This is a genomic window from Microcoleus sp. F4-D5, from assembly GCF_036704885.1.
Taxonomy (GTDB): Bacteria; Cyanobacteriota; Cyanobacteriia; order Cyanobacteriales; family Microcoleaceae; genus Microcoleus.
The window spans coordinates 9218-66726 of the sequence record NZ_JAUBSX010000022.1 but is presented as its reverse complement, the minus strand read 5'-3'; the positions used below and the strand labels follow the sequence as shown (position 1 = coordinate 66726).

General features: G+C 45.7%; 56 protein-coding genes and 1 pseudogene. 30 read left to right on the top strand and 27 right to left on the bottom strand.

From position 1 onward, the window contains the following. Positions 1-209: 209 nt before the first annotated feature. The gene (locus QUA80_RS12960) at positions 210-1190 is read left to right on the top strand and encodes an aspartate carbamoyltransferase catalytic subunit (RefSeq protein WP_333425024.1); all 981 of its coding nucleotides are present in this window, start codon (positions 210-212) and stop codon (positions 1188-1190) included. A gap of 133 nt (positions 1191-1323) precedes the next feature. Here QUA80_RS12960 and QUA80_RS12955 read toward each other — a convergent pair whose 3' ends face one another. Next, positions 1324-1710 (bottom strand): SH3 domain-containing protein, encoded by a 387-nt coding sequence (locus QUA80_RS12955; RefSeq protein WP_333425022.1) that lies wholly within the window; start codon positions 1708-1710, stop codon positions 1324-1326. 376 nt (positions 1711-2086) lie between these two features. After that, positions 2087-2392, bottom strand: coding sequence for a hypothetical protein (locus QUA80_RS12950; protein WP_333425020.1), 306 nt, complete (start codon positions 2390-2392; stop codon positions 2087-2089). Between QUA80_RS12950 and QUA80_RS12945 the strand changes: the two genes are divergently transcribed. The 3 genes from QUA80_RS12945 to QUA80_RS12935 all read left to right on the top strand — a co-directional run bounded on the left by QUA80_RS12945 (position 2361) and on the right by QUA80_RS12935 (position 4348). After that, positions 2361-2852 (top strand): molybdenum cofactor biosynthesis protein MoaE, encoded by a 492-nt coding sequence (locus tag QUA80_RS12945; protein WP_333425018.1) that lies wholly within the window; start codon positions 2361-2363, stop codon positions 2850-2852. The genes QUA80_RS12950 and QUA80_RS12945 overlap by 32 nt on opposite strands. A 108-nt stretch (positions 2853-2960) precedes the next feature. Further along, positions 2961-3620, top strand: coding sequence for a sigma-70 family RNA polymerase sigma factor (locus QUA80_RS12940; RefSeq protein ID WP_333240190.1), 660 nt, complete (start codon positions 2961-2963; stop codon positions 3618-3620). A 140-nt stretch (positions 3621-3760) separates the two neighbouring features. After that, on the top strand, positions 3761-4348 hold the full coding sequence (locus QUA80_RS12935; RefSeq protein WP_333425016.1) for a zf-HC2 domain-containing protein: 588 nt from the start codon (positions 3761-3763) through the stop codon (positions 4346-4348). 263 nt (positions 4349-4611) lie between these two features. Here QUA80_RS12935 and QUA80_RS12930 read toward each other — a convergent pair whose 3' ends face one another. Continuing rightward, entirely contained in the window at positions 4612-7014 is a 2403-nt protein-coding gene (locus QUA80_RS12930; RefSeq protein ID WP_333425014.1) for an NACHT domain-containing NTPase, read from the bottom strand. Between the two features lie 221 nt (positions 7015-7235). Between QUA80_RS12930 and QUA80_RS12925 the strand changes: the two genes are divergently transcribed. The 3 genes from QUA80_RS12925 to QUA80_RS12915 are packed head-to-tail and all read left to right on the top strand — an operon-like array spanning position 7236 to position 8695. Next, positions 7236-7823, top strand: coding sequence for an ATP-binding protein (locus QUA80_RS12925; RefSeq protein WP_333425012.1), 588 nt, complete (start codon positions 7236-7238; stop codon positions 7821-7823). A gap of 54 nt (positions 7824-7877) precedes the next feature. Further along, a complete protein-coding gene (locus QUA80_RS12920; protein ID WP_333425011.1) occupies positions 7878-8084 on the top strand; it encodes a response regulator in 207 nt (68 codons plus the stop codon). 32 nt (positions 8085-8116) lie between these two features. Continuing rightward, positions 8117-8695 (top strand): response regulator transcription factor, encoded by a 579-nt coding sequence (locus QUA80_RS12915; protein ID WP_333425009.1) that lies wholly within the window; start codon positions 8117-8119, stop codon positions 8693-8695. Here the strand turns inward: QUA80_RS12915 and QUA80_RS12910 are convergent. Then, complete coding sequence (locus QUA80_RS12910) at positions 8613-9017, bottom strand: gamma-glutamylcyclotransferase (RefSeq protein ID WP_333425007.1); 405 nt, start codon at positions 9015-9017, stop codon at positions 8613-8615. The two genes, QUA80_RS12915 and QUA80_RS12910, sit on opposite strands and share 83 nt — an antisense overlap. A 120-nt stretch (positions 9018-9137) precedes the next feature. Here QUA80_RS12910 and QUA80_RS12905 point away from each other — a divergent pair, with 120 nt between their 5' ends. Continuing rightward, positions 9138-9737, top strand: coding sequence for a glyoxalase-like domain protein (locus tag QUA80_RS12905; RefSeq protein ID WP_333155246.1), 600 nt, complete (start codon positions 9138-9140; stop codon positions 9735-9737). A 150-nt stretch (positions 9738-9887) separates the two neighbouring features. On the opposite strand, the gene QUA80_RS12900 is transcribed toward QUA80_RS12905, so the two are convergent. The 4 genes from QUA80_RS12900 to QUA80_RS12885 form a co-directional block, all read right to left on the bottom strand. Further along, the gene (locus QUA80_RS12900; protein WP_333425005.1) at positions 9888-11165 is read right to left on the bottom strand and encodes a bifunctional sterol desaturase/short chain dehydrogenase; all 1278 of its coding nucleotides are present in this window, start codon (positions 11163-11165) and stop codon (positions 9888-9890) included. Between the two features lie 73 nt (positions 11166-11238). Beyond that, on the bottom strand, positions 11239-11862 hold the full coding sequence (locus QUA80_RS12895; RefSeq protein ID WP_333425003.1) for a restriction endonuclease subunit R: 624 nt from the start codon (positions 11860-11862) through the stop codon (positions 11239-11241). 160 nt (positions 11863-12022) lie between these two features. After that, complete coding sequence (locus QUA80_RS12890; RefSeq protein WP_333425002.1) at positions 12023-12895, bottom strand: polysaccharide deacetylase family protein; 873 nt, start codon at positions 12893-12895, stop codon at positions 12023-12025. A 263-nt stretch (positions 12896-13158) separates the two neighbouring features. Further along, entirely contained in the window at positions 13159-14802 is a 1644-nt protein-coding gene (locus tag QUA80_RS12885; RefSeq protein WP_333425000.1) for a family 10 glycosylhydrolase, read from the bottom strand. Between the two features lie 108 nt (positions 14803-14910). Between QUA80_RS12885 and QUA80_RS12880 the strand changes: the two genes are divergently transcribed. After that, a complete protein-coding gene (locus tag QUA80_RS12880; RefSeq protein WP_333424998.1) occupies positions 14911-15048 on the top strand; it encodes a hypothetical protein in 138 nt (45 codons plus the stop codon). 203 nt (positions 15049-15251) lie between these two features. Here the strand turns inward: QUA80_RS12880 and psb27 are convergent, their stop codons facing one another. The 3 genes from psb27 to QUA80_RS12865 all read right to left on the bottom strand — a co-directional run bounded on the left by psb27 (position 15252) and on the right by QUA80_RS12865 (position 20210). Next, on the bottom strand, positions 15252-15650 hold the full coding sequence (gene psb27 / locus QUA80_RS12875; RefSeq protein WP_333424996.1) for a photosystem II protein Psb27: 399 nt from the start codon (positions 15648-15650) through the stop codon (positions 15252-15254). A 147-nt stretch (positions 15651-15797) separates the two neighbouring features. Continuing rightward, a complete protein-coding gene (locus QUA80_RS12870) occupies positions 15798-17051 on the bottom strand; it encodes a DNA replication/repair protein RecF (protein WP_333424994.1) in 1254 nt (417 codons plus the stop codon). A 339-nt stretch (positions 17052-17390) separates the two neighbouring features. Then, on the bottom strand, positions 17391-20210 hold the full coding sequence (locus tag QUA80_RS12865; protein WP_333424992.1) for a cation-transporting P-type ATPase: 2820 nt from the start codon (positions 20208-20210) through the stop codon (positions 17391-17393). A gap of 99 nt (positions 20211-20309) precedes the next feature. Between QUA80_RS12865 and QUA80_RS12860 the strand changes: the two genes are divergently transcribed. The 8 genes from QUA80_RS12860 to QUA80_RS12825 all read left to right on the top strand — a co-directional run bounded on the left by QUA80_RS12860 (position 20310) and on the right by QUA80_RS12825 (position 26579). Continuing rightward, the gene (locus tag QUA80_RS12860; protein ID WP_333424990.1) at positions 20310-20453 is read left to right on the top strand and encodes a hypothetical protein; all 144 of its coding nucleotides are present in this window, start codon (positions 20310-20312) and stop codon (positions 20451-20453) included. Between the two features lie 734 nt (positions 20454-21187). Then, on the top strand, positions 21188-21706 hold the full coding sequence (locus QUA80_RS12855; protein ID WP_333243261.1) for a phycocyanin subunit beta: 519 nt from the start codon (positions 21188-21190) through the stop codon (positions 21704-21706). Between the two features lie 103 nt (positions 21707-21809). Further along, on the top strand, positions 21810-22298 hold the full coding sequence (gene cpcA / locus QUA80_RS12850) for a phycocyanin subunit alpha (RefSeq protein WP_333424988.1): 489 nt from the start codon (positions 21810-21812) through the stop codon (positions 22296-22298). Positions 22299-22445: 147 nt separating this feature from the next. Continuing rightward, positions 22446-23261, top strand: a complete 816-nt coding sequence (locus QUA80_RS12845) for a phycobilisome linker polypeptide (protein WP_333424986.1) — start codon at positions 22446-22448, stop codon at positions 23259-23261. Between the two features lie 170 nt (positions 23262-23431). After that, the gene (locus QUA80_RS12840) at positions 23432-24301 is read left to right on the top strand and encodes a phycobilisome linker polypeptide (protein ID WP_333424984.1); all 870 of its coding nucleotides are present in this window, start codon (positions 23432-23434) and stop codon (positions 24299-24301) included. Between the two features lie 94 nt (positions 24302-24395). Next, entirely contained in the window at positions 24396-24677 is a 282-nt protein-coding gene (locus QUA80_RS12835; protein ID WP_333424983.1) for a phycobilisome linker polypeptide, read from the top strand. Between the two features lie 179 nt (positions 24678-24856). Next, a complete protein-coding gene (locus QUA80_RS12830; RefSeq protein WP_333424981.1) occupies positions 24857-25696 on the top strand; it encodes a HEAT repeat domain-containing protein in 840 nt (279 codons plus the stop codon). A 256-nt stretch (positions 25697-25952) separates the two neighbouring features. Then, on the top strand, positions 25953-26579 hold the full coding sequence (locus QUA80_RS12825; RefSeq protein ID WP_333424979.1) for a HEAT repeat domain-containing protein: 627 nt from the start codon (positions 25953-25955) through the stop codon (positions 26577-26579). Here QUA80_RS12825 and QUA80_RS12820 read toward each other — a convergent pair. Together QUA80_RS12820 and QUA80_RS12815 are read right to left on the bottom strand one after the other, a co-directional pair. Continuing rightward, the gene (locus QUA80_RS12820; RefSeq protein WP_333424977.1) at positions 26568-26861 is read right to left on the bottom strand and encodes a DUF2103 domain-containing protein; all 294 of its coding nucleotides are present in this window, start codon (positions 26859-26861) and stop codon (positions 26568-26570) included. The two genes, QUA80_RS12825 and QUA80_RS12820, sit on opposite strands and share 12 nt — an antisense overlap. A gap of 100 nt (positions 26862-26961) precedes the next feature. Continuing rightward, the gene (locus QUA80_RS12815; protein ID WP_333424975.1) at positions 26962-27429 is read right to left on the bottom strand and encodes a response regulator; all 468 of its coding nucleotides are present in this window, start codon (positions 27427-27429) and stop codon (positions 26962-26964) included. A gap of 432 nt (positions 27430-27861) precedes the next feature. On the opposite strand from QUA80_RS12815, the gene QUA80_RS12810 reads away from it, so the two are divergent. Next, positions 27862-28188 carry an antibiotic biosynthesis monooxygenase gene (locus QUA80_RS12810; RefSeq protein ID WP_333243287.1) on the top strand — a complete coding sequence of 109 codons (327 nt, stop codon included), beginning with the start codon at positions 27862-27864 and terminating at the stop codon, positions 28186-28188. Here the strand turns inward: QUA80_RS12810 and cas6 are convergent, their stop codons facing one another. Continuing rightward, positions 28189-29070, bottom strand: a complete 882-nt coding sequence (gene cas6, locus QUA80_RS12805; protein ID WP_333424973.1) for a CRISPR-associated endoribonuclease Cas6 — start codon at positions 29068-29070, stop codon at positions 28189-28191. It abuts the gene before it with no gap. Between the two features lie 191 nt (positions 29071-29261). Next, a complete protein-coding gene (locus tag QUA80_RS12800) occupies positions 29262-30344 on the bottom strand; it encodes a class I fructose-bisphosphate aldolase (RefSeq protein WP_333424971.1) in 1083 nt (360 codons plus the stop codon). A gap of 223 nt (positions 30345-30567) precedes the next feature. Here QUA80_RS12800 and QUA80_RS12795 point away from each other — a divergent pair, with 223 nt between their 5' ends. Both QUA80_RS12795 and QUA80_RS12790 read left to right on the top strand, forming a co-directional pair. Next, positions 30568-33198 carry a M1 family metallopeptidase gene (locus QUA80_RS12795; RefSeq protein WP_333424969.1) on the top strand — a complete coding sequence of 877 codons (2631 nt, stop codon included), beginning with the start codon at positions 30568-30570 and terminating at the stop codon, positions 33196-33198. 380 nt (positions 33199-33578) lie between these two features. Next, entirely contained in the window at positions 33579-33995 is a 417-nt protein-coding gene (locus tag QUA80_RS12790; protein WP_333424967.1) for an NUDIX hydrolase, read from the top strand. 198 nt (positions 33996-34193) lie between these two features. Here the strand turns inward: QUA80_RS12790 and QUA80_RS12785 are convergent, their stop codons facing one another. The 6 genes from QUA80_RS12785 to petC all read right to left on the bottom strand — a co-directional run bounded on the left by QUA80_RS12785 (position 34194) and on the right by petC (position 39236). Next, on the bottom strand, positions 34194-34676 hold the full coding sequence (locus tag QUA80_RS12785; protein ID WP_333424965.1) for a hypothetical protein: 483 nt from the start codon (positions 34674-34676) through the stop codon (positions 34194-34196). 51 nt (positions 34677-34727) lie between these two features. Further along, complete coding sequence (locus tag QUA80_RS12780) at positions 34728-35855, bottom strand: FAD-dependent oxidoreductase (protein ID WP_333424963.1); 1128 nt, start codon at positions 35853-35855, stop codon at positions 34728-34730. Between the two features lie 167 nt (positions 35856-36022). Continuing rightward, positions 36023-36466 (bottom strand): photosystem II protein PsbQ, encoded by a 444-nt coding sequence (gene psbQ, locus QUA80_RS12775; protein WP_333424961.1) that lies wholly within the window; start codon positions 36464-36466, stop codon positions 36023-36025. 111 nt (positions 36467-36577) lie between these two features. Then, positions 36578-37429 (bottom strand): alpha/beta fold hydrolase, encoded by an 852-nt coding sequence (locus QUA80_RS12770; protein ID WP_333424959.1) that lies wholly within the window; start codon positions 37427-37429, stop codon positions 36578-36580. 109 nt (positions 37430-37538) lie between these two features. Next, positions 37539-38528, bottom strand: a complete 990-nt coding sequence (gene petA / locus QUA80_RS12765) for a cytochrome f (RefSeq protein WP_333424958.1) — start codon at positions 38526-38528, stop codon at positions 37539-37541. Between the two features lie 165 nt (positions 38529-38693). After that, a complete protein-coding gene (petC, locus tag QUA80_RS12760; RefSeq protein ID WP_333424956.1) occupies positions 38694-39236 on the bottom strand; it encodes a cytochrome b6-f complex iron-sulfur subunit in 543 nt (180 codons plus the stop codon). Positions 39237-39451: 215 nt separating this feature from the next. Here petC and QUA80_RS12755 point away from each other — a divergent pair, with 215 nt between their 5' ends. The 3 genes from QUA80_RS12755 to QUA80_RS12745 all read left to right on the top strand — a co-directional run bounded on the left by QUA80_RS12755 (position 39452) and on the right by QUA80_RS12745 (position 40478). Next, positions 39452-39769 carry a DUF3067 family protein gene (locus QUA80_RS12755; protein ID WP_333424954.1) on the top strand — a complete coding sequence of 106 codons (318 nt, stop codon included), beginning with the start codon at positions 39452-39454 and terminating at the stop codon, positions 39767-39769. Between the two features lie 82 nt (positions 39770-39851). Then, positions 39852-40157 (top strand): hypothetical protein, encoded by a 306-nt coding sequence (locus tag QUA80_RS12750; protein ID WP_333424952.1) that lies wholly within the window; start codon positions 39852-39854, stop codon positions 40155-40157. A gap of 12 nt (positions 40158-40169) precedes the next feature. Next, positions 40170-40478, top strand: a complete 309-nt coding sequence (locus tag QUA80_RS12745) for a carbon dioxide-concentrating mechanism protein CcmK (RefSeq protein ID WP_333365857.1) — start codon at positions 40170-40172, stop codon at positions 40476-40478. 307 nt (positions 40479-40785) lie between these two features. Here QUA80_RS12745 and pip read toward each other — a convergent pair whose 3' ends face one another. From pip to QUA80_RS12725, 4 genes are all read right to left on the bottom strand, one after another. Continuing rightward, the gene (gene pip, locus QUA80_RS12740; RefSeq protein WP_333424950.1) at positions 40786-41733 is read right to left on the bottom strand and encodes a prolyl aminopeptidase; all 948 of its coding nucleotides are present in this window, start codon (positions 41731-41733) and stop codon (positions 40786-40788) included. 50 nt (positions 41734-41783) lie between these two features. Continuing rightward, positions 41784-42629, bottom strand: coding sequence for a twin-arginine translocase subunit TatC (gene tatC / locus QUA80_RS12735; protein ID WP_333424948.1), 846 nt, complete (start codon positions 42627-42629; stop codon positions 41784-41786). A gap of 193 nt (positions 42630-42822) precedes the next feature. Next, positions 42823-43767: an NAD(P)-dependent alcohol dehydrogenase gene (locus QUA80_RS12730; RefSeq protein ID WP_333424947.1), complete on the bottom strand. Its 945-nt coding sequence runs from the start codon at positions 43765-43767 to the stop codon at positions 42823-42825. Positions 43768-44158: 391 nt separating this feature from the next. Next, complete coding sequence (locus QUA80_RS12725) at positions 44159-46333, bottom strand: EAL domain-containing protein (RefSeq protein ID WP_333424945.1); 2175 nt, start codon at positions 46331-46333, stop codon at positions 44159-44161. A gap of 245 nt (positions 46334-46578) precedes the next feature. On the opposite strand from QUA80_RS12725, the gene QUA80_RS12720 reads away from it, so the two are divergent. Continuing rightward, positions 46579-50439 carry a PAS domain S-box protein gene (locus tag QUA80_RS12720; protein ID WP_333424943.1) on the top strand — a complete coding sequence of 1287 codons (3861 nt, stop codon included), beginning with the start codon at positions 46579-46581 and terminating at the stop codon, positions 50437-50439. A gap of 244 nt (positions 50440-50683) precedes the next feature. On the opposite strand, the gene QUA80_RS12715 is transcribed toward QUA80_RS12720, so the two are convergent. Then, positions 50684-51292, bottom strand: a complete 609-nt coding sequence (locus QUA80_RS12715) for a hypothetical protein (RefSeq protein WP_333424941.1) — start codon at positions 51290-51292, stop codon at positions 50684-50686. A gap of 353 nt (positions 51293-51645) precedes the next feature. Here QUA80_RS12715 and QUA80_RS12710 point away from each other — a divergent pair, with 353 nt between their 5' ends. From QUA80_RS12710 to QUA80_RS12690, 5 genes are all read left to right on the top strand, one after another. Further along, entirely contained in the window at positions 51646-51795 is a 150-nt protein-coding gene (locus QUA80_RS12710; RefSeq protein WP_333424939.1) for a hypothetical protein, read from the top strand. Positions 51796-51932: 137 nt separating this feature from the next. Next, on the top strand, positions 51933-53030 hold the full coding sequence (locus tag QUA80_RS12705; protein WP_333424937.1) for a DJ-1/PfpI/YhbO family deglycase/protease: 1098 nt from the start codon (positions 51933-51935) through the stop codon (positions 53028-53030). 163 nt (positions 53031-53193) lie between these two features. Further along, entirely contained in the window at positions 53194-53331 is a 138-nt protein-coding gene (locus QUA80_RS12700) for a hypothetical protein (RefSeq protein ID WP_333424935.1), read from the top strand. 60 nt (positions 53332-53391) lie between these two features. Then, complete coding sequence (locus tag QUA80_RS12695) at positions 53392-53850, top strand: N-acetylmuramoyl-L-alanine amidase (RefSeq protein ID WP_333425073.1); 459 nt, start codon at positions 53392-53394, stop codon at positions 53848-53850. A 990-nt stretch (positions 53851-54840) separates the two neighbouring features. Then, positions 54841-55545 (top strand): rhomboid family intramembrane serine protease, encoded by a 705-nt coding sequence (locus QUA80_RS12690; RefSeq protein WP_333424933.1) that lies wholly within the window; start codon positions 54841-54843, stop codon positions 55543-55545. 255 nt (positions 55546-55800) lie between these two features. On the opposite strand, the gene QUA80_RS12685 is transcribed toward QUA80_RS12690, so the two are convergent. Beyond that, entirely contained in the window at positions 55801-56991 is a 1191-nt protein-coding gene (locus QUA80_RS12685; protein WP_333424931.1) for an Ig-like domain-containing protein, read from the bottom strand. On the opposite strand from QUA80_RS12685, the pseudogene QUA80_RS12680 reads away from it, so the two are divergent. After that, positions 56978-57509, top strand: a pseudogene (locus tag QUA80_RS12680) (hypothetical protein); the annotation flags it as partial. The gene QUA80_RS12685 and the pseudogene QUA80_RS12680 overlap by 14 nt on opposite strands.

The window sequence follows — 57509 nt, the reverse complement described above, 5'->3', positions numbered from 1 at the left end:
TGTGAGAGTGGGTCATAGCTACATAAGCTGATTATAACTCTACTGACCGCAAAAGCGATCGAAAATTGTTGGATACTGTTGATCGCAATCCCTAAATGTCGATCGAACATTCAAAAGCAACAGCAGAGCGGGCGTACAAGGAAGTTCCAAACCCATCCTCCGTTCTGATTGAGTCAATCTAAAATCTCAAATCTCAAATCTAAAATTGTATGACTTGGACAAGGCGACACATTCTCACTCTGGCTGATTTTACCTCGGACGAATACGATACGGTGCTGCAAACAGCAGCCAGTTTTCGGGAGGTGCTCGGCCGCCGCACGAAGAAAGTGCCGGCCCTGCAGGGTCAAGTGGTCGCGAATTTGTTTTTTGAACCTTCTACCCGGACTCGCAATAGTTTTGAGTTGGCGGCGAAGCGGCTGTCGGCTGACACGCTGAATTTTACGCCGGGAAGTTCTTCTCTGACGAAAGGGGAGACTATTCTGGATACGGCTAAGACTTATCTGGCGATGGGAACGGATTTGATGGTGATCCGGCACGAACAAGCTGGAGTTCCCAGCACAATTGCCTCGGAAATGGACCGATTGGGTTCGAGAGTCAGCGTTCTCAATGCTGGAGACGGTCAGCACGAACACCCGTCGCAAGGTTTGCTAGACTTATTTACTATTTGTTCTCTGTTAGATACCGAACGTCCGCGGCTGGAACTGTTAGCGGGCCAAAAAATTGCTGTGGTGGGGGATATCTTGCATTCGCGGGTGGCTAGGTCTAATATTTGGAGTCTAACGGCTTCTGGGGCTGAGGTTCATTTGGCCGGGCCGCCTACTTTGCTGCCGCTGTTGTTTGCTGAGTGCGGCGATGGTAGGGAAGGCAAGTTATTTTTGCACTGGCAGCTTGAACCTGCTTTGGTCGATGCTGATTTTGTGATGACTTTGCGCCTGCAAAAGGAACGGATGAGCGAGCATTTGCTGCCGAGTTTACGAGAGTATCATTCTTTGTACGGGATTACGCGCGATCGGCTCAAACTCTGCAAGCCGGACGTGAAGGTGTTGCACCCGGGCCCGGTTAACCGCGGCGTGGAAATTAGTTCTGATTTGATGGACGATGCCCACTTTAGCCTGATTTCTCAGCAAGTTACCAGCGGCGTGGCGGTGCGGATGGCATTACTTTATCTGATCGGCGGCGGTAAAGTTTAGGCTGTTAGTTGTTAGTCATGAATTTCGGATATTCGATTATTTTCAGGATCGCCTCTTTACAATAATCGTTACCCAGTATGGCCGGGTAACGATTAAAACTCTTTCTAGAAATGTAAAGCGATCTAGTTAAGAGTTAGGAAAGCCAGGAAGTAGACACCCAGCCGCCGCCTTTGAGTTGGGCCCAGCCGTTTCTGTAACGGCCGGTCAATTTGACGTGGTCTCCATAATATAACTTGCCGATGACATGAGAACAGCTAGTGGGGCGGTTGCGGATATTCAGTCGGCCGCCGTTCGTGACAACTTTGGCATAGCTGTGATGGCTGTGATGGCTGCGATGGCCACAGCGTTTGTAGCAACTTGCGGCCTGCGCTTCACCTGGGACACCCAGAACAGATAGGGCTACTGCCATACCTGCAAGGCCTATCCATGCAGAATTAGGAATCTTCAAGCCCAGTTGGTCTAACGACTTGACTTGGAGTTCGGACTCTGGAGATTCATAAGCAACAAAAGAGTGGCTCAATGCTAGTGCTTCCATAGTTTCCTCGTGATTGTTGTTAACATTTGTTGGTGCAGACTCAGGTCGAAACCTCAATTAACAGCCCAAACCATTAAGTTATGTTTCTGAAAAGGCACATGAGGGAGTACGGTCTTGCTGTTGCCGAGTATCCGCCAATTTGCCTCAACCTTGCACAGGTATATCATGTCATCTAAGTAGCTTTCCGGAACAAAAAAATAAATAAAGTTTACATCTGCTGCTAAAGATTTGCGCGACGCGGATTAAGTAGGAGGGCAGAATTAAACTTAACTGTGTCATTCAAAAGGGAACAAAGTTATGGATTGGGGTTGGAAATTGCTTGTACTGAGTTGCGAATGACACTACTTATTGTTGTGCTTATTTATTGAGTTACTACAGCAATACCGGCAGTTAATTTAGATAAAAAAGCATCCGGCTCGTCTTCAAGCACGGTCTTAATTTGGTTTTGGTGAGTCATATTGTAGCCGATCGCACTGGTGCAGAAATTCGGGGCGATGGCGTCGGGTCCTCCCCCGTGCTGCGAGATTTGGATCGAGATTGACCTGCCGGTGTTCCCGAAAAGAATGCAACACAAATCCATGGCGACTTGATTTGTGTCAAGATCGATTAACATATCCAGCAACACTTCTTTGGCAATGAACTCCTTCGCTGCACTTTCGATCGGCACAATTCCTCAATGCCATGAATCAGACAGCTTCGCGATTACGATAGCGCCGTTGTCTGTAGAGGAAATATACGCTTTGGCAGATGACCCCGCGAACGGAGCCGTGGTAATAATGAGCGGTACAGTCCGCAACCAAACTGACGGTCAAGCTGTAGTTTCCCTGGAATATCAAGCCTACGAACCGATGGCCGTGCGAGTATTCCAGCAAATCGCTACTGAAATCCGCCGCCAGTGGGCCGATGTCAATCGGGTAGTCATTCACCACCGCGTCGGACACTTACAGGTGGGAGAAATCAGCGTACTGGTGGCTGTTGGCTGTCCCCACCGGGACTCGGCCTTTGCAGCTTGCCAGTACGCGATAGATACGCTCAAACACAATGTACCGATTTGGAAAAAGGAACATTGGGCCGACGGTTCTAGCAGTTGGGTTAGTATTGGAGCGTGCGAGCTTGTCGGGCATTAGTCAACGGATTTAAAATTTAAGATTTTAGATTTGTAGATTGAAGAGGGGAACTTGTTACGATCTGCAAGCGTCAAAAACTGTGGAATGTTCGATGAGCCAATTCCACCGATGAGCGACTTTATTTCCGTGTCCTGGTCTGCGGTTGTGGCGACCGTTCAAAGAGTGCAATTGCCAGCCGAAAAACTCTCTAATTATGACTTGGTGTTGCGGTGTCAGGAAGGAAATCGACCTGAAAGCAATGCCTTTTCAGAACTGTTGAAGCGGTATCAGTCCCACGTAGACAGGGTTCTCTATCACTTGGCCCCTGACTGGCAGGATCGAGCAGACTTGGCTCAGGAAGTCTGGATTCGAGTCTACCGCAATATTAACCGCTTGCAAGAGCCTGTTAAATTTCGGGGCTGGCTGAGTCGCATCGCCACGAATTTGTTTTACGATGAGTTGCGGAAGCGCAAGCGGGTGCGAACTCCGCTTTCTCTGGACGTACCCCGTGCTCTGGAAGATGGGGAGATTGATTGGGAAATTCCGGCCGACAGTCCGGGGCCTGATGAAGATTTGACGACTAGAGAATTTTACGACCAGTTGCGGGTGGCGATCGCAGATTTGCCGGAAGTATTCCGCACGACAATTGTTTTGAGAGAAATTGAAGGTTTAGCCTATGAGGAAATAGCGGAAATGACTGGAGTTTCTCTGGGAACTGTCAAGTCGAGAATTGCTAGAGCTCGCCAAAGATTGCAGTTGGAATTGCAAAAATATCTAGATGGTAATTAGCAAGAGTGTTTTTAGAGGCGGGTCAAGAAGATTGGGTGATGTTTTCTGTCACGTCAAAAGTTCTATTTTAAAACATAAAAAAGCAGTAAATCATTCTAATCGCAACTGCGTTCTTCCCCCAATTAAAGCAATTTTGAAATATGAATTATAACTTTGAATCGGATAAAAATCAGAATCAGCAAGGTATCGGGGATTCACTCGCTGAAACTCAAGCTAACAAAAATTATCCCCAGGGGAATGTAACTACTATGATGCGCGATCGCTTTGAATTGCTGAGTGCCTACCTCGACGGCGAAGTGACGGCTGCAGAACGCCGGCAAGTGGAGGACTGGCTGACAAATGACCCCACTACGAAGCGTTTGTACTCGCGACTGCTGATGATGCAGCATAGTTTTCAGACAATGCCGGTGCCTCCTGCGGAACAATCTGCACAGGAGTTGGCGACGAAGGTTTTGCAGCGGGTGGAACGCAAGACGAAACGAAATTTGGTTTGGCGTGGAGGGGCAATCGCAGCTTTGTTGATTGCGGTGGTGTCTGCTGTCGGTGGCGGCCGCCAATGGTTGGCGCCCCAGTTTGCTCGATCGCCAGTTCCTGCTGAATCTGACGGTTTGATTGTGGCTTTGAACGAGCCTCTGGTAGAGATTGTTAATCCCAACGATTTGATGCTTGGGGTGAATGCACCAATCGTGGATATTCCCAAACTTGGCGTAGGAACCCCTCAAAAGTAATTGCCAAAGGCGCAGTAAGGTTTCTGTTTTGAGCAATAACGGAAGTTGCTAAGCTCCCTAAAAAAGGGGGCTTTTGCCGTTTTTACCTATTTTTCAAGGTGGATATATCCTTTGACAATCTCTGGGTTTTGATTGGCTAATTGCCTAAATCTTTGATTGATAGGGAAACCGCAGATAAACGCAGATAAACGCAGATAATTTCAAGATAGTTGGCAACTTTTGCAATCTTGTCTAATCACGAATTGTGGGGCGCTCGCTCGCGCTTAATTGCGATCGCACTTGTGACCTGTTTTTTGGATATTTGCGATCGGCAACAGCAATGTCTCCTCAATTTCCTGGCGCACAGCAGGAGATATATTACAACCGCTATTGAGGCAATATACCAGCAATTTATTAGCATCGTAATACTTCCTCAGCAATGAATTCTGCTGTTTGCTAAATTGCCAATCGTGACCTATATTGCGATAGGAAATTATGATTTGTCTTAATTCCCTAGTCCAAACTTGTCCGTTAGCCTGCCACCATTCTCTAAATATTTCCTTGTGACCGGGGTATCGAGGTAGTTGTTTCTTAAGTTTTTGCAGTGCTTGCATCAGTTCAGGTTCCACAAGAGGGACAAGAAGAATGTCGTGGGCAAGACTAAGGGCTGGGTCAATAGCACCGTCGAGTACAGGCAAAATGGCAAGGTCAAGAACAAGGTCAAGGGTAAATTCAACAGCAGGGTCAAAGGTATGTTTAACGGCAAGGTAAAGAGCTGGGTCAAGGAAACGTTCAGGGTTACGATTAAGAGCAAGCTCAAGGGATGGAAGAAGGGAAAAGTAAAAGAATCTCACTGCCGCAGGTTTGTACGGAAAATCAACAGAAAGGGATTTTTTGTTTACCCACTTTAGAAATTGCTGTAACTGCTCATCATCAGCGACGAGTACATCAACTTGCTGTTTCATTAACAGCAACAAGTCATCAGCTTTTTGCAACATCCCAACCGCCAGGAAAAAGACTTCTCGCCAGCGCTTATCGGTGATGTGAATGACCAGTTTTTTAAAAGAGTGTGCCTCATAATTGTCAACAATTGCTTTAGCAGTAAAATACTCTTGAAATATTAGATGAGAAAACGAATAAATCCCTCTTGCCCTCTCCACTAATAATCCATGTTGTGCCTCGATCGCCTTCAAGACAACCTCACTATCTATTTCTAACTGAACGCGGTCAGTTGTGCCATCTGGCAAGTTAGCTAGATAATCGGCAATCACTTGTTGGATTTGATTTTTCTCGAAAAAGTAATCGCCCCGATCAAAAGTAGTAGCTGCCACAAAAGCAAGTAAATGTTTCTTGCGGCACAAATTCAAATCGCGATAAACTTCATCCCGTTGAATGCCTCTAGTTTCATCCCATTTTCTGAGCATAATTTCCATGCCTTCCTCATACAACTTGGCTCGGTTGGATGGAAAATCTGCTTTAGATTGGAATACTAAACAAGTCAGATTAAGCAAAATTGGCGTTACTGCTAGTTCTCTGATTTGCTGATTTTTTTGCTGTTTTAGGTTTTCTACAAATTGAGATGCTAAAGCTTTCCCTGCGTCCAGATTATGGGAAAATGCCACAAACCAATTGATCGCAAAGGCAGCGATTTGCTCGCAATTAAAATCGGCTACCTCAACACAGGTAAAGGCTTCGTCGTGAAATCGGTACTTAGCAGCGGCAATTCGACAGGTAATAATAAACTGATTGTTGTAATACTTTTGGACAAACTGACGAATCTGTCTGACGACTGCATCGCTATCTGATTCGGTCACTTCATCTAAGCCGTCCAGCAAAATCAGTCCTCTGCCTTGACTGAGTACAGATTCAGTTTGCGATCGCGCCTCAACTCCGCAACTAGCAAATTCATCGCTGATATATTCTAATAAATTAACATTAGCGATTTCAGCAAAGTTTTTCAGAGAGATAAAAATCGGTATTTTATTTGCTTCTAATTTGGCGCGATCGCACTGAATGGCGATGTGTTTCAAAAAAGTAGTTTTACCGGAACCAGGTTTGCCGAGTACCATCAATTTAGAGTGAGATTTCACCGCATCCAATCCTGGTACTCGTTTCTGGCGCACTTTGCCTAAACCCAAGCGGTTAAAGTTATCTGCATCTGGGTTGAAGTCTCTGAGTAAATCGCGAATTTCTCCCGGCTGCCAACTGGTAATTTCCTCCAAAATGTTTACTTCAACGTAGAGGTTGCTGAGTTCGACGGGCTGTGCAATATCCAACAGTTGCATTTTGCTGTAAAGCTGTTGGATTTTGCTGTGGCATTTTTGCCGTATCTCTTCCACGACCAAATCAATATGCTGTTGGCCAAAATCTCTAACCCCCCCAACCCCCCCTTGGTAAGGGGGGGCTAAAGGAGGACGATCGACAATTTCTTCCCAATTCAACTGCAAAACCGTGCAGAAAGCCTTGAAAGCATTAGCTTTAATGGGTTCTCTTCCTCCTAAAAAGCGCCTCCAAGTTGGCAGGGAGAGGCCATCGGCATAGGGCCCGGCTTCTGTCCAAGTTCGATCGGGTTCTAATGTTTGACTAGCTTCTACTAACCATCTGGGGTCTTCTATCGTCGATCCCCTTTCTCTTCTTGCTTGCTTAATTTTTACTAATCCCTCTTCTGAGGCTTTGAGGGTAGTCATTATATAATTTACTTATCTAATTGTTAATGTCAGTTTTCGCTCAGTTTAGCGATCGCCAACTGAGTTTGTCAAGACCACAGCAACAAAGAGACAATGATCCTGACAACAAGTGCACGGCATACGGCAAAAGTTAGGCATAAATCATGCAAAATTTATTGTTCAGAATGCCACTCTTTTTTGCAAGTAAAAAATTCCCTTAAATGATGAAAAAGGAGCGCAAGATGAGAGATAATATAGATGAAATACCGTCAGGTGGAATAGGTATAAAACTCATTAGCAAAATTGCCGATGAGCTAAGTTATACCCGCACTGATGAGGGGCGAAACTGTCTGTTAATTGTGAAATATTTTCAGCCCGGTCTAATACCACCGGAACCTACTACTAACTTTGTTTTTTTTAAGCAGGCAATCAATTTTTTGAATGGTTTTAATTTTCGGTTTGAAAAGCAACTAGATAGCCCATTTTATCGAACTTCTAACGAGCTAATTAAAACAATTCACCTTCAACTAAATACTGATCTCAAGAGTGTCGAGCGAGTTTTAGGGTGGGTCGAACAATTAGAGTATCTACCCATTCCCGAAGCAGTTTTGCAGCAGTGCAAACTTGCTACGATCGAAGGGTTTACGAATGCTGTTCGCCACGCCCACAAAAATATGCCCTTAGAAACTCCGATCGACCTTGAAATAACCGTATTTAACGAACGCCTAGAAGTCAACATTTGGGATATGGGAGAGCCTTTTGACCTCCAAGCCAAGTTGATTGAAGAATTGCCAGTTATTTGGAACGATCTGGGATTTATGCTTGAGTAAAGCTGTTCTGTAATTAGCAACTTTAAATTGACAACAGAAAGGAAGTTTTTGGTGATGACTGTTGATACTACTCCCAAGATTCTCGTTGTGGATGATGACCCATCCATCCGCAATTTAATTCATCGCTTGTTAACTCATAAATATCAAGTAGATTCTGCCGCAGATGGCGAGACTGCTTTAGCATTGTTTGAGAAATTCAAGCCACTGCTAGTAGTTCTCGATTGGAATTTGCCGGATACTACAGGTGATCTCCTCTGCTAGGAAATGCAGCGCCGTACTAATGTTTTTGCATCGTGTTAAGCAGCCGCACAGACGAAGCCGATCGACTTAAAGTCCTGTCTGCAGGCGCTGATGACTATATCTGCAAACCCTTTTGTTTGGCAGAGTTGGCAATTCGTATAGAAGTTGTGTTGAGACGCATGAGGCCTGTCACTCCATCATGTATTGTATTCGATCGATTCGCGCTCGATTCAGCGCGTCGGGAAGCAACACTCAACGATCGCATTATCAAGTTAACAGCCTTGGAATTTAATATCTTGTATTTTTTGGCCAGTCATTCCGGTCAATCTTGGAGTCGCCAACAGCTAATCGAAAAAATCTGGGGGTGGAACTGCGACGACACAGGAGAAGAGAAAGTTGTTACCGTACATATCGGTCAGATTCGCAAGAAAATGATTGAAGTTGATGCTACTGGGTCGCAGTTTATTAAAACTATTCGGGGTTACGGTTACAGGTTCGATCCGATCGCACTGCAATGGCAATTTACTAAGCTCATCGGCATTAACCACTTTATTTGGCGAAAAACCGATTTTCCCACCTGCCGTGGGGCAGCCAGATGCCTCCTAGGGAACGAACGCGATCGGGTAACATGAAGTAAGCCCAAGCTGTGCCTAAAGGTTTGAGATGTCGATCGAAGATTTCGATTTCCTGCCGCTGATATTCGTTTTGTGTCGGTTCCCGCAGGGGATGATAATCTTCCAATCGGTCTAAATCGTCCAAAATAGCCGGGTTTGCGAAACAGAGGAGAAAACCGCAGACTGTGCCATCTCCGGCCACCATCGCAGGATAACCGATCGGCAGGGCAAAAAGTTGACCGCGGGCGATCGCGGGGCAAGCATCCACAACTTTTCCTTCGCAGTAGCGGAGGTAGTTGGACTCCCCGGGTTTGAGAGTGCCGTAGACAAAGACTTTCATCGGGTAAGGCCTAACCGCTAGTTTTTGCTAACATAGATGGCTAAGCTAATAGTTTAAGTCTCGCGGGCGATCGCGACTGCAATCTTGATAAATTTCGTTGTTTACCCTTTCTTATAATTCATGACTCTAGCAGTTAGTTTTATTGCTTTTGGACTTCGGCCTTTGTACTTGAGCTCTTTTTTGCCGTCCCTGCCCCTGGACAGCTTGTTTTCGACTCAAGGGATTATGGTAATGCTGCTGGCCGCCTATGCGGGGGCGATGTGGATGTTTCTCACCAGTGCTCCGAAGGTACACACGGTGATGGTATCGGATCTCGGCCAAGCGAGGGAGTTCTATGAAGGTATGCTAAACCTGCCCGTAGCAGAAGTGCCGCTGCACTACTACTACAATTACGAGCAAACTTTGGGGACAACTGGTATCGATCCGCTGTATTTGTCGCCGAATGTCGGGAGGGCAACGACCTCTCAAACAATGGGGAGTCCCGAGGGTTTGTGGTATCAGTTGATGAAAAATACCCAACTGCACATTATTAGCGGGGCCGGTGTAGGGGAAAAAAATCGCCCGCGTCACGTTTGTTTCGATCGCGATTGTTTGGATCAGCTATTGATGAGGGTACAAACTCGCGGCATTAGTTATAAAATTCGCCGGGAAAAGCCGCTAAACTTTTTGGTCAAGGATTACGACGGTCGCGTGATTGAAATGGCTGAGGTTAGTAATTAAGCAAGACTCGGCATTTGACACCAATCCTATACAAACTTTGGTCACAGCAGAGAGCGACTAAAGAATAAAAGGGGTATTAAAGCCGAATTTGGTATTACATCCCAAGTTAGAAACCCGGTTTATCTAATAAAAAACCGGGTTTCTTGTTTGTCAATTAATTTTTGCTTCCGCACTAGATTTTTTCGATGCCGCCGATTCTTTAATCTCTGAAACCGCTTTCCGGCTGAAGATTTGGAAGTAAAGAGAAACAAAAAATTCTTTGACTGGAAAAACTATAAATGTCAAAGGATTAATTGTGACGATGATATTGCGAACATCGGCTTTAGCTTGTTTGACAATTTGCTGCGCTACCCAGTCGGGAGACATAATGCCGATCGGGTTTAAGTTGCTTTTAAACGGCCCTAAAATCAGTTTGCGAACGATGCAGGGCGCGTCCAGCCGGCGCAGGGTGACTAAATCTCCCAGGGCGCGCTTGCTGAGTTCGTAGAGGGGGCTGACAGCGGGAATTACTTCTGCTTCGGAAGTGTTGATCCAGACTTCTTTGCAAGCGATGTTTTCGTTAGTGCGGACTGTTAAGAAAAAGAGTTCCATCAGCCGCCACGCGGAAAAAGTGTTAATTTCGTATGAGTTTGCGATCGCCTCTCCTGTTCTTTCTCCGTGTACGTTAATCCCGTGATTGATGACGAGAATATCGATTTTTTCTAACAATAGGGCTAAGTCTGCCTCTTGACCAGTTTGCCAAGTTACGGTTTTTACAGGTAAATTTTCGCCCTCTACATTCAAAGTAATTTCCTCATTTCCCGATGAGAGGGCGATAACTTTTGCACCAGCTTTGTGCAGGTGTTTGAGAAGCGATCGCCCTAAAGTTCCGGATGCACCGGTGACGGCTACAGTTTTGCCTTTGAGAGAAAGTGCTGTACCCATAAGTTTATCTATTAAGGTGAAAGTACCGCAATAGTAAGCATTTTGATTGTCGAAGTGATGCCGCCAGTGATAAGGTTTATTAACTAACCACTTGCCAGGGGGAGTCAGGAAGTCTCCCGGTTGGTGGGTGATGTCGGTTAATTTGTCTGCACCTTTGATGCCGCACCCGCGGGCGATCGCGCTCAACAAAAAGCCTAAAGTATAAATACAACCCGCTGCTGCGCCCCAGTGATATTCCGGCAGCCAAAAATAAGCTACAACCCACAGCAACAAGCCCAAAACCATCATCGCCGCAGCTTCGGGCACGTCGTGACGCCAGTGTGCTTGCTTGTAAATTGTCTCGCTGACGGGGGTCAAATTCGGGCGGAAAACGCGGTGATGCCAAGAGTGCAGCTTTTGCAGGGGTGCCCAATAATGGGACACGACGTGATAAAAGTCTCGTATTATTTCTGCCCAGCAGACAGAACCTATTGCCACAGCGCCGACTATAGAGTAATTTACCATGCTCGCATCAGTTTGAAATTTGAGATATTAGATATTGTCTGCTTTGAAAGATAACTCAAAATGGCTTTTATTGCTAGTCTGGCAGTTGACTCAGGCGTTTTAAAATCTGCAAAACGCGGTACAATTCATTGCCGGGATTGGAAATAACAAATTCCGCCGATCGCGCATACTGGGGAGTTTCGCCTCTAACTAACTTGACAAAAGAGAAGTTAGCACCTGTGGCAATCATCCCAAAAGTAGGATTTTCTGGGTTCGGATATGCCAGCATATATGTCAGGAGTTGGGCAAGTGCTTCGTCAGTTGAAAACGAAAGTTGTTTGGATTCAATTACTGTCACCCACAAGTTTGCTTTCATAATTAGGATATCTATTCTGCCTTCGATGATTCTGCCTTCGTCTTCCTCTTGAATGGCGATCGACTTTTCGGCCTTGACTTGAAAAGGAGACTCATACAGACCGGCAATAAACAAAATGGGGCTGATGATTGTTAGCTTGACTGCATTTTCCAATACAGGCGGGTTATCTACCAAGTTGAAGTATATGTCTTGAACGCGATCGAGTAATTGTTTTTCTGCGTCTGTTACTTCGGGTAAGTTTTCTTGCCATTCTCGGAAAAATTCGCTGGTGCGAACTCGCTGTAAACCGAAGTTGTCGATTAGATAGCGGAGGTTGATATCTCTTGATATAAGTTTTTGCATTATGATTATTAATAAAGGGTTTTATGGTTATTAATAAGTTTAGCATTCTTGGGATTTTTGACCGCAGATGACTGCAGATGAACGGGGATGAACGCAGATGAAATGCAGATCGAGCAGATTTGGCCCAGATGTTTGTTTATGGGGATTTGCGATCGGCAATTCACTGTTTTTGTGCTGCTTGCATTTGCAGCAATTGCGGCACGGTTACAAAACGATATCCCTGCTGTTTGAGTTTGGGAATAATTGCAGATAGCGCCTCGACTGTTTGCTGGCGATTTCCGCCGCCGTCGTGCAACAAGACGATCGCCCCCGTTGAAGCTTGGGATAGCACGCTACGGGCGATCGCAGCGGCCGGAGGTTGCAGAAAGTCTTTAGGGTCGATCGACCACATCACCACTACATAATTTTTCTTTTTAGCGTAATCTGCCAAACCGTTATTTAAGCGCCCGCCCGGGGGGCGAAACAAGAAACTTTTGGCCCCTGTCGATCGATAAATATGAACGCCAGTATTATCTATTTCATCTGATGCTGTTTTTTCGGTAACATTGTGAGAATAGTGATGCCAAGTATGATTGCCGATCGCATTTCCCCTTTGCACAATTCTTTTCGCAATTTCTGGATACTCCCGCAAATTTGCACCCAAGCAGAAAAATGTAGCTACTGCGTTATGTTTGTGCAAAACTTCTAATATTTTCAAAGTTTCAGGCGAAGGGCCATCGTCAAATGTCAGGGCGATAACTTTTGAGTTGTTAATACTGGCTTTATAAACAATTTGGCTGCGAAATTGCGCCGGCGGTGCGAAGACTAAAGGTTGTTCGGGAGGTTTGGGAGAGGGAGTTGCGGGGGGAGAAGGGGGTGTTTTGAGTTTTGGGGGTTTCAGGAGGTTTGGCGGGGGATTTTCAACGGGTGCGATCGGTATTAGCGGATTTGAATTGGCGGTTTTTTTGTTTTCCGACAACAGAGAAATTGTGAGGGTCAATCCGATAAATATAACGGTTTTAATAACCCGTTTTTTATTGCCTTTGGGACTCATCAGTTATAGGATTTATTTTGAACAATCTCATTATGCCTGATTGTTCTGCCAGCTTCAAAGTTTGGTAAATTATTTTTTTTTCAAAAGGTCGATCGTACTCCAGCAAGACTTAGGCAAAAACCGGGTTTTCTTAGGCAAATCAATCGTGATTCGCCGCTGATTCCGATAAAAAAACCCGGTTTATTGCTCAAAAGTCTACCCTTTCATGCTCTTGCGACGACCGTAAAACAAGGTGATGACACCCTTTGCGTCCAGGAATATATCTACAATCGGCAAGTTTGCCGCGCCCTTTCATCCTCCGGTTCTTGCCACCCAAAAGCAAAATGACTCACCGCATTAATTTGCGGAGTCGCCGAGCGAATTGCCCGCATTTGAATCTCCAAAGACGGCCGATTTTTGAGAGGTTTTCCCCAATCTCCAGCAATGGCAGGAATGATTTTTGCTCCCGCAGGCGCTAAACTCACAGTGCGCTGCACCTGTGGCACAATGCAGCTTACATCCCCGCAATTTCCGTAAGACATGGCGTGAAATTCCACAGCAGCCGGAAAATTGTCCCAAGGCTGCAATCTCGAATCATATCCCCCTTGATTTATCGCTTGATTTGCAGTGGGAAAAAACACTGCTCCTACAGGAATTCCCATCCTTTGAGCTGGTTGAATTGCTATGCCAAAAAACTCTAAAATCCCTTGGACTGCGTGAGCAACGCTCAGTTTCCACAGGTCTTTTTGCAGAGTGCCGGTATCGGGAAGTCGTGGTGTCGGTTTTGGTGTGGGAGTTGCAGGGTTTGGCTTGTTAGCGGCGGGATTTGTTGAGGCAGATCTGGATGCGGCATTCTGACTTCTAGAAGCTGTAGTTGCTACTGACATCGCCTGCGGAATTCGACCCTGCCAAAGAGGTTCTTGCTCAGTTGGATACTGTTTGACTACTGCTTGAACGTCATTAGGATTGATAAATCCCTTAGTCAAATATCGCTGAATTAAATCTCGCCCTTGCTGATTGTTAGCCCGCTGCAACAGAACTTGCTGCGATGCTGGGCCGTAAATCCACAAGTCTTGAACTTTGGTAGCAACTGAAGCGGGTCCGATGCCCCTTAGATAGCGAATGTAGTCGAATAACATTCCTTGCGGCTTGCGCTTGACTATTTGATTTACTAACAAAGTATAGTCTTGCCGTGCTTGCGGGTTGTACGGATCGATAAAGGCTTGATTGCCCGGAACTTCTCCGAAGTCCTCGTTAATTGCTGCGTATTCGCTTACTGTTAAACTTGTCTGATTTTTACCGTTGATAGCGAGGGTTTGCTGTCTGTCGGGACGCTGAGAATAGGTATAGCCAAAGTTCATTGTAAATAACCAGGCGTAAACTTTTAAACCTCGTTGTTTGCCTTTGGCGATCGCCTTTTCTAACAAATCGTATTTCTCGTAACCGCGATTTCTCACAACAGAAGGCCAAGCCGTTGGATTGTCGGCTGCTGGGAGCAGCACTTGACCATCGTAAAACACTTCGACATAGACTTGGTTGTAGCCTTTATTCACAACTTTGTCTAATACTCGATCGAGTTCTCCGGGTCTGACATCGCAGGGATACAAACGCAGCCAAATTGCTTGGGTTTCGGGCCAAGTTTTTTGGCGGCATTCTGCTATTTCCCGCGCGTGTTTGTTCAAAACAGCAAAATATGCTTGCTGAGATTCCCGTTTTCCCGACAGCGCGGCGCGGCGCAAGTCTTCTTTTTGATTGACCTGTTCTTGGGATAATTGGCAATAGGCTGATGTTTGGGCCAAAGCTGGTTGATTTCCGATAAACGGCCAAACAAGCTGGCTGATGAAGCTACTGGTTAAAACAGCAGTTACCGCACTGAAAAAGCGTCGCTGGTGTTGAAAATTCGCGATGCGAGTTGGTGCAATTTTCATGGGAGAATTGAATGGGGTTTTCTGGTTTAAATTGGGTGGCGAGCGCAAAAATGCGATCGCGCTCAACAAGCAGCTACAAATTTTCTACTTTTTTCGGTTGACCTAGTTATGGCACAAGTCGATCGCACAATGCAAATTCTGTCTGGCGACTATTTATATCATGTGCGATCGAATAACGGCAGGCAAGATAACACTCGCCGCTTAAAACCGCTACTGTACAAACGAAGTCCCTCCACAGCATACTAAAGAGTAAAATGGGTAAAAGGCCCGAACTTGAAATCATATCCAGTTGAATATTTCAGTATCTTTTCACTAAATTCTGCATAAAAAAGCGCCTGGGTACAGTGGGCGCTAAAAGCAGTTGATATTTCTACTAAAAATTGTTAACACTCAACTGTCAAGGGTGAAAGATGAATCTTTAAAATTATCTCGATCCCTAAATTTTGAGATTAAGATTCTCTGTTGAGAGCAGCTTCAACCTGCTGAAATTCTGACTCAAGACGCTTTTTCAACTTTTCAGGAACGGGACGGTTTGGATAGGAACTGTAATGTCCTGCCAAAGAGTTTAATGCCGTGCGCATTGTCGTGAAAGATGCCAGCTTAGTAAGAGCGGGATCGCGGCGGTAGGCAGCAAAAAAATCGTTGATGCTTGTGCGAGCCTTGGCTTGAGCGGCTGCTTTTTCCGGCGTGCCCTCTGGCAAAGTGAGCGCTGTTCTCAAGCTCTTCACTAATGCTAATGTATCTTGACCGTAATCTCCACTCAGAGTTGCCGGAACATTGGTACAGCCTGCTATGCCGATGACAACAACTAATACCAGGGCTAACAGACGGGAAATGTAATGCTTCATAAGGTTTAGGAAAATGGCAGCGAAAGCGGCAATCAAAATTAACCTTTATCCTATCTCGAATTCAGCTAATAATGCCAAATTTTCAATTTTTTTGTACCTTTACCATGAAACACAAAATTTGTCAATCCAAAATCTAAAATCTCAAATCTAAAATCGATTGATTTGTCCGGCAACGACGGAGAGAATTTGGGTTTGTCGCAGCCACTGAGCATCAAAAGCGCCTAGGTGAGTTGTAGTAATCAGAGTTTGAAATCGTTCTTGAATTGTTTCTAAAAGTTGATTTTGGCGGCTCAGATCTAGTTCTGCAAGTACGTCGTCGAGCAACAGTAAAGGCGCTTCGCCGACGACTTCTTCAATAAGCTGCAATTCGGCTAATTTTAATGCTAATACCAGAGTTCGCTGCTGGCCTTGGGATGCGTATTGACGAGCTGGGGTACTGTTAATTGTAAATGTAATATCGTCGCGGTGGGGGCCGACTAAAGTGGTTCCTTGAAACTGTTCTGCGATCGCCCTTTTTTGAATTTTCTCTAAAAATGCTTGCCGCACCCCTTCGAGATTGTCTTTAGCGATTAATTCTGCACCTACTTCAATATTAGCATCGTATTTCACATCTAAAACTTCTGTGGAACCGCTAATTGAACGGTGCCAATTTCGAGCTAAAGGCATCAATCGCTCCAAAATTCGATCGCGCCTGCGGATCACGCGAGCTCCCGCTGTCGCCAACTGCGCGTCCCACAAAGCTAATTCTGAACTAGGAATGGGGAATGGGGAATGGTTCATGGGGAATGGTTCATGGGGAATGGGGAATTCTTTTCTATTTTCTTGTTCGGGATTTTCATATTCCATAGAGCGCATTTTGTCAATATTTTCGGAAAATTCCGCTTTCCTGATTTCTTTAGAACGTTTCAACAGAGCGTTTCGCTGGCGCAAAATTTGGTTGTACTGCTGCAAAATGTGAGCGTAAATCGGTTCTAACTGAATGACTAGGCGATCGATCCAATTGCGCCTTCCTTCGGGTCCGCCGCGCACTAAGTCCAAATCCAAACAAGAAAATTGCACTACATTTAAAATGCTCAAAAAATCTAAATGGCGGCGCAGCGGTTCACCGTTGAGCTTCAGTGTCCGACGCGCCGCAGAGCGAAGAGTTAAAGCTAAGTCGATTGCTCCGGTTTGGCGTTCGAGTGTAGCATCAATTTGCCCGCTAGGCTTTGAGTCGAGTATTAAATCGCGATCGCGCCCTACTCTGTGGCTTTTTAATGTAGAAAGCAACTCTACCGCTTCTAACAAGTTAGATTTTCCTTGAGCGTTGTTTCCTACTAAAATGGTTTTGGGAGCGTCAAACGCTACCTTTTGATCGAAGTAGTTCCGAAACTGCCGTAGGTGCAGCGTTTTCAAATACATAATATTAGTAATCTGTAATCGGTAAATAGTAATTAGTAATTGGTAATTGGTAATTGATAATTGATAATACAGTCACCGTATGGTGCAGGGGTCGGCGCACCTTAAAGGCTTGCAACCGCGAGCGTTTGCGATTGCGATTTTCGGGGAGCGCTGCGCTCGCAATCACATTATAACTAAGTAATAAATATTTTATTTTGACACACAATCTATTTAGTCTTCATCCAATGACTTTCGCTGCTATCCAGGGGTTTTGAGCCCCTGGCGAATGTTGAGAATTGCGCCAATGCCAGCGGTATAACGAATAATGAAACATCGCTCATTATCCGTCAGCCGTTAACACTATTTTCGAGTTTTGTAAAAGCGCACGAACAGTTTTTCCATTTCAATCCAGACAAACATGAGCGCACTAAAGCCGAAGCAAACCAGCAACTCAAACGCCGTTAAATAATGAGTGCCAAAAAATGTTCTCAGCGGCGGAACGTAAATCAGCATCAATTGCAAAGCAGTAGTAACAATTACAGCTCCCCACACAAAAAGATTAGTGAAGGGATTTAACTCGATAGTTAGCTGAGTGTTAGACCGAATGGCGATCGCGTGGCCCATTTGCGCCAAACAAAGAGTTGTAAACACCATTGTTTTCCAAGCATCTGGATTGCCGTGGCCGGGAGCATGAGTATATCCGTAAGCCCAGGACATCATTGCGATCGTCAAAATTGCAAAAATAATCCCGATGCGAATCATATAAGAACCCAAACCCCGCGCAAAAATACTTTCTCGCGGACTGAAAGGAGGCTTTTTCATCACGTTCGGTTCCGCCGGTTCCACGGCCAAGGCCAAAGCGGGAACGCCATCTGTTACTAAGTTCATCCACAAAATTTGCAGCGGCGTCAGCGGGACTCCTCCCAAACCCATTAAAGGTGCGGCGGCAATTGTCAAAACTTCGCCGATGTTGCTGCCCAAAATGTATTTAATAAAGCGGCGAATGTTGGTATAAACCACTCGCCCTTCTTCAGCCGCCGCAACTATTGTTGCGAAGTTGTCGTCGAGGAGCACCATATCGCTAGCTTCTTTGCTGACATCGGTGCCGGTAATCCCCATTGCGATGCCGATATCGGCTTGTTTCAAGGCGGGAGCGTCGTTAACGCCGTCGCCGGTCATCGCTACAAATTTGCCCGAACTTTGCAAACCTTGGACAATGCGCAATTTGTGTTCGGGAGAGACGCGGGCGTAAACGCTAACGTGTTCGACGCGCTGTTGGAGTTCTTCTTGGCTGAGCTTTTCTAATTCTTGACCGGTGAGAACTCGATCGCCCTCTCTAGCAATACCTAAATCGTAGGCGATCGCCTTTGCTGTCAACTGGTGGTCTCCTGTAATCATCACCACCCGAATGCCTGCATCGCGGCACTTCTTCACTGCTTCCCGCACTTCCGGGCGCGGGGCGTCCAGCATACTGACGAGTCCCAGCCAAATCATGTCTTGTTCGCTGGTTTCGTCAGAACCTTCGGGCGGCAAGTTTTCCCAGAGTTTGTAGGCAAACCCTAGAACTCGCAAACCGCGGCTTGCCATGTTGTTGTTTTCCGCGAGGATGCGATCGCGCATTTCCTGATTTAAAGGTTGTACTCGATCGCCGACAACAATGCCTTTGCAGCGCTCTAAAGTCAACTCTGGAGAACCTTTGGTCAGCATCAAATAATTCGGCTGCTGTCCTTCTGCTGCGGGAAATCCCGAATTTCCCGATCGGCCCGGCACTTCGCAAATCACGCTCATCCGCTTGCGTTCGGAAGAAAAAGGAAATTCCGCCGTCCGCTGCAGCAATTGAGACTGTTTTTCCTTATAAATACCTGCTTTTGCAGCTAAAGAAAGCAGAGCTCCCTCCGTGGGGTCGCCCAAAATCTTCCATTCTTGCTGTTCTTGTTGCAATATCGCGTCGTTGCAAACTGCACAGGCAATTAATAAAGATTCGAGTTCTGGATATTCCTCTAAATTATTAATTTGGGCTGATGTATGGAGATCGGTAAAATCTCCGATCGGAGCATAGCCGTCGCCTCCAATGCCGACATTGCAGTCGCCCGTAGACACTAGCTGAACTACCATTTTATTTTGAGTCAGAGTACCTGTTTTGTCTGAACAAATGGTAGTAACAGATCCCAAAGTTTCCACAGCAGGAAGTTTGCGAATCAGGGCGTTTCGTTTCACCATCCGCCTAGTTCCGAGTGCCAGAGTAACTGTCACGACTGCGGCTAGTCCTTCGGGAACCACAGCCACAGCCATACTGAGAGAAACTTTTAACAGTTCTGGAAACCTGCTGGTATCGAACCCGATGCCGCCGTTTTTGAAGGTAATCATCCCGCCGATGACGACAATTGCCACTAAGGCTAGGGCACCGGAGACTAGAACATTTCCCAACTGGCCCATCCGCTGTTGCAGGGGAGTCGGTTCGCTTTCTACTGACTGAAGCATGGCGGCAATTTTGCCCAATTCCGTTTGCATTCCGGTGTTGGTGACGATCGCCTTTGCCCGTCCCTGAACAACTTCTGTGCCTTGAAAAATCAGGTTGAGCCGATCGCCCAAGGAAGCATCTTCTGGAAGTTCTTGATCCGCTTGCTTGGTAACTGCTAAAGCTTCTCCTGTCAAAGCAGATTCTCTGACTTGCAAGTTGGAAGCTTCGATCAAGCGTCCGTCTGCTGCTATTTTTACCCCAGCCTCCAACAGCATCACGTCTCCTGGTACGAGTTCCTTGGCTGCTATTTCCGAAGTTTTGCCGTCCCGCAGGACTCTGACTAGTGGGGAAGCGAGGTTTTTGAGGGCTGCGAGGGCTTTTTCAGCACTTTGCTCTTGGAAATAGCCGAGAATGCCGTTGAGTATGACGATCGCAAAAATGGCGATCGCATCTTTGGGAAAAGTATTCGACTGGATGTCCAAAAAAGCCGAAATCACGGCCACACCCATCAGCATCAACAACATGATGTTGGTGAACTGATCGACAAAAATCGACCACGGACTGCGGCCTCCGGTTTCTTCTAGTTCGTTGGGGCCGTATTGCTGCAAGCGTTCTGACACCTGTTGGCTGCTCAATCCAGCGTCTTTGTTGCTGCTTAACTGCTTGAGAGTTTTGTCAATTGCTACGGTGTGCCAAGAAGAGGGAGAAGTTGAAGACATAAATTACGATCGAGCATGGGGCATAAAGGTGGTTGCGGCCGGACAGCTACAGCCGATCCGTGTGGCTGATGGCAGTGAGAGAGTTTTTAATTTTGAGTTTTGAATAAAAAACTGTTTCACTTAGGACTCGTATGGGGCGGTTCGATGCCCGGGAAGCAGGAAGCTTTCAACTTCACTGCATCTGGCGGTTCGATCGCACCGCTTGTAGACCTACCGCTGATAGCACTTATCCACCTTAACTAAAAATTAGCAATTTCTTCGGCTTTTACCCAAAGCCCAACGGCTGAGTTTAGTCTTTTAAATGGCGATATTTTCGGCAAAAGCTGTGGCTGTGGCGATCGGGGTCACAATTTATGGGATTTTACTCACCTAATTCTGCCTGCATCCTGGATTGAGCATAATTTTTGCTTTTTTCGCTATTCCCAACGCCTTGTTTTAGCAAAACTTTAATTTGCTTAACTCTTTTTAACAATTGATTTTTCTGCGGGAAAGCCAAAAGAGGCGATCGACGCGAGGGTTCGGGGCGGCCCCACCTCCAAAGCAACGGCTACAGAACCAGACTGCTTGTTGGTTGCGGCAACAGCGCATCTACCGCAGGAAGTAGAATTTGCCGCCTTCGCCCCACCCAGATTTACCTTCTAAGAGAGATAAGGTTTTGTAATAATTTGTAATAAACAAAGGCGGGCGAGCGTTGTATAAAGGTTATCAGAGGGTTGAAACGACAGGCTAAAGTTAACAAAAACACTGATTAACAAGGTTTGTCGAATCTCATAAAAGGTGTAAAATTTTCTAAGGTTTGTTAAACGTCCGTTGCAATGTAACAATATTACAGGTAGCGGAAAGGGAGAGAACGAGCCGGCCAGCGCAGTAGCTGGCGTCAAGCTTCAACCCTTGCAGGTTTAAAAACCTGAACAAATTTAACTTAACGGTTTTATACCGCAACCAAACTCAATTAACTCAAGTAGGAGAGTTCTTTCATGTTTGACGCATTTACAAAAGTGGTTTCCCAAGCAGACGCCCGCGGCGAATTTTTGGCTGCTGGTCAATTGGATGCCCTCAGCCAAATGGTTGCAGAAAGCAACAAGCGCATGGATACAGTCAACCGCATCACCAGCAACGCTTCCAGCATTGTTGCCAATGCAGCTCGCTCTTTGTTTGCCGAGCAGCCCCAACTGATCGCCCCCGGTGGCAACGCTTACACCAGCCGCCGCATGGCAGCTTGCTTGCGCGACATGGAAATCATCTTGCGCTACGTCACCTATGCGATTTTCGCAGGCGACGCCAGCGTACTCGACGACCGTTGCTTGAACGGCCTGCGCGAAACCTACTTGGCATTGGGAACTCCCGGCGCTTCTGTAGCAACCGGCGTTCAAAAAATGAAAGAAGCAGCTTTGGCGATCGCTAACGACCCCAACGGCGTAACTCGCGGAGATTGTACCTCCCTGATGTCTGAAGTCGGCAGCTACTTCGATCGCGCCGCTTCTGCAGTAGGCTAAACTCCAGCCTGTGCAACCAAATCTGTAAAGCGCGAGCGATCGGGCTTTAACAAGTTCCACAATTCGTACAAAAAATCACAAACATTAGGGAGAAAGCAAAAAAATGAAAACCCCGTTGACCGAAGCAGTCACAGCAGCAGATTCTCAAGGTCGCTTCTTGAGCAGCACCGAAATTCAAACAGCTTTCGGTCGTTTCCGCCAAGCAGCAGCCAGCTTAGAAGCAGCTAAAGCTTTGACAGCCAACTCTCAGCGCTTGATCGACGGTGCAGCCCAAGCAGTGTACAACAAATTCCCGTACACCCAACAAATGCAAGGCCCCAACTACGCTTCTACCCCAACCGGTAAAGCAAAGTGCGCCCGCGACATCGGCTACTACCTGCGCATGGTAACCTACTGCTTAGTTGCAGGCGGCACCGGCCCGATGGATGAGTACCTGATTGCAGGCATCGACGAAATCAACCGGACATTTGAACTGTCTCCTAGCTGGTACGTTGAAGCCCTCAAGTACATCAAAGGCAACCACGGCCTGAGCGGCGACCCCGCAGTGGAAGCTAATTCCTACCTCGACTACGCAATCAACGCCCTGAGCTAGATTTGCGTGATGCCCGGAAATGTAAGCTGCTGTTAGCTTGAGTGTTAGCGGTTGTATACAATTCCGGGCATCTGCGATCGAAGCCTAGTTTTGCAAATACTTTTTTTACAAGTTTTCAGTTTTTAAAGCAAAAAGGGAGAAGCAAAGATGGCAGGATTAGGTGCAGCAGAACGGTTGGGAATAAAAGCATTTGAAGAATCAGGACAGGTAGAACTGCGCCCTCACTGGACGCAAGACGATGCAAAAGCAGTAATTCGCGCCGCTTACAGCCAAGTTTTCGGGAACGAGTATTTAATGTCGAGCGAACGAGTTACGAGTGCTGAATCTCTGCTGATACAAGGACAGATTTCAGTTAGAGATTTTGTGCGGTCAATTGCTCAGTCGGAAACTTATCGGAAAAAGTTTTTTTACCCGAACTCGCAAACGCGGCTAATCGAGCTTAATTACAAGCATTTGTTGGGCAGGGCTCCTTACGACGAGTCGGAAATTGCTTTTCACGTAGATTTGTACAATGCAGAAGGCTACGAAGCTGAAATCAATTCTTACATTGATTCAATTGAGTATCAAGAAAACTTTGGCGAAAGTGTAGTGCCTTACTATCGCGGCTTCGCTACTCAAAGAGGTCAAAAAACAGTCGGTTTTAACCGGATGTTTCAATTGTACCGGGGTTTTGCTTCTAGCGATCGATCGCAAAACCAAACCCAAGCACGGCTGACTTGGGAAGTAGCGAGAAATATGGCTTCGCCGATATACACAGCCTCTGGCGGACAATCTCTGGCAGGTGCTTCCGGCGGTTCTCGCGGGCAACTTTACCGAGTCACCGCCATGCAAGGTTCGGCTAAGTTTTCCCCCCAAGTACGCCGGACTACTACTGAATATCTCCTGCCTTACGAGCAACTTTCCAGCCGCTTGCAGCAAATCAACAAACGGGGTGGCAAAGTGGTAAGCATTTCTATTGCTTAAAGTCGATCGAAACGTTTTTTTGAAGTGTCTTTAACACATGAGGACTAATTTATTTGTAGAAGTAAGGTGCGCAGTGCGCAGCCTACTTTGACACATATGGTCTTTAGTCCTAAAAATCTCAAGTTGCAACAAAACTTAGAATTTTTGTAATTAATTTAGGAGAAAATCTGGTGGCTATTACGACAGCAGCATCCAGACTGGGAACATCGGCACTCAGCGATGCGCCAAAGATAGAACTGCGCCCTAACTACAGCAAAGATGACGTGGAAGTAGTAATTCGCGCTGTTTACCGTCAGTTGTTGGGCAACGATTATTTGATGAAATCCGAACGCCTGACAAGTGCTGAATCTCTGCTGCGAGATGGCAGTTTAACGGTGCGAGAATTTGTGCGCGCAGTGGCAAAATCGGAACTGTACAAAACTAAGTTTTTATACAGCAGCTTTCAAACTCGGACGATCGAACTAAACTACAAACACTTGCTCGGTCGCGCTCCATACGACGAATCTGAAGTCGTGTATCACTTAGATTTGTACCAAACAGAAGGCTACGACGCTGATATCGATTCTTACATCGATTCAGTAGAGTATCAAGAAAACTTTGCCGACAATATTGTACCTTACTTCCGGGGTTTTGATACTCAGCGGGGGCAAAAAACCGTCGGTTTTACCCGGATGTTCCGGCTGTATCGCGGTTATGCAAACAGCGATACATCTCAACTAGAAGGCAATAACTCTCGCTTGGCTGTAGAACTCGGGACAAACAGCGCTACGGCTGTAGTTGGCCCCTCCGGCGGTAACGAAGGTTGGGCATACCGCCCTTCTGCCAGAAACGTGACTCCCGGCAGCGGTTTCGGCGGGGCGGCAGCTTACGGCAAAGAAGGGCGGCTGTTCCGCGTGGAAGTGTCTGGAATTCGCACGGGCGGCTATCCCAGCGTGCGCCGCAGCAGCAAAGCTTTCATCGTACCTGTTGAGGATTTGTCCTCGCAAATGCAGAAATTTCAGCGCCTGGGCGGGAAAATCGCCAGCATTACTCCAATTTAGTTGTTAGTTATTGGTTATTGGAACCAAAAAATAACCAATAACAACTAACAACTAACAACTGACTACTGACTAATTACCAATTACCAATTAGCTTATGTTTGGTCAAATTGTAGCAGGAACAAGTGGCAATACAGCTTCCGCCGGTCGTTGCTTTCGGTATGAAGTTGTCGGCTTGCGCCAAAGCGATGATACAGAAAAAATCGATTATTCGATTCGATCGAGCGCGAGTACATTTATCACCGTGCCTTACAATCGGATGAATCAAGAAATGCAGCGGATTACTCGCATGGGCGGGAAAATTGTCAGCATTCAGCCTTTAAGCGCGATCGCAGAACCGTCACCTGAATCATCCCCTGAATCATCGGGTGATAACTAATAGTTTGGTTGCAGGCGCGATTAAAATCGCTCCTGCACAAGCTAGAAAGGGCAATTTGAAATCGCGACTGCACAAATGAAGTCCGCCTGCGCGCACTAAGAGTTTCCCCAACCCGCGCAGGCGGGTTTTGTCTGTGTAGCAGCGATTTTAATCGCCGAATAACTAATAACTAATAACTAATGACTGTGGATTATTACGAATCAGACTCACCGCAGGCGGGTGTAGCTGGCGGCGAGTCTTTAACACTTGAACAGGCGATCGCAAATCTCCACTCCCAAGATTACAGTCTTCGCTATTACGCGGCTTGGTGGGTCGGCAGGTTTAGAGTCAAGGAACCGGCTGTTATTGCAGCTCTTATTGATGCTTTGCAAGAAGAGTCAGAACAAACCAAAATCGGCGATTATTCCCTACTGAGAAATGCGGCGCGAGCGCTGGGAAAATTGGGAGATAAACAAGCCTTGCCGGCGCTGATTCGCTGTTTGGAATGCGCGGATTATTACGTGCGGGAAGCGGCAGCTCAAGCTCTAGAAATGCTGGGCGACCGCGATTCTATTCCACGGCTAATGGAACTCTTAGATGGGGGTGTAGCAGCAGCCGTGCGAGTGCCGGGAAAATCGCATCTAGTGCAGCCTTACGACTCGGTAATTGAAGCTTTGGGAACGCTGCAAGCGATAGAAGCAATACCGCTAATTTCACCTTTTTTAGAACACTCTGTGGAGCGGGTGCAGTACGCTGCGGCGCGCGCGATGTATCAGTTAACTGGTGAGCGGGTTTACGGAGAACGGTTGGTAAGTGCTTTGAATGGGGATAATTTGCAGTTGAGGCGATCGGCTTTGATGGACTTGGGGGCGATCGGCTATTTGCCGGGAGCGCAAGCTATTTCAGAGACTTTAGCAGAAAATAGTATGAAATTGATTGCGCTGAAAGGAGTTTTAGAGCATCACCTCAATCAACAAGAATCACTATCTTTGTCAGATGATGCTATCCGTGTTATGGATTTAATGGATAGTTTACTTTAAAAAAAATTAGTTCACAACTGAAATAGGATTGCTGTAGCGATTCTCAATTGTCTACCGTATATTCAGGACACAACACATTCAGGGCACAGCAGTGCTGTGTCCCTACCGCATATCTGTATTTGAGTACATTTAGGACACAGCACTGCTGTTTTACTACTTGTTTTGATGAGAATGTTGCTGGTTGAAGCTACAAAAGGTCGATCGCGCGATCGACCCAACCTACAATTACAATGGTCACGGTACAGTTTATAAGTAAATGGCATTAGAACTAATTCAGGCTGTCGAACAAGCAGATTCTTCCGAGGGCTTGTTAAACGCAGTCAAAGCACTCGCGGCGGCTCCCTCAAAACAAGCAATTCCTACGTTAATTACAGTGCTCGGTTATAACAACCCAGGGGCTGCTGTTGCCGCCGTTGATGGGCTAATTCAACTCGGAGAACCTGCGGTGCTGCCGCTTCTAGAACAGCTTGACGGCTACAATTACGGAGCGAGAGCTTGGGCTGTTCGGGCTTTGGCGGGAATTGGCGACCCCAGGGGTTTGGAGATTTTGCTGGATGCGGCGGCGAATGACTTTGCTTTGAGCGTGCGGCGGGCGGCGGCTAGGGGTTTGGGGACGATTTGCTGGGAACTGATGCCAGCAGAACAAGTTTTAGATGCTCAAATTCGCGCTCTTAAAACCCTGCTGCAAGCGTCCCGTGACCCGGAATGGGTGGTTCGCTACGCAGCAGTGGGGGGCTTGGAAGCTTTGGCGGGTGATGCGACTGTTAAACCAGATTGGTTAGCGGAAGTTTCGGCGAGGTTGGACGAAATTGTCGATTGCGACGAAACTGCTTCAGTTAGATCCCGGGCTTTGCTAGCCAAGCGAAGATTGTCACTTGGCTAGGGTTAGGGCGATCGTCTCTTCCAAGTCCCTTTGACTGAGAGTGGTTAATATAAAGACTTCTTGTACGGTTGTGCCCTGTCTGGCAATGATTTTAAATCCCCCTCGAATCGGTACTGACACTCTTAATGTCATGCGGGGGATGTGTCCTTTAACTTTGCTGATGACGCCTGGAGTAACGGTTTGAATGCCCATTTTTAGGGTGAGGCGCTCTAAAATAGGTATCAAACCGGGAAGGTGGGTAGAATGATTCCAAACTAGGCGGCCTTTGGGTTGTGCGTTCATAAATTTTTAACCAAATTCAACATACCCAGTCTAAGCTACCTCTGCCTGAAACCAATTTGAAATTCCCTCAACTTATGTATCCATAACGTTACTGTGCGTGTTATTGCGAGCAAAGCGACGCAATCTCAAATCGAAATTTTTGATTCCAGCCCCGCAAGCTGAGATTTGATGGTGCAAAATTGTCCTGTACTTTTTGATATTTTGGGTTGGTAATTGTCGGTTTTTCTAGTTGAGTGGCGATCGCCCCGAATATTTTTGCGGCGCTGCAAGGTTTCTTGAGATAGCCGTCTGCTTTAAGTTCTAGAACCCCTTCCATTTCTGAACCAGTCATAAAAATAAACGGAATGCTGGCGGTTGCAGGTTGCGATCGCAAAACCGCTAAAACTTCTAAACCGTCTACTTCGGGCATCATGACATCAGACAAAATTAAATCGGGAATTTGGGCAGCTAACTCGATACCGACTTCTCCGTTTTCGGCCCCGACAGCTTCAAAACCTCCCGATTTCAGAAGTTCTAATACGGTTTCTCGGGTTAAGTCGTCGTCTTCTATGACTAATATTTTTTTCATTTGTTTTAGTTTCCTCTTTACTTTGTTTATATTTGTATGTTATGATTCTGGCATTTGAGTTTTAAGAACTTCAATAGGGTTATTGCAAAAACCCACTTTTTACGACGTGCTACTTTTTACTTTAAAGCGTGCGATCGCAGCTACTCACGCTTATTCGCTCGCTCGGCAGCTTTACCTTTTGTACTAGCGCTCGAACTCGCTCCAGCCTACCTAGGGTTGTGAAAATCTAAAATCTGGGATTCAACAGTTTATTGAATAGAGCTTCCAGCCGCCTGACTCAAAAAGTTTCTATTTGAGTTGGGCGCGCAGCTACGTATAATTAAGAAATTCGCCGATGAACTCAGCGCCAAACTACAAAATGTGAAGTTCACAAATTTTGGGCGATCGGGTAAAATATAACTTGGTGTATCGGTATTAAGTGAGGAAAAAGATATGTCAGAATTTCTCGACTTTCTCAGACATCAGTTTGCTTACGTTGCCATTGGCGAATTTAAACCAGGAAAATTTAAAGCAGCAGAAGAACTTTTTGAAAAAGCTGTTGCAACTTATGCGACAGGTTTTAAGGGAGCGTACCTGCTGCAATTGCCCAATACAGACAAAGGTATTGCGATCATTTTTTGGGAAAGCGTAGAAGAGATGACCGCCAATCAAAGCCAAGCTTATCAGGAAATATTGAAACAAATGACGCCTTTGTTTGCCAAAATTCCAGACACTGATGTTTATGAAATCGTCAGTGAAATTCAGCCGAAAAGTGAATGATTAAAAATCCTGCAAACGGCGCGTCATTCCCATACCCATTGGCGTCTTTCGCCCGACGCCGCTGTAAAGCGCAAAATCTGCTAAAGTGTTAATTTGCTTGATAGTAGTAGGAGCTATATCTCCCATAATTCGGTAACTAATGTCGCCGACGCAGCCAATAAATTTACTGCGAGAATCGGTACTAACTTCTGTTCGGATATGGAAGAAACTAGGGAAAATAGCTTCTGTAAAAGTAGGTTCGATCGCAATCCTGCTGTACTTGTTCCAGCGATTCGCTAAACTTCCAAAAATACTCTCACGAGTGGGCATAGCACTATCGTATACACCTTGTCGAAAATTAGTAGGAGTGCAGAAACTAAAAGCAATTTGCCGCTCAGTTTCCGAAGCTCTATCGAACAATTCGGCGTAAGTACAAAAGTTCACCCAAGGCTCGTGTGATTGCGGTTCGCTCAAAATATTAGTAATGTATATATTAGTCGGGCCAAGATGCCAAGGGATCTCGAAATTGAGTTGTTGCCAAAGTAGAGTTAGGCGATCGAACAAACCGTCATCCAGCAGAGAAATTCGCCACCAAATCGGCGTATTTTCCCGAATAGCTTGCTTGTGTTCCCACTGTAGGGCCGGAGATATTGTGCGGGAAGCCGGAGGCAAAACTCTCTTTTGTGGCTGGGGCGCGCTGCTTTTGTAAGCCTCTTTTCTGCTTACTTGAAAAGGGCTTAAAGTGAAAGCTTTTTCATGAGATTGGTCGTGCAGGTACGCGCTCAAATCGCTGTCTACAGCACTCACAAGGTTCAAAAAAAAAGCGTGGAGATGCCGCCCCGTTAAAAACTGGGATGGAATTGGTGCAACTGGCAGCAGGTTTAAAACAAGGCTGTGGGGCATTTTTAAATTATATACTCTGTCTGTATATATGTTCAGCTAGTATTAATACTACAGCTAAGTTGCAACTTAGATTAAGGAATTTTAATCACGTAAGGTGCACGCTGTGCACCCTACATTTACGAGGATTTGTGCGCCTAGCGCACCCTAGGTTTAGGTTGTGATATTGAGGTCAATCTCTGTGCGGTAAATTTTTAGGCGATCGAGATTTCTGGCGACAAATAAACGTCTTGAATGGCGTTGAACAATTTTACACCTTCTTCAAAGGGACGCTGAAAAGTTTTGCGGCCGGAAATTAAGCCGCAGCCGCCAGCGCGTTTGTTGATTACTGCGGTGCGAATAGCTTCAGCAAAATCGCTTTTCCCGGAAGCACCCCCGGAGTTAATTAAACCCATCCTTCCCGCATAACAGTTGAGCACTTGATAGCGAGTTAGATCGATCGGGTGATCCGTTGTCAAATCCGAATAAACCCGCTTGTCGGTTTTGCCGTAACTCTTGCCGCTGGCTTTAGCAACTGCTGCATAACCGTTGTTGCATTCGGGTAACTTCTGCTTGATAATGTCAGCTTGAATTGTCACTCCTAAGTGATTTGCTTGCCCGGTTAAATCGGCTGCAACGTGATAATCTTTGTCTTGTTTAAAGATATCGTTGCGGAGATAGCACCACAAAATTGTCGCCATTCCGTATTCGTGAGCGTGTGCAAAAGCTTGACTGACTTCTTGGATTTGCCTCGTCGATTCCGGCGAACCAAAATAAATTGTTGCTCCCACTGCAACTGCTCCCAAATTCCAAGCTTGCTCCACTGAAGCAAACATTATTTGGTCGAATTGATTGGGGTAAGTCAGCAATTCGTTGTGATTTAGCTTGACAATAAAAGGGATTTTGTGCGCGTATTTGCGAGATACGCTTCCCAAAACTCCCAGCGTTGTCGCGACAGCGTTGCAGCCAGCCGAAATTGCTAATTTAATGATATTTTCGCTGTCAAAATAAATGGGATTCGGTGCAAAAGAAGCGGCGGCAGAGTGTTCGATTCCTTGGTCTACGGGCAGGATGGATAAATAGCCGGTATTCGCCAAGCGTCCGCTAGAATAGAGTTGCTGAAGCGATCGCAAAACTTGGGGAGATCGATCGGTTTGAGCAAAAATGCGATCGACCCAATCCGGACCCGGCAAGTGCAACAAATCTTTAGAAACTTTCGCTTGATGGGTGAGCAACCCTTCGGCTTCGTCGCCAAGCCAAGATTCGATCGAACTGGGAACTGATAGTGTAGCTGTCATACAGATTTCCCTCTCAATTTCAATTGCAGGCTGATGATTGCAGACATTAACCTTGATGATATTGTAGCGAAAAATCATATTTTCCATCACGTCAACGATCGATCGAGTTTTTAACAAGTTAGCGACAACAGCAACTAGGACGCGCTACTCTATAATAAGCTGGCAGTTCAGCCGGATCGGCGCTGCCAGCGATCGCCGATCGATTCACAACTTTGCCATCACAATGTCACACACTTACTTTGATTCTGAAAACGGTCACAAATCCTTCGAGATGCCCGGTGCTCGGCCGCATTACAACCCCGATCGCCCCGGTCAAGTAGAGCATATTTTTCTCGACTTAGTGCTGGATATTCCCAAACAAAGCTTTCGCGGCACTTGCAGCATCCGCCTCAATCCAGTCCGCAGCGGCATTGACAAATTAACATTAGATGCAGTAAACCTCAATATTAAATCGGTAAAAATTGGCGAAACAGATCAAAATTTTGACAGCGACGGCGAAGTGCTGCAAATTCACCTGCACGAACCAACAGAAGCTTACCAACCAATTACTATTGCGATCGAATATTCTGTCGAAAAACCCCAGCGCGGTCTCTATTTTGTCGGCCCGGACAAACACTATCCAGACAAACCCACTCAAGTTTGGACTCAAGGCGAAGATGAAGATTCGCGGTTCTGGTTTCCCTGTTTCGACTATCCGGGACAGTTGGCAACTTCGGAAATTCGAGTGCAAGTTCCGAGACAACTATTTGCTATTTCCAACGGCGAATTAATTAGCACAAAAACCGACGGCGACGATAAAATTTATCACTGGTCGCAAACCCAGGTACACCCGACGTATTTAATGACCTTAGCAGTAGGAGATTTTGCCGAAATTAAAGACGAATGGAACGGCAAACCAGTTAATTATTACGTGGAAAAAAGCCGCGAAGCAGACGCTAAGCGCAGCATGGGCAAAACGCCTCAAATGATTGAATTCTTCTCTAAAGCATTTGGCTATCCTTACCCTTTTCCCAAATACGCTCAAGTCTGCGTCGATGATTTCATCTTCGGCGGTATGGAAAATACTTCGACAACTTTGCTAACAGATAGGTGCTTGCTAGACGAACGCGCCGCCCTCGACAATCGAGGTACTGAAAGCTTAGTCGCCCACGAATTGGCTCACCAGTGGTTCGGCGATTTAGTAGTAATTAAACATTGGTCTCATGCTTGGCTGAAAGAAGGCATGGCTTCTTATTCCGAGGTGCTGTGGACTGATAAAGAATACGGCAAAGAAGACGCGGCTTACTATATGTTAAATGAAGCCCGCAATTATTTAGCTGAAGACAGTTCCCGCTACCGCCGCCCGATCGTTACTCACGTTTACCGCGAAGCAATCGAATTGTACGATCGCCATTTGTACGAAAAAGGCGCTTGCGTCTATCACATGATTCGCGCCGAGTTGGGCGACGAATTATTTTACAAAGCAATTCACACTTTTGTGCGGGATAACGCTCACAAAACTGTAGAAACGATCGATTTGCTCAGGGCTATAGAAAAGGCTACCGGTCGCAATCTCATGTTTTTGTTTGACCAATACGTTTATCGCGGCGGTCATCCAGATTACAAAGTTGCTTATTCCTGGGATGGCGACAGCAAATTAGCAAAAGTGACTGTAACGCAAACTCAGGTAAAAGACAGTAAAAATGGCAACGGCAACAGCAAAGATGTATTCGATCTGAAAATTCCGATCGGCTTCGGTTACAAGCCGGAAAAAGAGGCAGACGATGACAGTTCTGTACCTTCAACCCCGAACCTAAAAACTTTCACTGTGCGAGTCTACGAACGCGAGCAAAGCTTCTATTTCCCTCTCGAAGAGAAGCCTGCATTTATCAGTTTTGATGTCGGCAATAAATACTTAAAAACTGTTGCGTTAGAGTATGGAGTTGCGGAACTAAAAGCTCAGTTGCAGTTCGATCCAGACCCGGTTTCCCGGATTTACGCGGCCCACGCTTTGGCGAAAAAGGGAGGACTGGAAGCGGTGAAAACGCTGTCAGAAGTTCTCAAGAAAGATCCGTTCTGGGGCGTGCGCGCCGAAGTCGCGGGTCAGTTAGTTGAAATTAAACTCGACCAAGCTTTTGAAGGTTTAGTAACTGGTTTGAGAGATAAAGATTCTCGCGTTCGTCGCGCTGTGGTGAATGCGCTGGGTAAAATCAAAACTCACGAAACTTTTAAAGCGCTGAGATCGATCTTAGAAAAAGGCGACGCCAGCTATTACGTAGAAGCAGCCGCAGCGAGTGCTATGGGATCAATTGTAGCGGCTAACCCCGACGAAAAACCGACGGACGAACAGGTACTGAAAGAGTTAAAATTCGTGCTGAAAGAACGTCAGGGGTGGAATGAGGTAGTGCGATCTGGTGCTATTTCCGGTTTGGCACAGATGAAAACTTCTGAAGATGCGCTGAATCTAATTTTGAAATACACAGCCGCCGGTACTCCGCAAGCTTTGCGCTTGGCTGCAATTCGATCTTTGGGCACAATTTCGACTGGTCAAACGAAGGTCAATTTAGAACGGATTTTGCAGCGATTGGCAGAATTATCTAAAGAGACGTTTTTCTTGACTCAAGTCTCTGTAGTAGCGGGATTAGGACAAATGGAAACTCGCAAAGCAATTCGCATTTTGCGTTCTTTAGCTGACCAAACTCCCGACGGCCGCGTCCGCCGCATGGCTGAAGAAGCGGTGCAAAGAGTGCAGAAAAATGCTGGTTCTGATGCTGCGGTAAAACAGTTGCGGGAGGAATTAGACCAGGTGAAAAAGGAAAATCAAGATTTGAAGAGTCGTATGGAAAATTTGGAGGCTAAGGCGAAGAAAGATTAGGCGTAAAACCCCATACCGGCGCAGATAAAGGCAGATATTGGCGATCGGCTTTTATCTGCATGGAAAATTTGGAGGCTAAGGCGAAGAAAGATTAGGCGTAAAACCGCATACCGATGCAGCTAAAGGCAGATATTGTCGATCGGCTTTTATCTGCTTGTCGGTAGAGAATTGTGCGCGGTTATTATAATATTATTGTGCAGTGGGAGTGCAGGGGAATTTCCTATTTTCGACAGACAGGAAAAGCCAAATATGTTTATTCTCCACTTTATTGCTATCTCAACTTGGGAAGTATCGAGAATCAGGATGCTGTTTTTATTTTTTAGTTGTAAACCGTTTATGAGGTTACAGCAGCTTTTGCAGCCAGAAATATTGCAGAAATCATGAGTATAAAAATCGCTTTATTGGTCGATCAATCCGGGGTAATTCCCTATCGCATTCAAGACGGACAAATTGAAGTAATGCTGATTACTTCTTCCGCTAGCAAGCGCTGGGTGATTCCCAAAGGATTAATTGAACCTGACATGACTCCCCAAGATTCCGCCGCCAAGGAAGCTTGGGAAGAAGCAGGTTTGTTGGGTAAAGTGTTCCCGGATTTGCTAGGAACTTACGAGTATCAAAAGTCCGGCTGTACTTGGCAGGTAGGAGTATTTCTACTGCAAGTGGAAGCAGTTCTGGAAATTTGGCCGGAAGCTAGCAAAAGAAAGCGGCAGTGGGTAAGTATTCCTAAAGCAATTAAGCGGGTCAACGAACTGGAACTCAAACTCATTCTTGCGGATTTGCCGAATCGGTTTTGGTGATTCAGTCGTGGATGCAGAACCTAATTATCTAATGTGCGCTGAGGCGCATCTTACCGCCATAATTCTTCGCGCGTCAAACCGCTTTTTGTTCTTAGTATAAACTTGTAGGGTACGTCAGTCAGCTAAATTATTGGAAAATCGAGCTGTGATTACTGACGCACCCTACAAACTTATGATATCATTGTAAAAAGTTTACTCTTAAGCGTTAGCTGAGAGGAAAGGAATGCTTTCGGCTAAGTTATCCTTAACTTCTATTCCCTGTTTTCTCGCCCAAAACAGGCTCAAAAAGTGAATTTGCCGCAAGCCGACAACTAAATTTAAACCGGGTACAAAAAGCCACCAAACTGTTAGCGGTTCTTTGATTCCTTCTTGGCGGTACAATTCGTTAACTGTGTTGTAAAGTTTGAACTGCACGATGTAAATCCAAGCAATACCGAGGAGGGAAAACCAACCAAACCATCCGGGAACGTCAGGATCGAATATCCGCAAAGCTTGGGGGACGGCTACTCCTAAAACAAAGGGAAGCAAGCAAAGGGTTCCCGACCAACCGCTGCCGTTATAGCGGCGCAATTCTTCTTGAATAATCCATTTGTACCATCCGTAATATAGCAGCAAACTGACTGCGGACAGCAAGATTACTCGCCACAATGAGCGGGGTTTACCTAAAGGTTTGTCAGACATTTTTTGATGTAAGATATGAATGGCTATCTTGATTGTATTAACATTTGTTAACTATTGCAAAATCATTTCTCGAATCGATCGCGCTGTTGCAGGGGCCAGCAGAACACCGTTGCGATAGTGACCGCTGGCGATGAGAACGCGATCGTTACCGGGAAGCGTCTCGATAATTGGGGCCGGCCGCCCTTCCGGCCGCGGGCGCAATCCCGACCATTTCCTGATGATTGAGGCGAATGCTAAGCCCGGACAAAGGGATGTCGCCCTCGCCATCACTTGCGCCAACATATCAGCATTTGCCTGAATTTCCCCGCCATTTTCTGAAAACTCAACCGTCGCCCCCACCCAATATTCCTGATTTTCCAAAGGCACAATGTGAACGTCATCGCAAGTAATTACCGGCCTAAAATCTGGGTTTCCTAAAGGATTGGCCGATCGCAAATGCAGCGCTTGTCCCAACACCGGGCGAATGTCAACCAACTGATTTAACGATGCAGTCACAGCAGCAGAACCCAAACCAGCGCAAACAATTAGTCGATCGAAATTTTCAGCAACAGGCAAGATGCCTGTTCCACAAGACTTATTGACAGCAATGGAAGATGGGAGTTGAATCTGAGACACCTGAGAATTCAACTGAGTAATTCCTTCAACTTCCACCCCAAACTCAAAAATCACCCCATTTCGTTCTGCAGCATCAACCAAAGCCAAAGTTAGCGCCGCCGGATCGACTTGCCGGTCTTGAGGCGAATAAATCGCAGCAATAATGCGATCGTTTAAATAGAGATGAGGGCAGCAATCGCGAACTCGTTCCACATCCCAAAGTTCTAATTGCCAACCTTGAGATCGGCGAGTTGCTATCAATTTTTCCCACTTACTTAAATCCTCTCCCTCGGAACAAAGCATTAAAATTCCCTGTTTGTTAAAAGGAATTTTTCGCCCCGTAACTGCTTCCAATTCAGGAATCAAAGTTTCGTAGCGCTGAAGGCTGGTTTCCCTCAACTGCCAATTTCTGCCCTTAGTTTTGTGGCCGATCACTCCCATCAAAACACCTAGTGCAGCGCCAGTAGAACCTTGTGCCGGCGGCTGTTTGTCGAACACAGTAACTTTCAGTTCGGGAAATTGACTTAGTTCAAAGGCGATCGACGCCCCAATAATACCGCAACCAATAATTGCAACGCGAACCATTCAATTTTAGATTTTAGATTTTAGATTTTAGATTAACTGCTTCCTAGGTTTTGTCCGTATAAACCTGTTTCGGACGGGCAAGATGCCCGCCCCACAAGAAAACTGATTCTTTCTTTGTGGAACAGGCATCTTGTCTGTTCTGGATGCCAGATGTGAGTTAAGGCTAATTAAGCTTTAGGAATTAGCTGCAAGAAGCTATCGAAATCATTGACAGCTTTTTGATAGCTGGCCGTGACTTTTGCATAGTCAAGGTCTTTAGCAGCAAGATCGATGTTAACCAAATCGGCAAACAAACTCTTGGTCAAATCAACAGCTTGTTTTTGAGAACTAGGCAACAAACTCGCAGAGACTGTTTTCATGGTGTTCCGCAAGTCGCCTAGAGGCCCGTGAATGTAAGTTCTGGTATCAACCCAATTTCGTTTTTGAATTAGGGTACCCAATTTGTCCATGCGCGATCGGAACTCTGTCAGAGTAGGAACATAGCGCTCTATTTGCTGGATTTGCGCTGCTGTGTAAGTCGTTGGAACTTTTGCTTCGACACTGCTGCAACTGACCAGAAATGCCATCAAAAACGCCATCATCAAGGCAAAAATTGAACGGGGACGAGTCATATCGATTTTAGATTTTAGATTTTAGATTTCTCGTTCTCAGGCTTTGCCTGGGAATCCAGATCGGCAAGGCTTTGCTTCGCTGACCCAGCACCGAGAGTTATGTACAAAATATTATTTTACCTCCTGGCGGCGCAGAAAAGTTATCAGAGCATCGCCAACTTTTTCTGACCAATGTTCTTGAGGATAATGCCCCGCTTGTTCTAGTGTGACTAACTCTGCATTTTGCAGCGAACCCACTAGCTTTTGAGCGGGTTCAACACTCAGCCAAGGATCTGTCAAACCCCACACAAATAAAGTTGGTCGAGTCCATGTTTTTAAGCCGGATTCAATTTCTGCCATTGACTTCGGCAATTGAATATTGCGGACAGTATTCATCAGCGATCGACCCGCATCCGAACTCTTCAAAAACGGTCGGCGGTAAACATCTAAATCCTTGTCTGATATTGTCTGGCGGCTGCCGCCTTCGAGAGTTCTGTCTACCAAAAGCGGGTCTTGCGTCATCATGTCGCCAATAAAAGGCAGTCCCAACTGCTGCATTTTCCACGGCAATTTTATATCTGCTGAAACTGGCGTATTTATGATGGCTAGACGATCGATTTTATCGGGATTGCGCAAAGCGTATTGAATGCCGGCCGAAGCTAAAAATCCTTGGACAACAAGGTAAAACCGGTCTAATTCTATAGCTTCAATAAAACCAGCGAGGGCCTCAACAAAAGCATCGGGACTGTAGGCAAAGTCGCGCTTGTCTGGTTTTGTCGATCGCCCGTAACCCACCCAATCTGGGGCGATCGATCTAAATCCGCTTGCTGCCAAATCCGGCATCATTACAGTCCAGGTAAAACTCTGGGACGGCAAACCGTGCAGCAGCAGTACGGGCGGTTTCTCAGTTTCGTTAACCGGATTTGTTTCCCGATAAAACCATTGCAGCGGGCCTACTTCAACTATCTTCTCATCAATTAACATTATTTTACTTGTTATTTATCAAACAAACAATAAGGCGGGGAATACCCGCCCTACTTACCTAATAGTTGCGTGTGCACAGAGCACCTTACCCAACTAATTACAGCCGCCCTTAGAAATTCATTTCAGCAGCTTGAACTTTTTCGACCTGTTTCTTCTTGAGAACCAGCATAATTTGAGCCAGCATGGTCAAAGCCACGAAAGCCATCAATCCTTTAACGCGATCGGCACTTTGCAGCACAATCTCCACGTCTTTTTGACCGAAGCCGCCCACATTAGGATTGTTCGTCAAAATTTCGCCTGCTGCAACTGTTTGTCCTTCGGAAACAATCAGTTCTGGGCCTGCCGGAATCGTATCAACAACCGCTGCACCTTCGGCAGGTTGAATAGTCACTTGATAACCGCCATCTTCAGGTTGAGCTATCTTAGAAATGGTGCCAGCTACCGAAGCATTGTAAACAGTATTATTGCTCTTTTCGCCAGTAGGATAAACCTGACCGCGACCGCGGTTGCCACCAACATAAATTTGGTATTTGCCGTAGTGAACGGACTTGTCAGTTGCCGGATTCGGCGACAAAACTGGGAATACCAATTCTTTGTACTGTTCTCCCGGTACTGGGCCCACTAAAACAATATTTTCTTGGGTTTCGCTGTAAGGTTGGAAGTAAAGGTCGCCGACTTTTTCCTTCATTTCTTCGGGAATTCTGTCCTCGGGAGCAATCTTGAAACCCTCGGGCAACATCACTACAGCGCCTACATTCAAGCCGCCTTTGCTGCCGTCGCCGACAACTTGTTGAACGTTAGTATCGTAGGGAACTTTGACAATAGCTTCAAACACCGTGTCAGGCAAAACAGATTGCGGTACTTCAACTTGAGTTGGTTTTGCACCGAGGTGACAGTTAGCGCAAACAATGCGACCTGTTGCTTCGCGGGGAGTAGCGGGTGCTGTTTGCTGAGCCCAGAAAGGGTAAGCAAATGCTGCTTGGGGAAGTGCGATGTCGCTGGTGAGGAAAAATGCTGTGGCTGCGATCGCAATTAAGGCTGTTTTCGCGATCGTCCTGGCACTGCGGCGAAATATCGCAGATAAATTAGTTTGTGGCATTAGAGTATTCAATCTCAAAGGTCAGACAATTTTGGATTTTGGATTTTGGATTTTGGATTTTGGATTTTGGATTTTGGATTATTAGACTGCTTTAGGGATGCAATTATCTGTGGTTTTCACCATTCACCCCCTATCTAAAATCTCAAATCTAAAATCCAAAATAGTTTAAGACCACCAAGGTGCTTCGCCGGTGCGGAAATCTGTTTCTTTCCAAGTTGTAAAAGCGATCTTGTCATCTACGACAGTGGCGTGGGCCAGCGCCAGAGACAAAGGCGCGGGGCCGCGCACCACTTTGCCCTCATTGTTGTATTGAGAACCGTGGCAAGGACAGATAAACTTGTTTTCGCTAACATTCCAAGGCACGACGCAACCCAAGTGAGTGCAGACTGCATTGATGCCGTAGTCGGCGAGAGATTGGTCTTTTTCCACCACAAGATAAGTGGGGTCGCCTTTGAGACCTTGGGCTAAGGTGCGATCGCCCGCAGGGTGTGATGCCAAATATTTGCTAACGATGATGTCGTTGCCCAAGGCATCTTTAGCCGTCACCCCGCCGCCAACTGCCCCACTCGACGGAGGAACAAAATACTGGACAACGGGATAGAGTGCGCCCAGTGCCACACCTGTGACTGTACCGAACGTTAGCAAATTCATAAATTGGCGACGCCCCATATCGGGAACATCGGGATTTCCAGCAGAAGATTGAGCCATGACCTGCCTTTACGGTTTTAAGTTACGTTTGTTTGTTAGCTGGAGCGCGAACCTGTACGTGCAGAGGAAGGAGGATAATTGCCGTTAATCTGCTCGCACAAATTTTAGGCAGCAAAAATTCCTTTTAAGAATGCGCCTTCCAGCTTTTATTAGAGTATTATTACATTTTTTGAACTTTGTCTTTTATTGTTTAAGGAATTAACTCAGGAGCCACCATGACGGGTCAGGATTTACACCAGCTATTGCTTGAGAAATGGGGAAAATCTTACGATATCAGATTGCGGCGGACACGGGGCAAGATTTTTGTCCAAGTTATGTGGAAGTATCTCGAACAGGCGTCTTTTCCGATGACGGAGGCTGATTATTTCGAGCATTTGGAGGCGGTGGCCAATTACCTCAACGCTTGGGGGACCACCGAACAGGTGAAACAGTATATCGCCACTACCCGCGAGCGCCCCCGCTTGGGCAAAGCTGTCAGCGTTCCGTTAGATTTGGGTGAAAGAGCCTCGGAGTGGTTGCTAGACGAGTTTTGATCCGTCAGTCGATTTTAGATTTTAGATTTTAGATTTTAGATTGACTCCACAGCCGGGATCTGGGGGAGTTCCCTAAAGTTTTGTGTCCGGCAGCGGCTGGATTTTGCGATCTCAAAGTCCCGAAAATCGATCGGCGAACTTGTGGGCCGACAAGCAGGCGTTAACGAATCAACCTGTCGCGCATCTAATTTATACAGTTGTTGTGATTGAAACCGTCAGGATGGCGGTCTTTCCGGTGCGCCCCCTCCTGTTGGATTTAAATGCCGCAACAGTTTGTGAGGGTTTTTTAATTTTGGGCGATCGGACTTCTAGCTTACCAAAATCATCGCCACCAATTTCTGTCATCAATTTCACATACAATGAGTTTCAGATATCCCGTGAAATTTAGGAGAATGTTGTAATGGGTGTTGCAGTTGGAATGGTTGAAGTCTTAGGACTTCCCTCTGCCGTAGAAGTTGCAGACTCAATGGTGAAAGCAGCCCGAGTTACTTTAGTTCGCTATGAAAAAATAACCCGCGCCTACTGGACAGTTATAGTTCGAGGAGATATCTCTGAAGTACAAGCAGCCGTTGCTGCTGGGATTGAATCAGTTAAAAAGGTCGATGGCGGAAAGTTGCTATCGTATCATATTATTGCTCGTCCCCACGAGAATCTGGATTACGTTTTGCCGATCGGCTACACTCCCGAAGTAGAACAGTTCCGAATGTAGTCAAAGTTTTGACAAAACTTTGGTCTTGAATTTTAACTTTTAGTAAATATAGAGGCGCGGGCGATCGCGTCTCTATATTTTTTATCAACCTTAAAATTGAGCGCTCGCCCAATACTCAGCAACAAATTACCATCAGGCGGAAAATATTTATAAGCTGTCGCGCATTTAAATTGTATATTCAGAGCGGGCGGGACGCCCAACCCCTACTCCCCACAAGACGGGGAATTGTTTTTTAACAGACAATTTAAATGTAGAACAGCTTAGGACTCATTAAAAATTAGCAATTAACGATTAGCAATTTGGATTACTACCAGCCTGCAAACTTATCTGTTGCCTCCATTAAACAGGTGCGAATTCCCGGTTCGCTCATCGAATGTCCGGCATCGGCAACTACAATGAACTCAGCTTCAGGCCAAGCACGATGCAGTTCCCACGCCGACATCATCGGACAAACAACATCATATCTTCCCTGAACGATAACCGCTGGAATCTTGCGAATGCGATCGATATTTAAAAGCAATTTATCTTCCGGCTCAATAAATCCCTTATTGATAAAATAATGGCACTCAATTCTAGCAAACGCCTCCGCGAAAGCATCAATTCCAAATCTTTGCTTTAAATCTAAATCTGGAAACAATCTACTCGTACTCCCTTCCCAAATTGACCAAGCACGAGCCGCTTCTAATCTAATCTGAGCATCTGGACTCGTCAAGCGTTGGTAATAAGCTGTTAGCATATCATCCCTTTCATTTATGGGGATAGGTTTAACATATTCCTCCCAAGCATCCGGGAAAATATAACTTGCTCCTTCTTGATAAAACCAGCGAATTTCTTTTTCTCTCAACATAAAAATGCCCCGCAAGATTAAACCCTTGCAACGGTCGGGATGGGTTTGACTGTAGGCTAAAGATAGAGTGCTTCCCCAACTACCACCAAAAACAACCCATTGCTGAATATTTAAATATTCTCGAAGTTTCTCAATATCGTTGACTAAATCCCAAGTGGTATTTTCTTGCAATTCTGCATGAGGTTTACTTTGACCGCAGCCGCGTTGGTCAAACATCACCAAACGCCATTTTTTCGGGTCAAAATATTGTCGGTAAAAAGGCGGACATCCACCTCCTGGTCCCCCGTGTAGCAATACAATAGGTTTTCCCTCTGGGTTGCCAGACTCTTCAAAATGAATGGTATGGAGGTCAGAAACTTTGAGTTCTCCTTCGTTATAAGGTTGTCTAGGCGGGTAAAGTTCTCGCATTTTTTCAAGGATTTATAACTCGACAGTGTTTATTTTATATCATTAAGAAATCACCGTCCTAAAAGCTTCACCAAACCAACGCCACCAAAATACAAGCTCAGCACCGCACCTCCTAAAAGACTTTGCGTTAAAGGGTCAGTAGAAGGCGTTAACACCGCTCCCAAAATTGCCGCTCCCAAGACTACATACCGCCAGCCGGAGAGCATTTGGTTGGAAGAAGCTATGCCCAAAACGCCGAGCAATACTTGGAGAATCGGGATTTGAAAAGCTAAACCTGTGCTGAACATTAACAGCAGCACAAATTTAAAGTATTTGTCGATCGACCACAACTGCTCTACAACATCCGCTCCATAGCTAACAAAGAAGTTGAGCGCCGCCGGAATCAGAGCGAAGTAAGCAAATACTAACCCACCCAAAAATAGGAAACTCGAACCGAAAAACACAGGCCCGAGCAACCTGCGTTCTTTGCGAGTCAAGCCTGGGAGAACAAACAGCGCTATCTGGTAAAAAATAAACGGACTGGCGAGGAGCAAACCGCTGTATCCTGCTACTTCAATAGAAACAAAGAAATACTCGCCGGGAGCTAGTTGCAGAAACTTGACGGGCCCGGCCGGTACTTCGAGCAGTTGCACGATGGGTTTAACTGTGAAAAAGCAACCGATTACAGCGATTACTACTGCAATTAGCGAGTAGAAAATTCGCTGACGCAATTCTTCTAAATGCTCGAATAAAGACATTTCAACTTCGTCAGGAAGTTCGTCAAGAAATTCGTTTTCTAAGTTGCGAGAACCCATCGCACCGCCTGCGATTGGTGCAATGCTGTTTTCCGGGCTAATTGCTTCGAGATTGTTGTCGGAACCTTGTTCTGGTGTCTCCAAGTTTGAGGGAGCAGTCATAGGGAATGGGTAATTGGTAAGGGGTAATTGGAAAGAGGAAATTGGTAATTGGTAATTGGAAAGAGGAAATTGAGAATAGTTATTTCATCATTGCTCCGACTTCATTCTTCATTCTTCATTCTGACTTCAGCAGCAGAAGGAAAGCTCCATAATTAATCCGTGTAGCCGTGTCAAAATCCTTGTAGTGCCTTCATTATTCAATCCCGATCGCAATTTTGCCGACCGCGCGACCCGTTTCGCTGTAAGCGTGGGCTGCTGCTACTTCCTGTAAGCTGTAAGTGCGATCGACAATCGGCTCAACTTTATCAGATTCTATTAATTCCCGCAAACTTCCTAAATCGCTGGTGTTGGCATTGGCAACAATTAATTTAGCTTTTTTACCCGATATAAACCAGCTCGTTAACATCGGTGCGAGGTTCTCGAAACTTGGCAAAGTCGAGATATAAATTCCCTCTGGTTGCAGGACTTTTTCGCATTCAGCAAATGTTCTTGTCCCGACAGCATCTAAAATTATATCATATTTATCGGTTTGTTGAGTAAAGTCAATTTCGGCATAATCCAGGACACAATCCGCTCCCAAACTCTTGATAAATTCTCGGTTTTTAGCGCTGCAAACTCCCGTTACTTCCGCGTTCATTGCTTTGGCAACTTGCACGGCAAAAGTGCCGACTCCGCCGGAAGCGCCGTTAATCAATACTTTGTTTCCTGCTTGAAGTTGACCTAAATCTCTGAGCGCTTGCAAAGCAGTTAAACCTGCAATCGGTACTGCTGCTGCTTCTGCATGAGTGATGTTTTTAGGTTTAATTGCCGCACTCGATTCTGCAACGGCGGCGTATTCGGCACAAGCACCGCCATTCAGGGGATTTAAGAAAGTATAAACTTCATCTCCGGGTTGAAATTGGGTGACTTCCCTGCCGACTTCTAGCACAACTCCCGATATGTCAGAACCGACAATTCGAGGAAAGTTAAATCCTGTCAATAGTTGCAGGTGTCCTTGCCGGATTTTCCAGTCTACGGGATTGACGCTGCTAGCGCGAACTCGCACTAACAATTCGTTGGATTTGGCGATCGGCTTTTCCAATTCTCGGTACTGCAATTCCTCGGCGGAACCGTAGCGATCGAACGCAACTGCTTTCATGGCAAACTTTTCGGTCTATTTTTAATAGAACACTCAACCCTTTACAATTACAGCACATTCCATATAAATGTGACATAGTAAATTGAGCCAGCCTTGTAGCAGCGGGCGATCGACTGTTGGAAGCCTCCTGACAGGGTGCAACCGTGAGGCAATCACTCCACTGGCTGAGTGCGATCGACAGGCTCTACCTCATTCTACCGATTGGCGATCGGCAATAAACCTAGTTTATTGGTCATTACCTGTTAAAAAAATCAGATTTAACGATCGCCCGCAACGAATTTTTCTCAAGGATCGAGCAAAATATCGGAATATTCTTGATGCGAAAAATACCCATGCCTTGCTCGCGATCGAGGTTTTATCCCAGACTCACACAATAGAGATAATTGGACGGTTAGCGATTAAAGTTAATAGGAACAGGGCGGGCGATCCCGTAACCCTGAGCATAATCTACTCCTATCTCCCGCAATTTTTCTAAAATAGTCTCGTCTTCGACAAACTCAGCCACAGTTTCAATATTCATCGAATGGGCAATGCGATTAAAGCCTTCAACTATCGCTTGAGAAATCAAATTATGATTAATATTCTTGACAAAAGCACCATCTATTTTTAGATAATCAACTGGTAAATTGAGCAGATACGCAAATGAACTCAATCCACTCCCAAAATCATCTAAAGCAAAGCGACAGCCAATTTTTTTAAGTTCGCTTATAAAATATCTGGCTTGCTCAAAGTTAGCTATAGCTGCGGTTTCTGTGATTTCAAAACCAATGCTTTGTGGGGGAACTTGGTAGCGTGGAAACTGTTCGATTAAAAACCTCAGAAACTGATTGTTACTAATACTAGCTCCTGAAAGATTTATCGTATACAAGCCTTTATTAACACGATCTTTTTCCGGCAAATTGTGATAGTTTGAGAAAAATTTTTCAATTACCCAGCAATCTATTTCCGTTATCAATCCGTAACGCTCGGCCGCAGGAATAAACGCATTGGGAGATACTAATTCTCCATTCTCGTCCAGCATTCTGATCAAAATCTCATAATGCTCTACTAATGGTTTAGACTTAATAGAGACAATCTTTTGGTAGTAGAGACAAAAACGATTTGTTTCTAGCGCTCGGCTGATTTTGGAAACCAACTGCCTCTCACCGCGTTGTTTAATTAGTTCGCCATCATCTAGACTATAAATATGAACACAGTTGCGCCCTCTGGCTTTGGCGGCATAACAAGCTGCATCAGCAGCTCCCAGAAGCTCCATCAAATCTTGGCTGGTGTCGTCAATGGCAACAACTCCAATGCTGACTCCGATGATAAAGGTTTTGCCATTCCAAATAAACCGAAACTGATGCACTAGGTCTTTAAGATTTTCCGCAATCTGAGCTGCTTGAGAGATCGGACATTGAGAGAGCAAAATACCAAATTCATCGCCTCCCAAGCGAGCCAGCATATCATTAGCACGGACTCCCTTTTGAATAAGTGCGGTGATTTGGCGCAGCAGCTCATCGCCAGCAATATGACCTACGGTATCGTTAACGACTTTGAACTGATCTAAATCTAAATAACACAGAGCGTGCTGGTGATTGCTATCTTTAACAGAAGCGATCGCCTCAACTAGGTGCTGCTCAAATCTTCGACGGTTGATTAACCCTGTCAGGGCATCGTGACTGGCTTCCCAAGAGAGTTGACGGGTGAGATAGCGCGATTCAGTAACATCATGAAAGACCATGACTGCCCCGACAATTTTACCTTGGCGGTCTCGAATCGGTGCTGCCGAGTCAGCAATCGGATACTCGGTTCCATCATGGGAAATCAGAATAGTATTGTTAGTTAAGCCCACAATTCGCTCCTCTAATAGAGCCTTGTTTATAGGATTCTCTACTGGCTCTCGCGTTACTTGATCGACAATTATGAACACTGTAGAGAAAGGAACTCCTTTAACCTCATGAGTCTTCCAGCCTGTCAGTCGCTCAGCTATAGGATTGAAATATCTGACATTACCTTGGGCATCTGTAGTAATGACCCCATCGCCAATTGATTGGAGCGTTACTTGAGCCAATTCCTTTTCGGCAAAGAGAGACTCTTCGAGACGTTGCCGTTCTTCAATTTCTTTCAACAGCAGTAAATTCTGCTTTTGGAGTCTTTGTTGCAGCCTTCCGATAGTTAGGTGGGTTTCGACACGAGCTAATACTTCTTCGACTTGAAATGGCTTAGCAATATAATCTACCCCTCCCGCTGCCAGCCCTTGAACCTTATTAAAAGTTTCATTCAGCGCACTCAAAAAAATTATTGGAATATCTGCGGTGTGAGGGTCAGATTTTAATTGTTTACAAACTTCATAGCCATCCAAATCGGGCAATTTAATGTCGAGTAAAATTAGCTCCGTCGATGGCGATTGGGCGGCTCGGATAGCCATTGCTCCTGTTATAGCACTGCGAACTTTATAACCCTCGGCTATCAAAGTATCCCGGAGAAGACGCAGATTATCAGGCAAATCGTCAACAATTAAAATATTGCCTCGGTAGTTGGTAGCTGGATCGCCAACCCGATCGCTAGTTCTATCGATAATCATACTGATTTCCATAGTTGCTTGCTAGACGACTATAAACATATGCACAAATAGTATAGTTGAATTATTAGGTTATCAAGCTCACTTGACGCAAAAAGAAGTCCTGCGATCCCTAAGATCTTGGGGTGGCAAGGGGGCGCATCCCTACAAAATCTGAATAGTTCGGTTAGGGGCAGTCCCCCCGTGGTTGACCTTCTTCGCTTCGCCTAACATCAGAACAAGAGTATTTCAACCAAAGCAGCCGATTTATGAACAAGCGCATTTCTCAAATGGCAAGCCTACTCGTCATTGCGATCGGGTGTCTCGTGCTGCTTGGTTGGCAATTTGACATCTCCCCACTCAAAAGCGGTTTTCCCGGTATGACTTCGACCATGAAAGCAAACACGGCATTTTGCTTTTTGCTGGCTGGAGTTTCTTTGAGATTGTTGCAGTACCAAAGAACCAGACTCAACGATCGCATCGCTCAAGGAATGGCAGGATTGATAATCCTCATCGGTATGCTGACGCTGAGCGACTATATTTTTGGTTGGAAGCTGGGTATTAATGAGTGGCTTTTCCGAGATTTCGTGTCTTCAGGGACTCCCGATCGGGGAAGAATGGGAGTAAATACCGCCCTAAATTTTGTGTTGATGGGAGTAGGATTGTTGCTGTTACGGCAAAATTCCCAACGACACACTTGGTTGGCTCAGATTTTTAGTAGTGTTGCAGCTTTAATTTCTCTGCTAGCTTTATTTGGACACATATTCACTGTCGATATTTTTGAACGGTTGGTGACAATTACGACTACTCAACCCCTAAACACAATCTTCACCTTTTTCATCCTCTATGGAGGAATTTTATGGCTCCGCCCCAAGGAAGGATTAATGCAAGTGGTAACCAGTCCCCAGGTCGGCGGAGTAATGGTTCGGTGGTTGCTGCCTTGGGGGACGATCTTTCCTGTCACGCTGAACTGGTTCACTCTTCAGGGACAAAATTTAGGCTGGTACAACGCTAATTTTGGCTATACATTGCGTTCAGCTATTATGGTTTTCACGTTCTCAATTCTCATCTTGGCGACGGCTCAATTTTTGAACCAGATAGATTACAAGCGCCAACAAGCCGAAAAAGAAATTAAAAAACTTAACGAAACTTTAGAATTTCTTGTGGCTGAACGAACAGATGCTTTACAAAAGTCGCAGGCTCGTTTTGCGGGAATTCTAGAAATAGCCAATGATGCAATCATTTCAGTCGATCGCGCTCAACGCATTACCCTGTTTAATCAAGGGGCAGAAAAGATTTTTGGCTATAAAATGGAAGATATTTTAGGCGAGCCACTGAATTTACTGCTGCCAAAACAGTTTAGAGATGCACATTCGCAGCATATCAAACAATTTGCACACTCTTATAGCAGAGCGCGAAGGATGGGAGAACGAGGCGAGATTTTGGGTCGCCGTCAAGATGGAACGCTGTTTGCGGCTGAAGCCTCTATTTCTAGGCTGGAAATGGGAGACGAAACGGTATTTACTGTTATTCTGCGCGATATTAGCGATCGCAAACAAATTGAGATAGCTTTACGAAACAGTGAAGAGCAGTTTCGCCATGCCTTTGAAGATGCCTCTATCGGGATGGCGCTCGTTGCACTTGATGGGCACTGGATTAAAGTCAATCCTGCCTTATGTCAGATTATTGGCTACTCATCAGAAGAATTGTTAGCGTTAACTTTCCAAGAGATTAGCCATCCTGACGATTTAGAAGTGGATCTTAGTTATTTAGCTCAGCTATTAGCAGGAACGATTTCAACTTACCAACTCGAAAAACGGTATTTCCACAAGCAAGGACATATTATTTGGATTCTGCTTAATGTATCGCTAGTACAAAATGAAGAGGGAAACCCCCTGCATTTTATTTATCAAATTCAAGAAATTACCGATAGAAAAGAAGCTCAAAAAACGCTAGAGCTTCAAAGCATTATCATGAATAACATGGCAGGAGGAGTGTGTTTAATCAAAGCCTCAGACCTCACGATCGTCTACACAAATCCTACATTTGACGCTATGTTTGGGTACACAGATGGCGAACTTGCAGGTCAATCGGTTAGTGTCTTGAATTATGTTGATACAAATATTACACCAGATGTAACCGTTCTAGATATCGTCACTCAAATTCAACAGACCGGGGAAGCGAAATATGAAGCCCAAAATAAAAAGAAAGATGGCACTCTCTTTTGGTGCAGAGTTCATACATCTATGTTTGAACATCCTGAATACGGAACTGTATATGTTGCCGTTCAGGAGGACGCAACAGAGCTAAAACTTGCTGAGCAAGCCTTGCACGCTTCCACAAATCGCCTCAACTTTCTTCTAAATTACAGCCCCGTTGTCATTTTTAGCAGTAAACCTGCCGGCGATTATGGAGCAACGTTCATCAGCGAAAATATCAAAGATGTATTGGGCTACGAAAGCAGGGAGTTTTTAGAAGATTCTAAATTTTGGGTGAATCACTTACACCCCGATGATGTAGAACCAGTGCTGAATGGCTTAGCAAATCTATTCGTTGATGATTTTTACTTCCACGAATACCGTTTTCGTCGCTCCGATGGGATTTATCGCTGGATGCTGGGTCAGCTTAGGCTAATTCGAGATGATTCAGGTACACCAGTAGAAATCTTGGGATATTTAATTGACATTAGCGATCGCAAACAAGCTGAGTTGGAATTTCACCAGGCAAATGAAGCAAACCAAGCCAAGACTGTCTTCCTAGCCAATATGAGCCACGAACTCCGCACCCCCCTCAACTCAATTTTGGGATTCACGCAATTGATGAGCTATGAGAGCAATCTGACTCGTTCTCTCCAAGAACGTTTACAGATTGTCAATCGTAGCGGTAGACATTTATTAGACTTGATTAACGATATTTTAGATTTATCCAAAATAGAGAGCGGACGGATGACTCTCAATCTTTCTGACTTTGACTTGACAAATTTGCTGACATCTATTGAAGAAATGCTGCAATTTAGAGTTCAATCTAAAGAATTACAGCTAGTTGTCGAGCAAGATCCCGAGCTACCCAGATTTGTCCATACTGATGAGAAAAAACTGTATCAAGTCTTGACCAATCTACTGAGTAATGCGATTAAGTTTACCAAGCAAGGAAGCGTCAGCCTGCGAGTCAGAGTAACACAAAGAGACCAAACATCCTGTCACCTATGTTTTGAAGTTGAGGATACAGGCGTGGGAATTGCGCCCGCAGAAATTGATAAATTATTTAAGGTATTCGTGCAAGCCCAAGCTGGGAATAATTTGAGTCAAGGCAGCGGGCTTGGTTTAGCCATCAGTCAAAAACTCGTCAAACTCATGGGCGGTCAAATTCGCGTTAAAAGCACTTTGAACCGAGGTAGCACTTTTTCCTTTGAGATTCGCGTACAGTTACCTCAAGCAGAATCCTTACCCCCAGAATCAATTAATCAAAGAGTAATTGGTTTAGCTCCCGGACAACCAAGTTACCGCATTCTTGTTGTTGAAGATTTAGAAGAAAATCGCCGCTTGTTAGTCGAGAGCCTTACCTCGGTTGGTTTTGAGGTAAGAGAGGCACAACATGGAGTGGAGGCACTCTCACTGTGGGAGAGTTGGCTGCCGCACCTGATTCTGATGGATTTGCGAATGCCGATCGTGGATGGCTACACTGCTATTAAATATATTAGAAAATTCCCTAAGAGCCAAGAAACTGTCATTATTGCTTTAACTGCCAGTGTTTTTGAAGAAGAGCGAGAGAAAGTTCTTATGGCGGGCTGTAACGACTTTATAAGCAAGCCATTTCAGCAGAGAGACATCTTTGACAAAATCGCTAAATATTTGGGAGTGAAATATATTTACGAAGTCGTAGAACCAACTAGCAAAAAACTATTGGTTGAAACGCTGTCTGTAGAAGATCTATCCGAGATGTCCCCTCAGTGGTTAGAACAAATGTATCACGCCGCTTACTATCTCGATACGGAAGTCATGAATGAATTAATCCTACAAATTCCCGAATCTAAAGCAAGTTTGTCCAAGGCACTAACTGATTGTATCAATAATTTTAATTCTGACCGAATTATGGAGTTAATTCGACCTCTGCTCCCGAATCCACTTTAGCTATCGAATTTAAGGACAAAAAAGCTACAGCATATTCTATTTATATGCGGTACACACAATCTTGTTTTCAGTAAGGTGCATCGCCACCCGTCTGGGGAGCAAGTTCCATTGAACCATAGAACAGCGACGTAGCCTACATAACACGTACCGCCAATATAGCTGCTACTGTACTTCACGAACCTGGAATATGCTGTATGTAGCATTCTTTTTTGGAAGCGGTATTAATTATTTTACGGGTTATTTGTTACTTATTGCACCGATCGCTGGAGTTGTAAACAATGCTACTGAAGCGTCCGTCAACAGTTCCCACTTCCACACAATACCCCGTCAGGTTTTCTATATAATAGGCACTTTTGCCACCGTCAAAGGTTGCGGTTGTGCGGTAGGTGTAGCCCCGTCGTTGCAATTCTCCCTCTGCTTGCCCCGCTTTAGCTCCCACGAGGTCTTTTAATTTGGGAGGCACGGTACTGTAGAGGTTTTCGGGGGTATTACCTTTGTTGATAGTAGACGCGGAAGAGGGAGCGCGTTCGTTCTGATAGACGTAAACCGATTCGTCGCTAAAACGAAAGATGGTCGCCGGCCCGTCATTTTCTCTCAGAACTGACATCTGGTTTTTATACAGATATTCGCTGTCACCATTGGGTTTGAGTTCATAGGTAATGCCATCTTCCCGTTGAATGCGGATAAAACCTTGACGCTGAGAAAAGGTGCAATTGACTACTTTCGATGCGCGGTCTTCCCCCCTGGGATAAATGTCACAGCGAGAATTAACGGTTTGAGCTTGTGTTGCTGAGGCGATCGCCAGGGTTGAAAAGGTGACGGCAGCAGAGAATAGGGTGTTTTTAAACTTCATGTTTGACCAAATTCAGAGTTTTGGAGGGTTAATCAAGTGATAGTGCTTGAATTTCACTAGCCTGGTACTGTAGGAACAATATTCATATTAAAACTTATCAAACATCAAACAAACTCGACCAATTTTGTTCAGCATCAAGCCTCTAGTTCGTTTATTCCTCCTCTCCATGACCGCGATCCCACTCCTGGCTTGCCATCCAGGGTTATTACTGAGTCCGTCCGCTAATTCGACCCCATCTCAATAGTAACCATCGCCACAACTCGGCTTTTCTGTCAATAATTTGGATTTGTCTGTTAGCCCCAAACAAAAAATACTCACAGATTGTGTGTGGTGTTCTCCCCTTGTGCAGGAGTATGGGGAAGCTGAAATCGCGCGATATTGCGATCGGCAAAATCGCTCCTCCTCAAGAGGTTGCCAATGCGATCGCGTTTTTAGCGTCCGGTTTGGCTGCGCGCGCTACCGGGACTACGATCGACATTAACGGAGCCTCTTACGTGCATTGAGACAATTACTGTAAAATACCTCTCAAGGCTCACGCTCGGACCTTTTTTAAATCACTAAATTATCACTTTAGCCAGACGCTAAAAACATCATAAATGACTTATGTTTAGATTAAAAGATATTATGAGGAAAATTGATTGTGACAACAAATAACGTCACCCACACAAAACGAGTTGCCATACTCATAGAAAATGGAGTTGAAGATTCCGAATTTCTAGTTCCTTACAACGCCTTAAAACAAGCAAACTTTGATGTAGTTGTCCTCGGTTCGCGGACAAATGAAAAGTATGCAGGGAAACAAGGAAAAGTTGCCCAGCAAGCTGACGGAACTACCACTGAAGCAGTCCCCGCAGAATTCGACGCAGTAGTCATTCCCGGCGGTATGGCTCCCGATCAGATGCGGACTAACCCCAATACAGTGCAATTTGTACGAGAAGCATTTGAACAAGGAAAAATTGTGGCTGCTGTTTGCCACGGCCCGCAAGTTTTGATTGAAGCCGACTTGTTAAAAGGCAAAAATGCCACAGGTTTCTTGGCAATCAAAAAAGACATGATTAATGCCGGGGCTAATTACATCAACGAAGCTTTAGTCGTTGACGGCAACTTAATTACTTCCAGACAACCGGGAGATTTAGCAATATTTACCGCCGCAATTCTGGCTCGCCTCGGTTACGGTGGAAAAGAAGTCGGTTTGCCAGAAGAAACCGACACAAACGCAGAATGGTGGAAATTAGCGAATGCTTGGGGCGGCTCGACACAAGGCGATATAGTGAAAGGTTTGAATACCGCCCTTGCAGGGGAACGCTATGCTTGCGAAGCCTTTGAACATTATGCGGAAAAAACGCAAGATAGCAATTTGCGATCGCTCTTGAGAGAAATGATTCAAAACAAACAGCACCACATCATCGCTCTCGAAAGTCGCCTCAACGATCTCGGCGAAAAACCCTCAATTCCCGCTAAAATTGCTGACAAATACGCTAAATTAAAAGCCTCGATGCAAGGAACCGATGAAACGTTCTTGCTGCGGAGCACTCTCGGCGATTTACAAACTGGTGTTGTCGATATCAACAACCTGCGCGTGAAGTTCACAGATCCGGTATCAACTGCCATTTTTACAGAGATAGAATCGGATTTGGCCAAGTGCGAGCAAGTCGTTGCTAAACTCTACCGCGCCCGTGCAGTTTCGCAGGAAATTAAAGCTCCCAAACCTTCGACTAGCCCCGCTGTCAAAATGTAATCTGCTGGCGGTTAAAAAAGTTTGCAGTGGCGCGTTAACTCAGAGGGCTGCGCCACTGCAAACTTTTAATGCTAATGAAAAAAAATATACAATTTGCGGTAAAATAAAACCCAATACTCAAAAGCAGGCATTAAAATAACTGCAAGGTGGAGAGTTTTATTAAATGGGTTCTATTTTTGTTTCAGCCGGACACGGGGGGATTGAAGGCAACGTGCGCGATGTCGGGGCGGGCGCTTTTGGTACAATTGAAGCCCAAGAAACAATCTTAACTCGGGATGCCTTAGTAGCTGAACTGCGGTAGGGAAAGATAGAAGTTTTCTCGGTTCCGGATACTCTCAGTTCAGCGCAAACTATCGATTAGATTAACGACCGCTGCCGCGCGGGAGATGTAGCGGTAGAAATGCACGCCGACTATTTTTCCAATCCCTTAGTTCGCGGTGCAACCGCGTTTTATATTGGCAGTAACCCCCCTCGAAAAGCCAACACTGAATTAATCTTAAAGGGCTATTTTCTGCGGATTCCAGAAATGGTCAGCCCCGGTGCAAAAGCAGACACTGAGGTCGGTGTTGGTAGTCTTGGATTTTGCCGGCGCATTAACATCCCTTCGCTGCTGGTAGAATTCGGTTTTTTGACCAATTCCGATGATTTGAAAATCCTTCAAAATCGCCGTCGCCAGTTAGCACTCGGACTCGCTGACGGACTCGAAGCTTGGTTAAAAAATACGAATTTGAAACCCTTGCCAACACCAACACCGACACCTGCACCAAAACCTGTAACTTATCCGCTAATGGTAGTCCTGCATAGCAATGATAATGTGTGATAATTTTATTCTTTATAACCTACCTTGAATTTTAGCCGATCAACTGTCCCAAGTTTAACTCTAAATACCAGATTGACAAATGGTCGCACTCGCTAGCGATTAACAAAATTTTAAATGTCGAGATTGTGGAAGACAATTCGTCATGACTCCCAAACATCAACCAATTTCATTAGCAACAAAAGAGTTGATTGCTCGACTTTTATTATAAAAGATATTTCGGGCTGGGATTGTGAGGGCGAGTGGGATTTCGTCACGGTGGTTGCAATACTATGTTACTCAAAAAGTATGACCTGTAAAAAGAGAATTCAAAGTGAAGTCAAAAAAGAAAGGGAAGCTCACAATTCTATGTGATGAAATGCGATCGTTTGTAGACAGTAAGGATAACAAGCAGTTGAAATAGCTGGCAATTGATGTATCAACTTTCATAAATTGTAGGAGTGTATATTGGCAAAATAGAGCGAGCTGGCGAGCGAGTATTATGGGATTCTTGTGCGACCTGTTCCAGAGTCAATGTGCCGTAAGTTATACAAACTTTTGTCGTTTCCTATCAACAGTTTGTCCTCAAAAAAGACACAGAGTAGTAGGAAAGGATACTGGTCCGATCGACTATATAGAAATATTTAATAATACGATGAGACAAAGAATATCTAGATTGCTGATAAAAACTCTTTCATTCTCCAAAATACTCTCCAATAATATGGGGGTATTTGGTATTTTATTCATGAGGATAACGCCAGTTTATTTATCAATTTAAACCCTGGATTTTCATTGCTATGCAGGACTACCCACAAATCAAAAACATAGTATCCGATAACAACCCCCCGGATTCATCTGTGAGGTGGCTTTTTTCAATTCTTCAATTCGTGAATCTAAAATCTAACATCTAACATCTAACATCGACTGACTTCTTCCCTCTGCCTTTAGACAGGAGACACCTGGGCGATAAATGCGCTATTGTGTTGCCAATATTTTGATGAGGAAAAAAAGGCTGTGGTTCCCTTACGCGATGACAATCCCACCAGTATCACTCCCTACGTCACCTACGGGCTGATTGCCGCCAACATATTAGTATTTTTGTACGAACTCAGTTTGCCCGATCGACAATTAACCCAATTCTTCTACTCTTGGGCAGTAGTTCCTTGCCAGTTAAGCAATATGTGTCGGGTTGCGCTGCCAGTTTCGCCATTTCCCGAATGGACGACACTAATTAGCTCCCAATTCCTGCACGCAGGCTTTCTCCACATTGCCGGAAATATGTTATTTCTGTGGATTTTTGGCAACAACGTAGAAGACCGTTTAGGACACGTCAAATATATAATATTTTACCTTACTTGCGGGGTTTTAGCATCACTAACTCAGTGGTTTTTTTCCTCAGGGTCGGCCATTCCGTCTCTGGGTGCTAGCGGCGCGATCGCAGGCGTGATGGGAGCTTACATTCTGAGATATCCCCAAGCCAAAGTTCTGACACTGCTTCCCTTGGGAATCTTTATTACCACCGTCAGAGTCCCCGCTTTCTTCTTTCTAGGATTTTGGTTTGCACAGCAAGCATTAAGCGGCCTGGCTTCCTTGAATGCCCCCGCAAGTGTCGGCATGGAATCTGGGGGGGTTGCCTACTGGGCCCACGCGGGCGGCTTTATTTTTGGCGCTATTCTCGGCCCTTTATTAGGGCTTTTTTCTGAGGAAAATCAGATCTAATTTTTTACCGCAGGCGAACGCCAGTAAACGCAGATAAATTGCCAACAAAATAGGCGTTTATCTGCGTTTATCTGCGGTTTCAAACCTCTAATTTGTCTCAAAGTTCGGTGTTCTGCTTGACCCTTTATTGGGATTGTTTTCTGAAGATAATCTGCTTGAATTTTCACGGGAGATGAACGCCAATAAACGCAGATAAATTGCCAAGGAAATCGGCGTTTATCTGCGTTTATCTGCGGTTTCAAACCTCTTATCTTTTTAGATAAAAGTAAAGTCAAATCCTGACAGAGAAGAAACCCCAGTTACACCATTTAACTTCGCAAAAATGCGAGAATCGCCGCCGGTGACATTATTACCGTTGCCGTCATAAATGATGTAAGTATTGCCGCCGGAATCGTAGGCAAACAAGAAAGCAGTTCCTCCGAGAATATTTGCAGAAACAGTTGTCTGCACATTCAGCAGAACTTGACTGCCATTGCTGAGATTGGGGAATCCGGGGGCAAAATTAAACTGATCGGCGATCGGCACACCGAGGCCGTTAAAATCAGTAATCACATCGTATCCGCCCGCCGCGATCGCAGCATCGATCGCCGCCGAAGAAGCCGCATCAAACGCCGGCCCACCCTCAGCAGGGCTGGTATAGCGGAATTGATTGCTGCCGCCGCCCCCCGTCATGGTATCTGCACCGGGGCCGCCTACGAGCACGTCGTTATCCAAACCGCCGTTAATCGTATCGTTACCGCCTTGACCGTCAACAGTATCGCTGCCCAGCAAACCGTTGAAATTGTCCGCCAAAGAGCCCCCAATCAACTTGTTAGGCCCGCTATCTGCAGGCAAAATTTGAACGGTCACAGTACCTACGCCCGGAATTGTCCCGAATCCGTCGCTGACGCTGTAGGTGAAAGCAGTTGTACCCGCTACGTTGCCGGGGATGAACTGCACCTGAGAGACAAGATTTACAGCTATCCCCAGTTGCGGTGTGCTGACATTGATAATGTTGAGAGGCCCTTTTTGCGGGCTGGAATCGTTCGCCAGTACGTCGATGAAAGTGGGCAGCAAATTATTCGTATTTGTAAATACGATGCCGTCATCGACAACAATCGGCGACAGGATAGTTGGAACAGTTACGGAGGTATCGAAAGAGTTGATGTTAATCGCCACTGACGCTGCTGCCGTCCCGCCTTGGTCGTCAGCTACGCTGTAGCTGAAAGAGCCCGCTTGCCCGATCGCGTTAGTTGCAGGTTTAAATGTCAGCCCGAGTAAATCCTGAACGGTTAACTTTTGGTTGACGGCGATCGGGTTCGTACCGGTAATTACCTGGCCGAAAGTAGGATTGGGCAGTCCTACTACTGCGATCGACAGCGGCTGGCCCTCCGGGTCGCTGGGCGCCGAAATGCTCAGAGACAGAGGCAAATTCTGCAAACCAGTCAGTGTCTTGCCAGTTTCCACGATCGGCGGCTGGTTAGGAGTCGGAGATGTAAAACCGGGGGGAGTCGGCCCCCCGCCGAAAGGCGGAGGAGTTGGAGTTGTAGCAGTTGGAGTCGGGACTATGGAAGGACTCGGACTCGGAGTTGTCCCGCCCGCAGTCGGAGTCGGAGTCGGACTCGGAACCTGTGTCGGCAATGTCCCCGGCGACGGAGTTGGACTCGGAGTTGTCCCCGTTGACGGTGATGGAGTTGGACTCGGAGTTGTCCCCGGTGACGGTGATGGAGTCGGACTCGGAGTTGTCCCCGGTGACGGTGATGGAGTCGGACTCGGTGCCGGAGTCGGAGTCGGTGCCGGAGTTGGAGTCGGTGCCGGAGTCGGAGTCGGTGCCGGAGTTGGAGAAGCACTTGTCCCCGTTGTCGGAGTTGGAGTCGGTGCCGGTGTCGGAGAAGGACTTGTCCCTGTCGGTGTCGGAGAAGGACTTGTCCCTGTCGGTGTCGGAGAAGGACTTGTCCCTGTCGGTGTCGGAGAAGGACTTGTCC

Bases quoted from the DNA above. Each gene is read 5' to 3' on its own strand.
- QUA80_RS12960 (WP_333425024.1), top strand. From the start codon at position 210: ATGACTTGGACAAGGCGACACATTCTCACTCTGGCTGATTTTACCTCG.
- QUA80_RS12945 (WP_333425018.1), top strand. From the start codon at position 2,361: ATGAACTCCTTCGCTGCACTTTCGATCGGCACAATTCCTCAATGCCAT.
- QUA80_RS12940 (WP_333240190.1), top strand. From the start codon at position 2,961: ATGAGCGACTTTATTTCCGTGTCCTGGTCTGCGGTTGTGGCGACCGTT.
- QUA80_RS12935 (WP_333425016.1), top strand. From the start codon at position 3,761: ATGAATTATAACTTTGAATCGGATAAAAATCAGAATCAGCAAGGTATC.
- QUA80_RS12930 (WP_333425014.1), bottom strand. From the start codon at position 7,014: ATGACTACCCTCAAAGCCTCAGAAGAGGGATTAGTAAAAATTAAGCAA.
- QUA80_RS12925 (WP_333425012.1), top strand. From the start codon at position 7,236: ATGAGAGATAATATAGATGAAATACCGTCAGGTGGAATAGGTATAAAA.
- QUA80_RS12920 (WP_333425011.1), top strand. From the start codon at position 7,878: ATGACTGTTGATACTACTCCCAAGATTCTCGTTGTGGATGATGACCCA.
- QUA80_RS12910 (WP_333425007.1), bottom strand. From the start codon at position 9,017: ATGAAAGTCTTTGTCTACGGCACTCTCAAACCCGGGGAGTCCAACTAC.
- QUA80_RS12905 (WP_333155246.1), top strand. From the start codon at position 9,138: ATGACTCTAGCAGTTAGTTTTATTGCTTTTGGACTTCGGCCTTTGTAC.
- QUA80_RS12900 (WP_333425005.1), bottom strand. From the start codon at position 11,165: ATGGTAAATTACTCTATAGTCGGCGCTGTGGCAATAGGTTCTGTCTGC.
- QUA80_RS12895 (WP_333425003.1), bottom strand. From the start codon at position 11,862: ATGCAAAAACTTATATCAAGAGATATCAACCTCCGCTATCTAATCGAC.
- QUA80_RS12890 (WP_333425002.1), bottom strand. From the start codon at position 12,895: ATGAGTCCCAAAGGCAATAAAAAACGGGTTATTAAAACCGTTATATTT.
- QUA80_RS12885 (WP_333425000.1), bottom strand. From the start codon at position 14,802: ATGAAAATTGCACCAACTCGCATCGCGAATTTTCAACACCAGCGACGC.
- QUA80_RS12880 (WP_333424998.1), top strand. From the start codon at position 14,911: ATGGCACAAGTCGATCGCACAATGCAAATTCTGTCTGGCGACTATTTA.
- psb27 (WP_333424996.1), bottom strand. From the start codon at position 15,650: ATGAAGCATTACATTTCCCGTCTGTTAGCCCTGGTATTAGTTGTTGTC.
- QUA80_RS12870 (WP_333424994.1), bottom strand. From the start codon at position 17,051: ATGTATTTGAAAACGCTGCACCTACGGCAGTTTCGGAACTACTTCGAT.
- QUA80_RS12865 (WP_333424992.1), bottom strand. From the start codon at position 20,210: ATGTCTTCAACTTCTCCCTCTTCTTGGCACACCGTAGCAATTGACAAA.
- QUA80_RS12855 (WP_333243261.1), top strand. From the start codon at position 21,188: ATGTTTGACGCATTTACAAAAGTGGTTTCCCAAGCAGACGCCCGCGGC.
- cpcA (WP_333424988.1), top strand. From the start codon at position 21,810: ATGAAAACCCCGTTGACCGAAGCAGTCACAGCAGCAGATTCTCAAGGT.
- QUA80_RS12845 (WP_333424986.1), top strand. From the start codon at position 22,446: ATGGCAGGATTAGGTGCAGCAGAACGGTTGGGAATAAAAGCATTTGAA.
- QUA80_RS12835 (WP_333424983.1), top strand. From the start codon at position 24,396: ATGTTTGGTCAAATTGTAGCAGGAACAAGTGGCAATACAGCTTCCGCC.
- QUA80_RS12830 (WP_333424981.1), top strand. From the start codon at position 24,857: ATGACTGTGGATTATTACGAATCAGACTCACCGCAGGCGGGTGTAGCT.
- QUA80_RS12825 (WP_333424979.1), top strand. From the start codon at position 25,953: ATGGCATTAGAACTAATTCAGGCTGTCGAACAAGCAGATTCTTCCGAG.
- QUA80_RS12820 (WP_333424977.1), bottom strand. From the start codon at position 26,861: ATGAACGCACAACCCAAAGGCCGCCTAGTTTGGAATCATTCTACCCAC.
- QUA80_RS12815 (WP_333424975.1), bottom strand. From the start codon at position 27,429: ATGAAAAAAATATTAGTCATAGAAGACGACGACTTAACCCGAGAAACC.
- QUA80_RS12810 (WP_333243287.1), top strand. From the start codon at position 27,862: ATGTCAGAATTTCTCGACTTTCTCAGACATCAGTTTGCTTACGTTGCC.
- cas6 (WP_333424973.1), bottom strand. From the start codon at position 29,070: ATGCCCCACAGCCTTGTTTTAAACCTGCTGCCAGTTGCACCAATTCCA.
- QUA80_RS12800 (WP_333424971.1), bottom strand. From the start codon at position 30,344: ATGACAGCTACACTATCAGTTCCCAGTTCGATCGAATCTTGGCTTGGC.
- QUA80_RS12795 (WP_333424969.1), top strand. From the start codon at position 30,568: ATGTCACACACTTACTTTGATTCTGAAAACGGTCACAAATCCTTCGAG.
- QUA80_RS12790 (WP_333424967.1), top strand. From the start codon at position 33,579: ATGAGTATAAAAATCGCTTTATTGGTCGATCAATCCGGGGTAATTCCC.
- QUA80_RS12785 (WP_333424965.1), bottom strand. From the start codon at position 34,676: ATGTCTGACAAACCTTTAGGTAAACCCCGCTCATTGTGGCGAGTAATC.
- QUA80_RS12780 (WP_333424963.1), bottom strand. From the start codon at position 35,855: ATGGTTCGCGTTGCAATTATTGGTTGCGGTATTATTGGGGCGTCGATC.
- psbQ (WP_333424961.1), bottom strand. From the start codon at position 36,466: ATGACTCGTCCCCGTTCAATTTTTGCCTTGATGATGGCGTTTTTGATG.
- QUA80_RS12770 (WP_333424959.1), bottom strand. From the start codon at position 37,429: ATGTTAATTGATGAGAAGATAGTTGAAGTAGGCCCGCTGCAATGGTTT.
- petA (WP_333424958.1), bottom strand. From the start codon at position 38,528: ATGCCACAAACTAATTTATCTGCGATATTTCGCCGCAGTGCCAGGACG.
- petC (WP_333424956.1), bottom strand. From the start codon at position 39,236: ATGGCTCAATCTTCTGCTGGAAATCCCGATGTTCCCGATATGGGGCGT.
- QUA80_RS12755 (WP_333424954.1), top strand. From the start codon at position 39,452: ATGACGGGTCAGGATTTACACCAGCTATTGCTTGAGAAATGGGGAAAA.
- QUA80_RS12745 (WP_333365857.1), top strand. From the start codon at position 40,170: ATGGGTGTTGCAGTTGGAATGGTTGAAGTCTTAGGACTTCCCTCTGCC.
- pip (WP_333424950.1), bottom strand. From the start codon at position 41,733: ATGCGAGAACTTTACCCGCCTAGACAACCTTATAACGAAGGAGAACTC.
- tatC (WP_333424948.1), bottom strand. From the start codon at position 42,629: ATGACTGCTCCCTCAAACTTGGAGACACCAGAACAAGGTTCCGACAAC.
- QUA80_RS12730 (WP_333424947.1), bottom strand. From the start codon at position 43,767: ATGAAAGCAGTTGCGTTCGATCGCTACGGTTCCGCCGAGGAATTGCAG.
- QUA80_RS12725 (WP_333424945.1), bottom strand. From the start codon at position 46,333: ATGATTATCGATAGAACTAGCGATCGGGTTGGCGATCCAGCTACCAAC.
- QUA80_RS12720 (WP_333424943.1), top strand. From the start codon at position 46,579: ATGAACAAGCGCATTTCTCAAATGGCAAGCCTACTCGTCATTGCGATC.
- QUA80_RS12715 (WP_333424941.1), bottom strand. From the start codon at position 51,292: ATGAAGTTTAAAAACACCCTATTCTCTGCTGCCGTCACCTTTTCAACC.
- QUA80_RS12710 (WP_333424939.1), top strand. From the start codon at position 51,646: ATGGGGAAGCTGAAATCGCGCGATATTGCGATCGGCAAAATCGCTCCT.
- QUA80_RS12700 (WP_333424935.1), top strand. From the start codon at position 53,194: ATGGGTTCTATTTTTGTTTCAGCCGGACACGGGGGGATTGAAGGCAAC.